Genomic DNA, 57,671 nt, shown 5'->3' on the forward strand with positions numbered 1-57,671 from the left:
GGCAAGGTGGTATGATGAAGTAGATAAATCAGGGTTCCTCACCTTTGGAAGGGTCGCACGTTCTATACAAACACATTATCTGGATATAATCAATTTTTTTGAAAGGAGGGCAACCAATGGCGCAGCAGAGTCATTCAATGCTAAAATCAAAGCATTTAGAGCACAGTTCAGAGGAGTAAGAGATAGAGCTTTTTTCTTATATAGACTTGCTAAATTATATGCTTAAATATAAAATCCCTCAGATTGTTACGTTGACCCACCCTATGTCTGTACGAGGATAAACTAAAAAAAGACCGCTGAATCAGCGATCTTTTTTTAGTTGCGGAGGCCTGACTCGAACAGACGACCTTTGGGTTATGAGCCCAACGAGCTACCAACTGCTCCACTCCGCGATGTTTTGTGAGTGCAAAGGTACGGCTTTTATTTGAATTTGCAAATAAAAGCCGGCTTATTTTTCATAAGAAATGCACTAATATACATAATCGGTTGATAAATAGGCTGATAAAATACAAATATTTTTATTTGCTAATTGGCTTGATTGTTAATAAAATGTGCTTTTGTTTGTGATATATGCGGAAATGTCTTACTTTTGCACAAATTATTAAGCAATGTGCAATTAGTCTATGGCCGTATCGAAGACAAAAGCTAAATTAGTGGATGTAGCCCGTCAGTTGTTTGCTAAAATGGGTGTTGAGAATACCACGATGAATGATATTGCCCTCGCTTCTAAAAAAGGTAGGAGAACGCTTTATACCTATTTTAAGAGCAAGGAAGATATTTATATGGCTGTTGTCGAATCGGAACTGGATATGCTTTCGGACATGATGAAGCGTGTGGCGGAGAAGAATATATCGCCGGACGAGAAGATGATTGAAATGATATACACGCGTCTGGATGCAGTGAAAGAGGTGGTATTCCGTAATGGGACGCTCCGGGCTAATTTCTTTCGCGACATTTGGCGGGTAGAGAAGGTACGTAAGCGTTTTGATGCCAAGGAGATACTGCTGTTCAAAGATGTATTGCGCGAAGGAGTGGAGAAAGGCGTGTTCAGAATAGACGATATTGACATGACTGCCGAGTTGGTGCATTATTGCGTAAAAGGGATTGAGGTACCTTATATCCGCGGCCATATCGGTGCAAAGTTGGATGATGAAACCCGCGACAAATACGTTGTCAACCTCGTGTTTGGCGCATTGCATAGAACATAAAAACATTTAATCAATAATTAAAAACAGTATGGGATTATTAGACGGAAAAACAGCCATTGTAACTGGCGCCGCTCGCGGCATTGGTAAGGCTATCGCTTTAAAGTTCGCTCAAGAAGGAGCTAATATAGCATTCACTGACCTGGTGATTGACGAAAATGCTGAAGCTACAGCTAAAGAAATCGAAACGTTGGGCGTAAAGGCCAAAGCGTATGCTTCCAATGCAGCCAGCTTTGAAGATACTGCCAAAGTGGTGGAGGCTATCCATGCAGATTTCGGTCGCATTGATATTCTGGTAAACAACGCAGGTATCACCCGTGACGGTCTGATGATGCGCATGACCGAACAGCAATGGGATATGGTTATCAACGTGAACTTGAAATCGGCTTTCAACTTCATTCACGCTTGTACTCCGATTATGATGCGCCAGAAAGCCGGCAGCATTATCAATATGGCTTCTGTAGTAGGTGTTCACGGTAATGCAGGCCAGGCAAACTACTCTGCTTCTAAGGCCGGTATGATTGCATTGGCAAAGTCTATCGCACAAGAACTGGGCTCTCGCGGCATCCGTGCCAACGCTATTGCTCCGGGCTTCATTATGACGGCTATGACGGATGCGCTGTCCGAAGAAGTAAAAGCCGAATGGTGCAAGAAGATACCTTTGCGTCGTGGCGGTACTCCCGAAGACGTTGCCAATATTGCTACCTTCCTGGCTTCTGATATGTCTTCTTATGTATCAGGACAGGTAATTCAGGTAGACGGTGGTATGAACATGTAAAATAGTGATTAACGGTCAGCGGTTAGTGATTAGTGAGAATTGCCAGCCGCTAACCTCAGTTTTTTAATCACTAATCGCTAATCACTAATCGCTAAATAAATGACTGTCGTATACGAAGACAATCATATCATTATAGTCAACAAGACCGCTTCCGAGATAGTTCAGGGAGACAAGACGGGTGATACGCCGCTTTCGGAAACCGTAAAGCTGTATCTTAAGGAGAAATACCAAAAGCCCGGCAATGTCTTTATAGGTGTTACACACCGTTTGGACCGCCCCGTAAGCGGTCTTGTTGTTTTTGCCAAAACGAGTAAGGCACTTGCCCGTCTGAACGAGATGTTCAGGAACAGTGAGGTGAAGAAAACCTATTGGGCAGTGGTGAAGAACCGCCCTCGGGAGTCAGAGGGTGAGTTGGTGAACTATTTGGTACGTAATGAGAAGCAAAACAAGAGCTATGCCTACGATAAGGAAGTGCCGAACAGCAAGAAAGCGATTTTGCATTATCGGCTCATAGCCCGGTCGCAGAACTATTATCTGCTGGAAATAGACCTGAAAACGGGGCGGCATCATCAGATACGCTGTCAGTTGGCAAAAATGGGCTGTCCCATTAAGGGAGATTTGAAGTACGGTTCTCCCCGTTCCAATCCCGACGGAAGCATTTGCCTGCATGCGCGCTTTGTGCGCTTTGTACATCCGGTATCCAAGAAACTGATAGAGGTGGAAGCCCCTGTCCCTGCCGGTAATCTATGGAATGGCTTTGAAATGGTTTGATAATCTGTTAATAACAAATTCAATGAAAAAGATTCTGATTCTTTCGGGACTGTCCCTCCTTGTTGCGCTTGCAGTTCGGGCACAGGATAAAGTGACCGAATACAATGTACGTCCTGCCGTTGCGGTGCGTACTCCGCTCTAGGGTGACAGTATCAATTTTACTGGGGAGAAGTTCACGGCCGATGCTTTGTTGAAAACCGATATCAGTCTTGACTTCGACGGGCGTCCTTACGAACGTATCACGGCGGATACCGCAGGATATGTACGGGTGGAGAAAGCAGATAAGGATAATCTGTTCTATCTGTTTGCCACCCATCTGCGTGCGGAACGCTTTATGAAAGGAAAGTTGAATATTTACTCTCCCGCGCGTTTCGAGGTGTTTGTGAATGGCGTTTCCAAACAGTCTAAAACAACTGCGGAAGATAGCTTGTCGCAGGTTGCTCCTTCGGTACTCAGTCTGCGTCTGGAGCCGGAAACGGATTATGAGATAGTCGTTAAATTGTTGTCGACGGCTGCCGATAAGGCTGTTCCCGTATTGAAGTGCGAGTTTGAGAAAGATAAGGAGTTTGCCGATGTAGGTTACCGGCTCGCACCCGATTTGAAAAGACGTTTCGCATTGCACAATACGGCTTTCGGAAGTCGCGTGCGCTCGGTCAGTCTCTCTCCGAACGGCAAATATCTGCTTGCCTGCTATGCGGATAACTACTCGTTGAAGCGCTCAAGGACACGTTGTGAACTGACCGAACTGAAGACGGGCAGGGTGATACTGCCCGCTGCCGATGAGAAAATGCGTTGGATGCCCCGCAGCAATAAGCTTTATTATACCGTAACGGGCAGACAACGGAATGATTTGGTTGTGTTCGACCCTGCTACCATGCGTGAGGAAGTGTTGCTGAAAGATGTTCCCGAGGGGTATTTTGCATGGTCGCCTGCAGAAGACTATCTTATCTACTCTCCGGATGATAAGGGAGAAGCGGTAGGCGGTCCTTTGAAGCGGCTGCTGCATCCCGACGACCGGATTCCCGATGCGCGTTCCCGCAACTATCTCGTTAGGTACGACCCTGTCACCGGACTTTCCGAACGTCTCACTTACGGCAGCCATGCCGTTTATTTGAATGATATATCCTCTGACGGCAAGAAACTCTTGTGCTCCACCTCTAAATCGAATATCACTCAATGTCCTTTCTCGCTTACTTCCATCTTCGAGCTGGATTTGGCTACGTTGCAGGCGGATACGCTGGTGGCGTGGGATCCTTATGTAAACAGGGCGGCTTACTCTCCCGACGGCGGACAGCTTTTGGTAATCGGCAGTCCGATGGCTTTTGACGGAATAGGGAAAAACTGCGGCGAGCATCCCATCGCCAATGATTTCGATACTCAGGCATTCATTGTGGACAAGGCCACGAAAAAGGTTAATCCCATCACGCGCGATTTCAATCCTGCCGTCGACTTCCTGCAGTGGAACCGTGTAGACGGTTGTATCTACTTTAATACAACAGACGAAGATTGCAGACATATCTATCGCTATGTGCCGAAGACGGAGAGTTTTGAAATGCTGCCGCTTCAGGAAGATGTGATTTCTTCCTTCGACCTGGCGGAGTACAATCCTGCGGTTGCCGCCTATGTCGGTGGTGGCAATGCCAGTGTGGGAGTTGCCTATACGTATGATGTGAAGAAGAAAACATCCGTTTTGCTTGCCAATCCGATGAAGTCCGTTTTGGACAGGATAGATATGGGTACAATGAAGGAGTGGAACTTCACGGCGGAAGACGGTACGGAGATTAAAGGTATGATATGCCTGCCGCCGGCTTTCGACCCGAACAGGAAATATCCGCTTATCGTTTATTACTACGGCGGGACTACACCTACCACACGCGGCATCACTTCGCCTTATTGTGCGCAATTGTTTGCATCACGCGATTATGTGGTTTATGTTATCCAGCCCAGCGGGGCTATCGGTTACGGTCAGGAGTTTTCCGCCCGTCATGTCAATGCGTGGGGAGAACGCACTGCCGATGAAATCATCGAGGGAACGAAGAAGTTCTGCGCTGCGCATCCGTTTGTCAACGACAAGCGTATCGGCTGTATCGGAGCATCCTATGGCGGTTTTATGACGATGTACTTGCAGACCAAGACGGATTTGTTTGCCGCTGCCGTTTCGCATGCGGGCATCAGTAACGTGACCAGTTACTGGGGCGAGGGCTATTGGGGCTATTCCTACAACTCCGTTGCCGCTGCCGGAAGCTATCCGTGGAATAATCCCGATTTGTTTACCAAACACGGAGCATTGTTCAATGCGGATAAAATCAAGACCCCGTTGTTGCTGTTGCATGGTACGGTGGATACGAATGTGCCTATCGGCGAGAGTATTCAGTTGTACAATGCCTTGAAGATATTGGGTAAGCCGGTTGAGTTCATAACGGTGGACGGCGAGAATCATTTCATCAGTGATTATCCCAAGCGCGAGTTGTGGCACAACTCTATCATGGCATGGTTTGCACGTTGGCTGCAGGATAGTCCGGCATGGTGGAACGACCTTTACCCGGAAAGACATTGGTAGGATACCAAGATAAGAGGAAAAAGCTCCTCACTACTTTATTACGACAAAAAGCCGTTTCCCGGAATAGACAAGGAGGAAACGGCTTTTTTGTTGTCAGTGTGCTTACTATTATTCGGCACATGAAGTTGTGAAATGGATGCTCTTGGCCGTTTGCATCTGTGCTCAGGCCAAGAACGATCCGTCACAAACAAACATAAACAGGGCTGCTACTAATACTAGTTTTTTGTTTTTTACTTGTTTTTAATTAGGTTAATATATTTATTCGGTTTTGGTTTAGGTAGATTCTACTTTGATGTTGTGGAGTTAAACTTCACACAGTATATATATCAAATGACGTGCCAGAGTGAGGGTGGAAACGGTAAGTCATTGCAGATTAGCACGCTATTTTTACTGTGAAGGTGCGCAGGGGTGTGAAGATGTGTGGAAGCGGTGTGGAAAGTGTGGAATAGAGTGTGGAGTTTTTCCACAGTTATAACTCTATTCCATATAATTTAAGTTTGTTGTAAAGTGTCTTTCTGTCTATCCCCAGCAGTTGGGCGGCGCGGCTTTTGTTATATCCCGTCTGCTTCAAGGCTTCGATTATCTGCTGCTTCTCGGTCTCTTCGTTACGGAGAGGCATACCTGCTGCGGATGGGGCTACCGGACTCTTCAGTTCGCTAAGCTCGTTCAGGGTGATGAGCTTGTCTTGCGCCAAAAGGGTGGCACGCCGGACGATGTTCTTCATCTGGCGCAGGTTGCCCGGCCATTGATATTCCAATAAAGCTTTGGATGCCTTTTCGTCAAAGCCGATGAGGTGCTTGTCCAGTTCGCGGTTTGCCTGGTCCAGGAAGAAGTTTGCAAAGAGCAGGATATCCTCGCGGCGGTCTTTCAGTTGCGGCATACGCAGGGTAAACTCATTGATGCGGTGGTAGAGATCCTCGCGGAAAGTCCCTTTCTCGATGGCCTGTTCTAGATTCTCATTGGTGGCGGACACTAAGCGCACGTCTACCTGTATCTCCTTGTTGGAGCCGACAGGACGTATTTTACGTTCCTGCAGGGCGCGGAGCAATTGTATCTGCACCTCGTAGCTGAGGTTGCCTATTTCATCCAAAAAGATAGTGCCGCCGTTGGCAGCAACGAACGCGCCCGTCTTGTCGGTCAGCGCACCGGTAAAGGAACCTTTTACATGGCCGAAGAATTCGGAAGCCGCCAGCTCTTTGGGGATAGCTCCGCAGTCAATGGCTATGAACGGTTGTTTGGCGCGGCGGCTCAACTTATGGATGCGTTGCGCCACATACTCCTTGCCTGTTCCGCTGGCCCCGTTGATGAGGACGGACATGTTGGTGGGAGAAACCAGGTTCACATAATTATAAAGTTGCCTGGCGGCATCGCTTTCGCCTTCCAGGTAGTCGGATGAAGCGTTCTCTGCACCTTTCCGGCAGGGATTTCCATTGCTTTCGGAACGCATGGTCTGTTTGGACGAAACAGACGGTCTGTTTGGGTCGAACGCATGGTCTGTTTGGGTCGAACGGATGGTCTGTTCCGAAGCAACGGATGAGGACTTCAGGGCTTCATCCATTTTCTTCAATAACTCGTCGGGGTTTACGGGTTTTGCAATGTAGTCGCATGCGCCCAGTTTCATGGCTTGCACGGCAGACTGTATGTCGGCATAGCCCGTCATGATGATAAGAGGGATGTGCAGGGAATGTTCTCCCAGCCACTTCAGCAAATCTATGCCGTCGCGGTCGGGCAGGCGCAAGTCGGACAGTATCAGGTCCACCGTCTCGGCTTCGATATGCTTCTGGGCACGGGCTATACTGCTTGCCGAACTGACTTGGAATCCTTTTTTGCCAAGCCATGTTTTCAATATCATGCCGTAAGTGATATCATCTTCTACGATTAATATGGATTTCATCCCTTCTGCTTTTTATCTCTTTTATGGCACAAAGGTAAATCGTTTTGTCCGATTTTAGTATATTTGCAGGCTTAAATTAAACAAAAAGACAGATGAAAAGAAATCTCATTGTATTATTAACCATACTGGTATGCGGCCTGACGGCCTGCAAACCGGGACAAAAGAAAGACGGAAATATGGAAAAAGAAACGAAGTTGAAGATTGAGACAAGTGCGGGTGACATCATCGTGAAACTGTATAACGAAACGCCGAAGCATCGCGATAACTTTATCAAGCTGGCCGAGGAAGGTACTTATGAAGGTACGCTGTTTCACCGTGTCATCAAGGACTTCATGATACAGGCGGGCGACCCCGAATCGAAGAATGCCCCGAAAGGCAAGATGCTGGGAGCGGGCGATGTGGGATACACTGTTCCTGCGGAGTTTGTCTACCCGAAATACTTCCATAAGAAAGGTGCGCTGTCTGCCGCCCGTCAGGGAGATAACGTAAACCCGAAGAAGGAATCGTCCGGTTGTCAGTTCTATATCGTGACCGGAAAGGTGTATAACGATTCTACGCTTCTCGGCATGGAACATCAGATGAACCAGGCACGCCTGAACAATGCTTTCAATGCTTTGGCGCAGAAGCACATGAAGGAAATCTACAAGATGCGTAAGGACGGTGACCAGGAAGGGCTGATGAATCTGCAGGACACGCTTATCGCGCAGGCTGAGGCTCAGGTGGCCGGCGAACCGGAGTTCCGTTTCACGCCGGAACAGGTAAAGGCATATACCACTGTAGGCGGCACGCCGCATCTGGACGGCGAATATACCGTGTTCGGCGAAGTCGTTGAAGGCATGGATGTGGTAGATAAGATACAACAGGTAAAGACAGACCGCAGCGACCGTCCGGAAGAGGATGTGAAGATTGAGAAGGTGACTGTGATTGACTGATAAACAAAATTGCGTCAAACCTTTGGGAAGAGAGCCTCGCTCTGTCACACAAGTATGAAGATAAATAAGCATTGTTTCCCCAACGGCCTGCGGCTGGTACACTACGAGGATACCAGCACGCAGATGGTGGCGCTGAACATCGTTTACGATGTCGGTGCGCGCGACGAGCATCCCGAGCATACCGGCTTTGCCCATTTGTTCGAGCATCTGATGTTCGGCGGTTCGGCGCATATTCCCGATTACGATACGCCTTTGCAGTTGGCGGGGGGAGAAAACAATGCCTGGACCAATAATGACATTACCAATTACTACCTCACCGTTCCGAAGCCGAACGTAGAGACTGCCTTTTGGCTGGAGTCCGACCGTATGCTGGAGCTGGCTTTCAGCGAGCAAAGCCTCGAAGTGCAACGCGGTGTAGTGATGGAAGAGTTCAAGCAACGCTGCCTTAACCAGCCGTATGGCGATGTGGGGCATCTGTTCCGGCCGCTGGCATTCCGGGTGCATCCGTACCGCTGGCCTACTATCGGCAAGGAACTCTCGCACATAGAGCAAGCCACGCTGGACGAGGTAAAGAGTTTCTTCTACCGTTTCTATGCTCCGAACAATGCCGTGCTGGCAGTGACGGGAAACATTTCATGGGATGAAACCGTTAAGCTTACCGAGAAGTGGTTTGCTCCCATACCCCGGCGGGACGTTCCGGTGAGGCAATTGCCGCAGGAGCCGGAGCAAACGCAGGAACGCCGGCTGACGGTAGAAAGAAACGTGCCGCTGGACGCCTTGTTCATGGGCTATCACATGTGCAGTCGCGAGGGTGCGGATTATTACGCATTCGATATTCTGTCCGATATTCTCAGCAACGGACGTTCCAGCCGTTTGAACCGCCGCTTGGTACAGGAACAGAATATCTTTTCCGGTATCGATGCGTACATCAGCGGTACGCGTGATGCGGGTCTGCTGCAAATCAGCGGTAAGCCTGCGGCAGGTGTGTCGTTGGAGCAGGCGGAAGCTGCCGTCCGTAAAGAACTGGAAGAGTTGCAGCGGTCTCCGGTAGACGGGCAGGAACTGGAGAAGGTTAAGAACAAGTTTGAATCTACCCAGATATTCGGCAATATCAACTATCTGAACGTGGCCACAAACCTTGCCTGGTTCGAGCTGACGGGAAAGGCGGAAGATATTGACCTTGAAGTAGAGCGTTATCGCTCCGTTACGACGGAGCAGTTGCATACTGTGGCGCAGCGTACTTTCTGCGAAAGCAATGCCGTAGTATTATATTATAAGAGTGATAAATGACAGTCAAAGGGAGCGTTTTTCGTCTCTTTTCAGGAGGGGAAGGGCGCCGTTTGACGAAACGAAAGTTCCCTGTTAAGGAAACTTCGGTTTCCTTGTTGAGGAAGCTTCGGTTTCCCGTTGAGGAAGCTTCAGTTTCCCATTGAGGAAACTCCCGTTTCCCGTCGGGGGAACTCCCGTTTCCCATTAGGGAAACTTTGGTTTCTTACTAAGGAAATTCTGGTTTCCCGTCAGGGGAACAATGGTTTCTCCCTTTGAAACAAATTTTAGACAATAAGATGATGAATTGGATAGCCGGCTATAAGCAGCATTATAAAGCGTTGATATTTTTGGGACTTCCCATTGTTATCGGACAGGTGGGAGTAATTATTCTCGGTTTTGCCGATACTCTGATGATCGGGCATCACAGTACCGAGGAGTTGGGTGCAGCTTCTTTCGTAAACAATGTATTTACGCTTTGCATCATTTTCAGTACCGGTTTCAGTTACGGGCTGACGCCTATCGTGGGCAGTCTTTACGGCAACCGCCGTTTTGCGGAAGCGGGGCAGGCGTTGCGTTGCAGTTTGGTGGCGAATGTCCTGGTGGCATTGCTCCTTACGTTTATCATGACGGTGGTCTACTTCAACGTGGAGCGCCTGGGGCAGCCCGAGGAACTGATGCCTTTGATAAAACCTTATTACCTGGTATTGCTTGCTTCGCTGGTTTTCGTGATGCTGTTCAACGGCTTCAAGCAGTTTACGGACGGAATCACAGATACGAAGACCGCCATGTGGATATTGTTGGGCGGAAATACGCTGAACATCATAGGCAACTATATCCTTATCAACGGCAAACTGGGCTTCCCAGAGCTGGGGTTGCTGGGAGCAGGCATCAGTACGTTGTTCTCGCGTATTATGATGGTGGTGGTGTTTGCGTTGATTGTGCTGCGCGGTCGCCGCTTTATCCGCTACCGGATCGGGTTCTCCCGCATGGGATGGTCGTTTCCGGTGTTCAAGAAACTCAATGCACTGGGCTGGCCTGTCGGTTTGCAGATGGGAATGGAGACGGCCTCTTTCAGCCTTAGCGCCATCATGGTGGGCTGGCTGGGCACTATCGCTTTGGCATCCCATCAGATAATGCTGACCATCTCGCAATTCACGTTTATGATGTACTACGGTATGGGTGCAGCGGTGGCGGTGCGTGTCAGCAATTTCAAGGGGCAAGACGATATGGAGAATGTACGCCGCTCCACATTTGCGGGTTTCCATCTGATAATGGCTATGGAAGTAGTGCTTATGAGCATCGTTTTTGTGATGCGCGGACAGGTGGGCGGCTGGTTTACGGATAGCGCAGAGGCTTCGGCGCTGGTAGCCTCTTTGTTCTTCCCTTTCTTGATTTATCAGTTTGGCGACGGACTGCAAATCAACTTTGCCAATGCGCTGCGGGGCATATCGGATGTAAAGCCGATGATGGTTATTGCATTTATTTCTTATTTTATTATATCTTTGCCCGTAGGATATTTTTGCGGTTTTGTACTGGGCTGGGGACTGGTCGGCGTGTGGATGGCTTTCCCGTTCGGTCTGACCAGTGCCGGGGTGATGCTGTGGCTGCGCTTCCGCTATAAAACGAGGACGAGATGATGCATGGGGCGATGCTTTGTCACCCTGTCGCTCCATAACTCTTTTATTACCTGTTTATGAATAGTGTATCGAAAGTAAAGATAGCTGTCGGATACACTCTGCTGCTGGGAGTGTTGTTCTTTTCCCTGTTCTTTGTGCACCGGGAGATGGAGCATCTTATGCTTTCCGATAACCGGGACGTGCAGTGGACGGACAGTCTCATTACGCTTCTTCGGAAGAAGGATGCGAACACTATTTACATGCTGCGCGTGTTGAGCGAGACGAACGACAGCATGGTCTCTACCCGGGAGATAGAAAATATTATCGCTACCCGGCAGGATTCGTTTGTGACAAACCAGCGCGTACAGCAGCGCATCATTACGCATCGCGACACGGTGGTTACCAAGCCCAGGAAGAAAGGATTCTTCCGCCGTTTGGGAGAGGTGTTCGTGCCGCCTAAGAAAGATACCGCCATTCAGGTAAAGACTTCCCTCGAATATGCCACGGATACGGTGATTAACGTGTATAATCCGGTGGATTCCCTGCAGGAAAAGCTGCGTGCCGTGGCACAACAGCAGAAGGAGCACATTGCGATTGTACAGCGCCGCAGGCGTACCTTGCAACGCATGGACCGGATGCTGACCGCCCGTATCGACAGTCTGCTGAAAGGCTACGAACAGGAAACCCTGCAGCGTGCCCGCAAAGAGGCGGAGTACCAGCAGTCCGTACGCCATCACTCCATTAAGACAATCAGCGGCATTGCCGTCGGTGCGGTGCTGCTTTCCGTCTTTTTCCTGATAATCATAGGGCGCGACATTACGCGCAGCAACCGCTATCGCCGCGAACTGGAAGAAGCCCGCCGCCGTGCCGAGGACCTGCTGGCCACGCGCGAGAAGATGATGCTTGCCATCACCCACGACTTTAAGGCGCCGCTCGGCTCCATCATGGGCTATGCCGACCTGCTCTCCCGTCTGACGGTGGACGAACGGCAACGCTTCTACCTGGATAATATGAAAACCTCATCGGAACATCTGCTGAAGCTGGTGGTCGATTTGCTCGATTTCCACAGGCTCGACCTTCATAAGGCGGAGATAAACCGGGTCACCTTCCATCCCGCCCGCTTGCTGGAAGAGATTCACGTCAGTTTTGAACCGCTGACTTCTGCCAAAGGCCTGGAGTTGCATTGCGATATTGCTCCCGAACTGGAGAGTACTTACATCTGCGACCCGCTCCGTCTCCGCCAGATTATCAACAACCTGCTGTCCAATGCAGTGAAGTTTGCGGACGAGGGGAGCATAACGATGACGGCGCGTTACGAGGAACGCCGGCTGGTGGTGGCCATTGCCGATACGGGCAAAGGTATGGAACCGGCGGACAGGGAGCGGATTTTCCAGGAGTTTACCCGCCTTCCCGGTGCACAGGGCAAAGAGGGCTTCGGACTCGGTTTGTCTATTGTGCGCATGCTTGTGCTGTTGCTGGAAGGAACGATTGACGTGGACAGTGTGCCGGGCAAGGGAAGTACATTTACGCTGCGTGTTCCCTTGTTCCCCGTACAGGTATCGGAGGATACCGGCGAGAAATATCAGGAGACGGAAACCGGAATTTCTTCCGCTCTTTCAGAGAGCATGCCCGCTTCTTCACAACCTTCGCTCCGTGTGCTGCTGATTGACGACGACCGCATTCAGCTTACGCTTACCGCAGCCATGCTCCAGCATAGCGGCATCGCTTCGGTATCGTGCATGCAATTGGACGAATTGCTGGATGCCCTGCGTTCCGATACCTTTGATGTGTTGCTCACCGATGTACAGATGCCTGCCATCAACGGTTTCGACCTGTTGAAACTGTTGCGTGCATCGAACCTGCCCCAAGCGCAGGCCATTCCCGTGATAGCCGTTACCGCCCGTAGCGATATGAAGCCGGAAGAGTTCAAGGAATATGGCTTTGCCGGCTGCCTGCACAAACCGTTTACGGTGGCGGAACTGTTCCGGGAACTGAATGCGGAAGGTATCGGACAAACATCTGCCGTGCGGAGCGAAGTAGCAGCGGAGACGGTTGAGGCTTCATCGCCGGATGCTCCTTATGATTTCTCAGCACTCACTGCTTTCTCCGGTGACGACCCGGAGGCGGCAAAGTCCATTATGGAGAGTTTCGTTACCGAAACCCGCCTCAATGCCGAACGTTTGCAAAAGGCGGCGGATGCGGCGGATATGGACGAGGTGGCGGCCGTTTCGCACAAGATGATTCCTCTCTTTACGCTGATTGGCGCTACGGAACTGGTGGCGGAGCTTAAAATACTGGAAGGCTTGCGCGGTACTCCTTTTACAGCCGGGCAGAGGCAGCGGGCACTGCGTTCGCTTGCTCTTATCGAGGACATTATCCGCTTGCAGACACGGGCGGATTAGAGTAAGCAATTGCGGTATAAGTGGTCGTAAACACCGGCGCAACATAGTATTTTTCTTTTATTAGGAACTTTATCTCAAAATTAATTGTTTACTTTGTACGAATTAATCGATGACAGCTTGACGTTCCAATGAGAAGAAAATGGTTAAGAGGGGCACTTTGGGTGCTTCTTACTCCTATTATCCTATTTGTAATATTGATGATATTGCTTTACGTGCCGCCCGTACAGAATTTTATACGGAAGCAGGCCACGGCAATAGCATCGGATGCTACGGGCATGAATATCTCCGTAGAGCGGATAGACCTTCGTTTTCCGTTGAACCTGCTTGTACGCGGTGTTCAGGTAGTGCAGCCGGGAAGCGATACTACTGATATCCAACACCCCGATACCTTGCTGAACCTCGGAAGCCTGAACGTCCGCGTACAGGCATGGCCCTTATTGAAAGGAAGGGTAGAGGTGGATGACATCACTTTGCAACGGGTGGCCGTAAACTCTTCCGGCCTGCTGGAAGGCATGCGCATAAAGGGTACGCTCGGACGGTTCTTCCTTGCCAGTCACGGCATAGACCTGAATAAAGAGGATGCCGTACTGAACCGGGTGGAACTGAGCGATACCCACGTGCAGGTGATGCTTGCCGACACTACCGAAACTCCGGAGGATACCACCGAAACCGCCTTGAACTGGCGCGTAGCATTGCATAACCTGAAACTGAAGAATGTGTCGGTGGATTTGCAGATGCCGCTCGACTCCATGTCGCTGGCAGCCACTATCGGGGATGCAAGCATAGAGGATGCCGAAGCCGACCTCAAGCGGCAGTTCTATGGCTGGCGTAAGTTTGCCCTTATGGGGACTTCCGTGAATTACGATACAGGTACAGCCGTTCCTGCCGAGGGCTTTGACGCTTCGCACATCGCATTGCGCGATATCCGTATCGGCATAGATTCGGTGATGACCTGCGGCCGTGACATGAATGCCGTTATCCGAGAGTTCTCCATGTACGACCGTTCCGGGCTGACGGTGACTTCCCTGACCGGACGCCTCTTTGCCGACTCAGCCGTTATCCGTGTTCCCTATTTGCAGCTCAAGACCCCGCACAGCGAGATGAACCTGACGGCGCAGACCTATTGGAAACTTGTCGATATACCCACTACCGGACAGTTGTCCGCCCGCTTTAACGCCAATATCGGCAAGCAGGATGTATTGCTCTTTGCCGGCGGACTGCCCGAAACTTTTAAAGAGGCTTATCCTTTCCGCCCGTTGGTAATCCATGCCGGTACGGAAGGCAATCTGAAACAGATGCAGATTTCCCGTTTCATGGCCGAACTTCCCGGCGCTTTCTCATTGAGCGGCGGCGGTGAGTTGTGGAACCTTACGGATAGCCTGAAGCGTAGCGGAGGGCTTGACTTTGAGATGCAGACGCAAGACCTTAATTTCCTCACCGGGCTTACCGGGGTCACTCCCGACGGCTCTATCGTTGTGCCCGACAGTATGAACCTCGTAGCGCGTCTCGGGCTCGACGGGCCTCAATGCAATGCCCTGCTCAAAGTGCAGGAGGGCAAAGGCAATCTGAATCTGGATGCCGCTTACAACCTGTCTACCGAGGTCTATCATGCAGACCTCGCCATAGATGCCTTGCAGCTTCATCATTTCCTGCCCAAAGATTCTGTTTATGCACTTACTGCGCATGTTGCCGCCAAAGGCAGGGGAGTGGATATGACTTCCCGTCAGACGACGGCTCTTGTGGAAGCCAAACTGGACGAACTGCAATATGCTCGCTGGAATCTGTCGGGTGTGAACCTGAATGCGGGGTTGAAATCTGCGGTAGCTTCTGTACGGTTGACGAGCGATAATGAACTGTTGAAGATGCAGTCTGAAGCTGACCTTCGTCTCGACCGTAAATATATGGACGGCAGACTGAACATGAAAGTAGAGGAACTGGACTTGTATAATCTGGGAATCGCATCCGAACCTTTGGAACATCCCGTTGCGTTCAATCTGGGAGCGGAAGCGCGTCGCGATTCCATTAAGTTGCGGATGGATGCCGGCGATATGGATTTGCAGTTCCGTGCCCGCAGCACGTTGGAGGAGTTGTTGGGGCAGTCGGACAAGTTCGTAGCCATTCTGACGAAACAGATAGAGGAAAGACGCCTTGACCATGCCGCCTTGCGGCAGGTATTGCCCTCGGCGGGCATGAAGTTGACGGCTGGGCAGGCCAATCCGGTCAGCTATTTCCTGAAAACAAAAAACATAAGTTTCAATGACTTCACCCTTCGTTTCGGAAGTACGCCGGCACGGGGCATCAACGGACGGACCGCCGTTCACGGATTGCGTGTGGACTCGTTGCAGCTCGATACGGTTTTCTTTGCCGTGAAGCAGGATACTTCCCGGATGATGCTGCAAAGCGGGGTGATTAACGGACCGAAGAATCCGCAGTTCGTATTCCGCAGTACGCTGACCGGTGAGATTCGCAGTGAAGATGCCGAACTGACCGTGAATTATGTGGACGGAAAAGGACAGACGGGAGTGCTGTTCGGCGTCAATGCCCGCCCGCTGACGGAGGGACATGGCAAAGGCAACGGAGTATTGCTTAATCTGACGCCTGCCGAACCGGTTATCGCATACCGTAAGTTCCATTTCGTAGACAACAGCAATTGGATATATCTGCATAACAACATGCGCGTCTATGCCAATATCGATATGGATAGTGACAACGGTTTGGGCTTCCGTATGCAGTCGGACAAGAACGACAGCATTTCATTGCAGAATATGAACGTGGAGTTGAGCCGTTTCCAACTGGGCGAACTGAGCGAGGTGCTTCCTTATATGCCCCGTCTCACCGGCTTGTTCTCTGCCGAGGCGCAGTATATACAGACCCCTACTTCCTTGCAGGTTTCAGCCGAAGCCAATATCGATGAACTGACCTATGAGCGGCAGCATGTAGGAGACATCGGTATGGGAGCCACATGGCTGCCGGGCGATAAGGGCGCTACGCATTATCTGAATACATATTTCAGTTATGACAACCGGGAAGTGATGACTGCCGACGGCATACTGACAAAGAAGAACGGAAAGGACACGCTGGAAGTGACTACCTCTTTTGAACACTTCCCGATGAAGATTGCCAATGCTTTTGTGCCCGACCAAATGATCTCCTTTACCGGCGACCTCGATGGCGGGATGTACATCTACGGACCGTTGGAGAAACCCAGGATGCACGGAGATATCACGCTGGACAGCGTATCGGTATATGCCCGTCAGGCAGGGGCCCGCTACTGGTTTGACGACCGTCCCGTGCAGATTAAGGATAACCAACTGATATTTGATAAGTTTGCCATTTATACCACCAGCAAGAATCCGTTTACCATTAACGGCAAGGTGGACTTCCGCAATTTGGAACGTCCTACGGCGGACTTGAAGTTGCTGGCGGAGAACTATACGCTGCTGGATGCACCTCGCACCCGCGAAAGTCTTATCTACGGCAAGATATTTGTCGATTTGAACGCTACGGTACGAGGGCCTTTGGATGCCCTGACCATGCGCGGTAACATGAACCTGCTGGGCAATACGGATGTTACCTATGTACTGACGGACTCACCGTTGACGGTGGAAGACCGCCTTGAGGGTTTGGTAACCTTTACTTCTTTTGCCGATACGGCTTCGGTGGGCACTGATGAGGCTCCCGCCATGTCTTTGGGCGGTATGGATATGATTATGTCCGTACATATCGACAATGCCGTGCGCCTGCGCGCCGATTTAAGTCCCGACCGCAGTAAATTCATTGAATTGGAAGGCGGCGGAGATTTGAACATGCAGTATACTCCGCAAGGCGATATAAGCCTTACCGGACGTTATACACTTTCGGGCGGAATTATGAAGTATTCGCTTCCTATCATTCCGTTGAAGGAATTCCAGATTAACAACGGCAGTTATGTGGACTGGCGAGGCGATCCGATGAACCCGACGCTGAACCTGAAAGCGACGGAGCGTATGCGCGCTTCGGTAGCCGATGGTGACGACGGTGGTTCGCGCGTGGTGAATTTCGATGTGTCCATAGCTATAAAGAATCGCCTTGACGCTCCCGAACTTATTTTCGATATAACGGCGCCGGATGATGCCACCATTGAGAATGAGTTGCAGGCTATGGGAGCCGAGGAGCGCAGCAAACAGGCCATTGCCATGCTGGCGACCGGTGTTTATATGAACAGTGGTGTCAAAGGCGGCGGATTGTCTATGGGCAGTGCTTTGAACAGTGTTATCCAAAGTCAGATCAACTCATTGGCAGGCTCGGCTTTCCAAAGCATCAACGCAAGTTTCACTATGGGTATGGAAGACCGTACGTCAGCCGAAACGGGTGACAAGCAGACGGATTATAGCTTCCGCTATTCGCAGCGTCTTTTCAACGACCGTGTGCAGATTGTCATCGGCGGTAAGGTGACAACCGGCGCCAATGCCACGAATGATGCGGAATCGTTTATCGACAATATTTCGCTTGAGTACCGCCTTGATACGTCCGGTACGCGCTATGTCCGTGTGTTCTATGACAAGAACTACGAGAGTGTGCTCGACGGGGAAATAACGGAAACCGGAGTCGGTCTTGTGCTTCGTCGCAAAATGGACCGCCTGGGCGAACTTTTTATCTTCAGGAAAAAGAAGAAGCAAACTGTAGAATGATATGAAACGACTGATAGTATATATGGCGGGCATACTGTTGCTGGCAGGATGTTCCACAACCAAGCATTTGCCGGAAGGTGAAATTCTGTATACGGGACAAAAAAAGATGATTGTCGAGAACCGCAGTACCACTCCGGTAGGCGAGACTGCCATGGAAGAGGTTGAAGCGGCGCTTGCCACTGCTCCGAACAATTCTTTGCTGGGTAGTTCCACTATTCGCATACCTTTTCCTATGGGGTTATGGATTTACAATGGCTTTGTGAAATATGAGAAAGGCTTTGGCAGGTGGATATTCAACCGCTTTGCGGCAAAGCCCGTACTGATGTCCACTGTCAATCCCGATATCCGGCAGAAGGCGGCCGCCAATTTATTGCGCGATTACGGCTACTTTAACGGAACGGTCAGCTATAAAACGTTCATCGATCCGAAGGATTCTTTGAAAGCAAAGCTGCAATATACGGTGGATATGCGCAACCCTTATTTTATCGATACGGTTTATTATCACGGTTTCAGTGAGCGTACCTTGCGCATTATGAATATGAGCCGGCGCCGTTCGCTTATCAGTCCGGGAGAACAGTTCAACGTGACCGACCTCGACGGAGAACGTACCCGTATCAGTACTTTGTTGCGCAATGTAGGGTGCTATTATTTCCGTCCCGATTATCTGACTTATCAGGCGGATACGACCTTAGTGCCCGGCGGACATGTTGCCATGCGCATGGTTCCTGCTCCCGGCATGCCTTCCGTTGCCGAGAAACCGTTTTATGTAGGCAAGAAAGCTTTTTATCTGTATGGCAAGCAGGGACAGACCCCTAATGACAGTATCGACTACAAAGGCCTTCGCTTCTATTATCACGATAAGCTGCGGGTACGTCCCAATATGATTTACAGATGGCTGAACTATCAGGCGTATCGTCAGAAACGTCAGGTGCAGGACAGTACGGGTATTTCCCGCAGACGCTCCATGCAGAGTCTTTACAGCCTTTATCGCCAGACCCGCGTGCAGGAACGTTTGAACAATGTAGGCATCTTCCGTTATCTTGAGATGCAGTACACCCCGCGTGATACGACATTCGTGTGCGATACGCTGGATGTGAATATTCATGCGGCACTCGACAAGCCTTATGATGCCGAACTGGACTTCAACGTAAAGATGAAAAGCAATAACCAGACCGGACCGGGAGCTTCGTTCACCGTAACGAAGAACAATGTGTTTGGCGGCGGTGAGGCATGGAATGTAAAGTTGGACGGTTCGTATGAGTGGCAGACGGGTAAAGACCGTTCTTCGCTGATGAACAGTTATGAAGTGGGGTTGTCTACCTCGCTTATGTTTCCGCGCGTGGTCTTCCCTCGCTTTGGCGACAAGGAGTATGACTTTCCGGCCACTACGACTTTCAAACTGTACATCGACCAGTTGAACCGTGCCAAGTATTATAAACTGCTGGCGTTTGGCGGAAACGCTACATACGATTTCCAGCCGAAGCGTACGAGCAAGCATAGTTTTACACCGTTCAAACTCACGTTCAACGTACTTCGCGACCCTACGGAAGCCTTCAAGGAGTTGCAGGCGGAGAATCCTGCACTCTACGTCAGCCTGCGCGACCAGTTTATTCCGGTCTTTGAGTATATGTACACCTACGACAACGCATCTTTGCCAGGTGTGCGCAATCCTATCTGGTGGCAGACGACAGTGAGCTCGGCTGGTAACCTTACTTCGTGCATTTATCGTATTTTCGGAAAGTCGTTCAAGGAGAAGGACAAAAAGCTGCTGGGTGTTCCTTTTGCACAGTTCCTGAAGGTAAACAGCGAATTCCGCTATCATTATAAGATAGACAAGAACCAGATGATTGCCTCGCGCATTGCCGGCGGCGTGATATGGTCATACGGAAATGCGTTGGCGGCTCCTTATACCGAACAGTTCTATATCGGTGGCGCCAACAGTGTGCGTGCTTTTTCTGCACGTAGCATAGGTCCGGGCAGTTATGCTCCGGATAAGGAAAATAAGTATTCTTTCATCAATCATGTGGGTGATATACGTATGGAAGCTAATGTTGAATACCGCTTCCGCATTATCGGAGATTTGCATGGAGCCGTATTCTTGGATGCCGGTAATGTGTGGCTGATGCGTAAGGATGAGTCCCGTCCAGGCGGCGAGTTCACTTTAAAGAACTTTGCCAGACAGATAGCTTTGGGTACGGGAGCCGGTTTGCGTTATGATATGGACTTTCTGGTTTTCCGTCTGGATTGTGGAGTGGGGTTGCACGATCCGTATGATACCGGTAAGTCGGGATACTATAATATTCCCAAGTTCAAGGACAGTCTTGCCTTGCATTTCGCTATCGGTTATCCGTTCTAAGGCAAACTGTGGGTTTGGGGCTGACAATAGTGAAGAATTGTGGCTAATAAGCAAACTAAAAGTAGAAGTATCTGCCATTGAGGCGGAGTTTTGTACGATTATGGAAAAGAATGGACTGAAATCTTCCTTTTTCTGATATAAATTTTACTACTTTTGTGCCTGTTATCAACCATGATACACTAACCTTTTTAAATAATAACTAATATGAAACCAACTTTATTCTTATTGGCAGCCGGCATGGGCAGCCGCTATGGTGGCCTGAAGCAATTGGACGGACTGGGGCCTAATGGCGAAACTATTATGGATTATTCTATTTACGATGCTATCAAGGCCGGATTCGGTAAGCTCGTTTTTGTTATCCGTAAAGATTTTGAACAAGACTTCCGCGATAAAATCATATCCAAATACGAAGGTCATATCCCGTGCGAATTGGTGTTCCAGGAACTGGATGCACTTCCCGAAGGATTTACGTGTCCGGCCGACCGTACCAAACCTTGGGGAACCAACCATGCCGTAATGATGGGTGCCGATGTGATAAAGGAACCGTTTGCCGTTATCAATTGCGATGACTTCTACGGTCGTGATTCTTTCCAGGTGATGGGCAAGTTCCTGTCTGAGCTTCCCGAAGGCTCCAAGAATGTATATTCGATGGTAGGATTCCGCATCGGCAATACATTGAGTGAAAGCGGTACGGTGTCTCGCGGCCTTTGCAGCACTGATGCAAATAATCTGCTGACTTCTGTCGTAGAACGTACCAAAATTCAGCGTATGGACGGTGAAGTGAAATATATTGATGATAACGGTGAGTGGACTGCCACTCCCGATACAACTCCGGTCAGTATGAATTTCTGGGGCTTTACTCCCGATTACTTCGCTTACAGTCAGGAATTCTTCAAGACGTTCCTCAGCGATTCGAAGAATATGGAGAACCTGAAGAGTGAATTCTTTATTCCTTTGATGGTGGATAAACTGATTAATGACGGTACTGCTACGGTTGAAGTGCTTGATACGAACAGCAAGTGGTTCGGGGTGACTTATCCGGAAGACCGTCAGAGCGTAGTCGATAAGATTAAGGCATTGGTGGATGCGGGAGAATATCCGGCTAAGCTGTTCTAAGAAAGTTTTTTAAGTTAAATAGGGATGTGTCAAAGTCCGGAGAAATATTCTTCAACTTTGGCACATCCTTTTTTTTAATCGGAAGCTACGGCTGTTTATTGTACCTTTTTGCGGACAACATATTCTTTTCTTCCGTCGTTTACTTTGTGCATGTCTTCACAGACTTTGCCATCCCGGATGACTTCATAGCCGTTGGCTATATAGGATTCCTTATCATCCATATTGGGCTTGAAAGGATTGAAATTGATGAAAGTCCCTCCATAAACTTTTATGTCGGCGGTTTCCTTGCTTGCATTTTGAATATTCAGTACCCAATATCTGCCATTCTCATTGTCGGGCGTACCGTATTTAGCTGATTCGAATGTTCCACCATAAATATTGATTTTTCCGTTTTCACGTGCATAAATCAAGTCTATTTGAGTATTCTTTTTCTGTGTATTGTAGTAAGAACCGCCGTAAATGTTGATCACTCCGTTTTTTCTGGCTTCGGCGGTCATGCGGTAACCGTCTTCATTTGCTGTTTGGGATGCATCGCATTGGACATTGCCGTTGCCGGAAATATTCAGGATGCCATTGGTTGCAATGAATATTTGGGTATAAGGCATCCCATCTTGTATGATTTCTGATTTATTGATAATATTATGCCCATTCAAGTCTATGGAAATTTTTGCGTTGGCATTCAATGAAGCGGGTTTGGTAATTTCTATATTATTATTAAGCGCTATGTCTATATCGGCTCCATCTTGTACATAGTCCATTACACTCATATCGGAGAATGTGCCGCCGTTGACGCTGATATCGATTGTGTGTTTGGATTCTGCCTTTTTAGTGAGGACCGGGGAAGTTCCGTTTGCGGTGAAAGTTCCACCGCTGATAGTCACATCACAATTGCCATAAGTGTTCTGTTTGCCGTTACCGATGGAGATAACCGCATTACCGGTATTGCCTGTTCCATCTTTCCAGTCACCTGTCGAACCGTTGTTCCTGCAGGTTATTTGTGCGCTGCCTTTAATTTCCAATGAGCCGTTACGCATGCCGATGCCGCCGCATGCCCCGATGATAGTGCCGCCGGAAATGATTGTTTTACCTGATTGGGGAAGATAAATGGCGTAATCGGCTGTAGAAATCAGTTCACCGCCTTCAATCTTGATTTCAGAGTTTTGTGTCTTATCGTTGCCATTACCGGCTAAGGCGAACCAGCCGGCTTCTATCTTGCCACCTGTCATGGTGAAGTCGCCGCCGTCTGTCAGGGCGATTCCGAATTGTCCTTTATTGGTAGCGTCATTTCGTACAGTATTGATATAACCGCTTTCCATAGTCAGGTGTGCATTTTCTCCGGAAACCTTGATTATACCGGTATCGTAACTGCCGGCTTTATAATCCTCACCAGCGATGATTTTTCCGTTTCCTTTGTTGTCTTTGATAGTAAGTTTGCCTTTTATGGTGATTCTACCGTTTTCGTTGGTGCTATTGCTTGCTGTAACGGTATATCCGTTCAAGTCCAGTGTTGAGGTCTTGTTTTCGGGTACGATAATACATGCGTTTGTGATGTCGGTATGGGCTGTGAGTATATAATTTTCACCGTTGGCTAAGGCTGCTTTCATTTCATAGGCAGTTGCGTCTATCACTGTAAAGCCCGTTGTGTTTTGAGGAAGTGTTGCGCCTGCCTCCTTGATGATATAAACCGGAGATGTGAGGGTTTCCGCTTTAGAGATGGTTTTGATGTTGCCTTCCACTCTAACATTGCCGCCTTCTACAACGAGTTCGTTTACAGTGACACCTTTCGCTATGACTAAGGTATTGGCTGCTGTTTTGGCAATTACTTTTCCGTAGATGGCTTCACTTGTTTCAGTTGTGGTCAGCACTACAGTAGTTTTGGGCATGGTGATGGTAAAGTTGGGGGCGGCTGTACTGTTTTCGACTTTGGGTATGGAAACGGTAACGGTGTTGATTGCGGTGGCCGGACTTGCCGTACTGTTGCTGGCATCTTTCAGCTCCAGTGTTCCGCTTGCCGTTGTCGGGGGAGTGGTCAGAGATAGATTCACATTTGAATTGGCATATACCGGAATGGCGATAGAGGGGGTGGAGGCGGCATCAATAGTTCCCGTTATCTCTATGTCAGTGGTCACAGGGATGGCTTGGTCGTCAGTAGGAATAGCTTCCATGATAGCCTCGTTAATGTTGCCGTCGCTCGCGTTGATTTCTGTATAGTCGAAAGTGGCAGAATATACTCCTGCGCGTACTATCGTGAGGTCTTTCCATTCTTTGGACGTATATGCTTCTGTGCCGTCGGCATTCTGCAGTGTGACGGAAAGTACGCTGTATGTTCCTACAGGGATAGGAATGTAGAAGGTTCGTAATCCTGCCTCTGCTTGTCTCAGGTTGATGGTTATGGTTTTGGAACCAGTCGCTTCTATTGCCAGGATGGGATTGGTTGCTTTTAAATCGGCTTTGCAGATTTCGGCGATAGCCTTGTCGGCCGTAATAACGAACTTTTTGGCTGTGGTAGGTACGTTACTGCCTGTTTTGAGTTTCAGCAATCCTGTAAGGTGCTTGAAAATAAGGTCGTTTTCAAGCCTTGAGGCATCGGCGTACATAGGACCGTTGCTTGCTTCGGTATAGGTGAGTTCTTCCGGAAGTTCCATCGTAACGGTTGTTTCATTTATCGACATTTTGTCTTGATGCGGATATACGGCGTAGGATGGGGTTGCCCCGCCTTCTAATTTTCCGGTAAAGGTAACACTACTACTGGTACCGTCTGCGTTCGGGCAGGTGAACTTTGTGATGTTGGGAGTGCTTTTACCTGTCGGAATGTGGAATATGCCGAATGCATCATTCTTATTCCATACTCCTTTTCCACTTTCGGTGATTGAAGTGCGTGTGTAGGTACTGACCCCTTCGATAGAGGCTGTAATGGCAGTGATGTCTTTTTGAGGACTTTCTGTCGGATCATCGTCACTGCATCCAAATGCAGTCAGCGCTATTGTCATCATGCAGGTTGCTTTTAAAAAATGTTGCAATTTCAACATAGTTTGATTGTCTGTTGTCATACACATAAAAAATAAGGGTTTAACATAAAAAAACGTGAGTTGCTGTATCTGTTTATCCCCATATCAGGCCTTCGCAATGCCTTGTGCTTGGATAAACAACAGCCACTCACGTCTTATATATGTATAGGCATCTCCTTTTTATAAGAAGAATGTATATAACACAGACGTGAGCGTTGTTGTTATCATCTTCAAGCACAATTCAAAGTTGCGAAGTTTGATATGGGAAGATAACTTCAATAACGCTTTTACTATAATGTAAAAAATGCACTACCACTGTAGCGTATATGACGCAAATATAGTTATTATTTGTTTATTCTGCTAATCTTCTTTATTTTTTAGGTATTTATTTTTTTCTCTCATTCAGATGGCATATATGGGAAATATTTTGTAGGTATGGTTTTTACTTTGCTGTAGAAAATGGGTGCGGTTCTTTTGGCAGATTTATGGCTTTTTCCTCGTTGTATACTGTTGAAAATCGCTACCTTTGCAGTCTTGAACGATTAATTCATTGACACTATGATATCTGTAGAAGGACTGAAGGTGGAATTTAATGCTACTCCTCTGTTTGAAGACGTTTCTTACGTTATTAATAAGAAAGACCGTATAGCCCTTGTCGGCAAGAATGGGGCGGGCAAGTCCACCATGCTCAAAATACTGGCAGGTATTCAGCAACCCACTTCCGGTGTTGTTGCCGTCCCCCGCGAATGTACTATCGGTTACTTGCCGCAGGTAATGGTTCTCAGTGATGAACGTACTGTGATGCAGGAGGCTGAACTTGCCTTTGAGCATATCTTTGAGATGCAGGCCGACATCGAACGTATGAACCAGCAACTTGCCGAACGTACCGATTATGACAGCGAGGATTATCAGAAGCTGATAGACCGCTTTACCCACGAGAACGAACGCTTTCTGATGATGGGCGGCACTAATTATCGTGCCGAGGTAGAGCGTACTCTTCAGGGGTTGGGCTTTTGCCGGGAAGACTTCGACCGCCCTACGAGTGAGTTCTCCGGCGGCTGGCGTATGCGTATCGAACTTGCCAAGTTGTTGTTGCGCCGTCCCGACGTATTGTTGCTCGATGAACCTACGAACCACCTCGACATAGAGAGCATCCAGTGGTTGGAGAACTTTCTCTCCACCCGTGCCAATGCAGTGGTACTTGTCAGCCACGACCGTGCTTTCCTGAATAATGTCACTACCCGTACTATTGAAATAACCTGCGGGCGTATTTATGATTATAAAGTGAAATACGATGAGTTTGTGACGCTTCGCAAGGAACGCCGTGAACAGCAGCTCCGCGCTTATGAAAACCAGCAAAAACAGATACAGGATACGGAAGAGTTCATCGAGCGCTTCCGCTACAAAGCTACCAAAGCCGTGCAGGTGCAGAGCCGTATCAAGCAGCTGGAGAAGATAGAGCGCATCGAAGTGGACGAGGAAGACAACTCTGCGCTGCGGTTGAAGTTCGTTTGCAGCAGCCGTAGCGGTAACTATCCTGTTATTTGTGAAGATGTAGCCAAGGCGTATGGCAACCATGTCATATTCCACGATGTAAATCTCACCATAAACCGTGGTGAGAAGGTGGCTTTTGTAGGTAAGAACGGTGAGGGTAAGTCTACACTTGTAAAGTGTATCATGGACGAGATTACGGATTATACCGGAAAACTTACTTTGGGACACAACGTGCAGATTGGCTATTTTGCTCAGAATCAGGCGCAGTTACTGGATGAAAATCTTACGGTATTCGATACCATCGACCGTGTGGCGGTAGGGGATATCCGGCTGAAAATACGTGATATATTGGGAGCATTCATGTTTGGTGGCGAGGCTTCGGACAAGAAGGTGAAAGTGCTTTCCGGCGGAGAGCGTACCCGTCTTGCCATGATTAAGCTGTTGCTGGAACCGGTGAATTTCCTGATTCTCGATGAACCTACGAATCATCTCGACATGCGCTCGAAGGATGTGTTGAAGGAAGCTATCCGCGATTTTGACGGTACGGTGATAATTGTCAGTCACGACCGTGACTTTTTGGACGGTCTTGCGACTAAGGTATATGAGTTCGGTGGCGGATTGGTGAAGGAGCACCTCGGAGGTATCTACGATTTCCTGCAGAAGAAGCAGATAGAGAGCCTGAATGATTTGCAGAAATCGCCTTCTTTGTCTTCTTCACCGTCTGCGGAAAAAACGGTTGCCGGCGGCAATGCCGGGGCAACGGTTGCACAGCCTTCCGCTGCGAAGCTTTCTTATGAGGAACAGAAAGAACTCAATAAACGGCTTAAGAAACTGGAACGCCGTGTAGCAGATTGCGAGGCAGAGATAGAGCAGACGGAAGCGGCCATTTCCATTCTCGAAGCTAAAATGGCTACGCCGGAGGGCGCTTCGGATATGGCGCTCTACGAACAGCATCAGAAACTGAAAACCCAACTGGACAGTGTGATGGAAGAGTGGGATGCAGTTTCCTGCGAGTTGGAAGAAGCAAGGAAATAATAACATTTATTTTATATAAGTATGAGAGTATTTCATTTTTTACCCATTGCAGCATTCTGTCTGATGACAGGCGCTTGCAGCACCGGCAAGAAGCAGGCTGAGCTCACAGCCGGCATTCAGTTTGCCAATCTCGACACAACGGCCTTGCCCGGAACGGATTTCTACCAATACGCTTGCGGCGGTTGGATGAAGAACAATCCTATTCCCGCCGAGTATTCACAGTATGGCTCTTTTACCATCCTTGCGGAAAATAACCGTAAGCAGATTCAGGGACTCATCGAGGAGCTGGCTGCCACGCAGCACGAAGCCGGTAGCGTAGCTCAGAAAGTTGGTGATTTGTATAAAATCGTAATGGACAGCGTGAAGCTGAACAAAGACGGTGTGGCTCCCATTAAAGCAGAACTTGACCGCCTCGGTGCATTGAAGGACCGGAAAGAGGTTTATGCATTGCTGGGCGAGATGCAGAAGAAAGGAATTGTAGCTTACAATGTCTTGTATGTAGGCGCTGATGAAATGAACAGCAGCATGAATGCCGTACAGTCTTATCAGGCCGGCTTGAGCATGGGCGAGCGCGAATATTATTTGGAGAATGATGAGGCTACCGCCAAGATACGCAATGCTTTTCGTGCGCATGTACAGAAGATGTATCAATTGGCAGGGTTTGATGAGGCTGCTGCCAAGAAAGGCGTAGAAGTGGTGATGGATGTGGAAACACGTCTTGCCAAAGCTTTCCGTTCGCGTACGGAGTTGCGCAATCCGCATGCCAATTACAACAAGATGACTTTGGAAGAACTGAAGAAGAATTATCCTACTTTTGATTGGGATGCTTATCTGTCAGCTTTGGATTTAAAAGATGTGCAAGAAGTTATCGTAGGTCAGCCCGCCTCTCTGAAGGCTGCTGCAGAAATTCTGGATACTCTTCCTCTTGAGCAACAAGGTCTCTATTTGCAATGGAAACTGATTGACGCTGCCGCAGGTACTCTGAATGACGCTATGGCCGAACAGAACTTTGATTTCTATCAACGTACCATGAGCGGTACGCAGGAAATGCAACCTCGCTGGAAGAGAGCGGTCAGCACTGTAAGTTCTGCTTTGGGTGAAGCGGTAGGCCAGATGTATGTAGAGAAATATTTCCCAGCCGCAGCCAAAGAACGTATGGTGACTTTGGTGAAGAACCTGCAGGAAAGCTTGGGTGAACGCATCAAAAACCTTGCTTGGATGGGCGATTCTACCAAAGTGAAAGCTTTGGATAAACTGGCTACTTTCCATGTGAAAATAGGTTATCCTGATACATGGAAAGATTATTCTACATTGGAAATCAAGGATGATTCGTATTGGGCGAATATGGAGCGTGCCAACGAATGGAGCCATGCAGAGATGGTGGCTAAAGCCGGCAAGCCGGTAGATAAAGACGAATGGCTGATGACTCCGCAAACCGTAAACGCTTATTATAATCCTACAACGAATGAAATCTGCTTCCCAGCCGGTATTTTGCAATATCCGTTCTTTGACATGAATGCGGACGATGCCTTCAACTATGGCGCTATCGGAGTGGTAATCGGTCATGAAATGACGCACGGCTTTGACGACCAGGGACGCCAATACGATAAGGACGGCAATTTGAAAGACTGGTGGACTGAGGAAGATGCCAAACGTTTTGATGAGCGTGCACAGGTGATGGTGAATGTTTTCGACAGTATCGAGGTTGCTCCGGGTGTATATGGTAACGGCCGTATGACTTTGGGTGAGAATATTGCTGACCACGGCGGTCTGCAGGTTGCTTATCAGGCATTTAAGAAAGCTACGGCGGCCAATCCGCTGCCTGTAATGAATGGTCTTACTCCCGAACAGCGTTTCTTCCTTGCTTATGCAGGCGTATGGGGAAACAATATCCGTCCGGAAGAAGTGTTGAACCGTACCAAGAGCGATGTTCACTCATTGGGTAAGTGGCGTGTCAACGGTGCTTTGCCGCAAATCGGCGCTTGGTATGAGGCTTTCAATATAACAGAGAATGACCCGATGTTTGTGCCGGTGGACAAACGGGTTTCTATCTGGTAACAGAGCGGTTGTTATAAAAGATTTCAGTCCCGTTGGAAAGGTGTGGATACCTTTTCAACGGGACTTTTTCTGCATCATTGTACAAAGGTATCGGAATTAATAATGAGTTCCTTTTTTAATTATACCTAATTTATTGTGTATGAATGTATGTGTGAATAAACAAAATTAGTAACTTTGCATTCCGAATAGTAAAATGTACGCATTACTTTAATACGCAAATCCATGTCTGAAACTAAAAGAATCAAAACAGCTCTGGTATCCGTTTACCACAAAGAAGGTTTGGACGAAATCATTACCAAACTGCATGAAGAAGGTGTAGAGTTCCTTTCAACCGGCGGAACTCGTCAATTTATAGAATCTTTGGGTTATCCCTGCAAGGCAGTGGAAGACCTTACCACATATCCTTCCATTCTGGGTGGACGCGTTAAGACTTTGCATCCGAAGATATTCGGAGGTATCCTTTGCCGCCGCGGATTGGAACAAGACATGCAACAGATAGAGAAATACGAGATTCCCGAAATAGACCTTGTTATCGTTGACCTGTATCCGTTTGAAGCCACCGTTGCCAGCGGTGCCGAAGAACCGGCTATTATTGAGAAAATTGATATAGGCGGCATTTCTTTGATACGTGCCGCTGCCAAGAATTACAATGATGTGGTTATCGTTGCTTCACAGGCTCAATACCAGCCTCTTCGCGATATGCTGATGGAGCACGGAGCTACCACTTCACTCGAAGAACGCCGTTGGTTTGCCAAAGAGGCGTTTGCCGTATCTTCTCATTACGATTCGGCTATCTTCAACTATTTCGATGGCGAAGAAGGGTCTGCTTTCCGTCAGTCCGCCAACAACCAAAAGACTTTGCGGTATGGTGAGAACCCGCATCAGAAAGGTTATTTCTATGGTAACATAGATGCTATGTTCGACCAGATACACGGTAAGGAAATCTCTTATAACAACCTGCTCGATATCAACGCTGCCGTTGACTTGATTGATGAATTCACAGATACTACTTTCGCTATCCTGAAGCATAACAATGCCTGTGGTCTGGCTTCACGTCCCACGGTATTGGAAGCTTGGACAGACGCGCTTGCCGGCGATCCGGTATCCGCATTCGGCGGTGTGCTCATCACAAATGCCGTGATAGACAAGGCTGCTGCCGAGGAAATCAACAAAATATTCTTTGAAGTTATCATAGCTCCCGATTATGATGTGGATGCACTGGAAATTCTCGGTCAGAAGAAGAACCGCATCATTCTGGTGCGCAAGCAGGCTGCTCTGCCCAAGAAGCAGTTCCGTTCTTTGCTGAACGGTGTGCTGGTGCAAGACCGTGACCTGAAGGTGGAAACTCCCGAAGATTTGAAAACCGTAACGACCAAGGCTCCGACTGCGGAGGAAGTTGAAGATATGCTTTTCGCAAACAAGATTGTGAAGAACAGCAAGTCCAATGCTATCGTACTGGCTAAAGGCAAGCAACTGCTGGCAAGCGGTGTGGGACAGACCAGCCGTGTAGACGCTTTGAAGCAGGCTATTGAGAAAGCCAAGAACTTTGGTTTTGACCTGAACGGTGCCGTAATGGCAAGTGATGCATTCTTCCCTTTCCCCGACTGCGTAGAGATTGCAGGTAATGAAGGTGTTACGGCCGTTATCCAACCGGGCGGAAGCATTAAGGACGAGCTCTCTTTCAATTATTGCAATGAACATGGCATCGCAATGGTGATAACGGGGTTCCGTCACTTTAAACACTGATTAAATTGAGAATTGAGAATTGAAAATTGAGGAATGATGCTTTCTCCTGCTTTTTAGTTCTCAGTTCCTGATATGAGTGATATTTTTTAATTTTTAATTCTCAATTTTTAATTTACATGGGATTATTCTCTTTTACACAAGAAATAGCGATGGACCTTGGCACTGCCAATACTATCATTACCACAAATGGCAAGATAGTAGTGGACGAGCCTTCGGTGGTGGCGTTGGACCGTCGTACAGACAAGATGATTGCCGTGGGTGAAAAAGCAAAGCTGATGCACGAAAAGACCCATGAGAACATACGTACTATCCGCCCTCTTCGCGACGGTGTGATTGCCGACTTCTATGCCTGCGAGCAGATGATACGCGGACTTATCAAGATGGTGAACAATCGAAACCGTCTGTTTTCCCCTTCGCTCCGTATGGTAATAGGCGTTCCTTCGGGCAGTACGGAAGTAGAGTTGCGTGCCGTGCGCGACTCTGCCGAGCATGCCGGCGGACGTGACGTTTACCTGATATTCGAGCCGATGGCTGCCGCTATCGGTATCGGCATCGATGTGGAAGCGCCGGAGGGTAATATGATTGTTGATATAGGCGGCGGTTCTACGGAAATTGCCGTTATTTCGCTGGGTGGTATCGTTTCCAACAACTCCATCCGTATTGCCGGTGATGACCTCACTGCCGATATTCAGGAGTATATGAGCCGCCAGCACAATGTGAAGGTTAGCGAGCGTATGGCAGAACGTATCAAGATTAACGTAGGTGCGGCCTTGACCGAACTGGGCGAGGATGCTCCCGAAGATTATATCGTTCATGGTCCGAACCGTATTACGGCGCTTCCTATGGAGGTTCCCGTATGCTATCAGGAAGTGGCACACTGTCTGGAGAAGTCCATTTCTAAGATTGAGACTGCTATTCTAAGTGCATTGGAGAATACGCCGCCCGAATTGTATGCCGATATCGTGCACAACGGTATCTATCTGGCAGGTGGCGGTGCTTTGCTTCGCGGACTGGATAAGCGTCTGACCGATAAAATCAACATACCGTTCCACATTGCGGAAGATCCTTTGCATGCCGTTGCCAAAGGTACAGGCGTTGCACTGAAGAATGTCGACCGCTTCTCATTCCTGATGAGATAGGTATGCGGAATCTACTGAACTTTCTTATTAAATACAATTACTGGTTCCTCTTTCTTCTGTTAGAGGTTACCAGTTTTGTTTTATTGTTCCGTTTCAACCATTATCAGCAGAGCGTGTATTTTACTTCGGCAAACGGAGTAGCCGGGAAAGTTTATGAGATTTCGGGCGGCATCAGTTCTTACTTCCATTTGAAATCGGTCAATGAGGACTTGCTCGACCGGAATATGTGGCTGGAACAACGGGTAGCTTTTCTGGAAAAAAGCCTGCAGGAGCAGGGCTTGGATTCCGTAAAACTATATAGTATGGCGCGCCTTGCTCCGGATGATTACCGCATATTCAAGGCGAATGTTATAAAGAACAGTCTGAATAAGGCAGATAATTATATAACATTGGACCGTGGCTCGTCAGATGGTATTCGTCCGGAAATGGGGGTAGTGGATGCAAATGGAGTGGTAGGTATCGTATATAAGACTTCTCCCCGCTATTCGCTGGTTATTCCGTTGCTGAACAGCAAGTCGAGTATCAGCTGCAAGATTGTGGGCAGTGAGTACTTCGGCTATTTGAAGTGGGAAGGTGGAGATTCGCGTTTTGCTTATCTGAAGGACTTGCCCCGTCATGCGGAATTTAATCTGGGTGATACGGTGGTGACCAGCGGCTATTCCACAGTATTTCCTGAAGGAGTTATGGTAGGAACGGTCGATGATATGTCCGATTCCCATGACGGACTTTCATATCTGTTGAAGATAAAGTTAGCTACGGATTTCGGTAAGGTGAGCAATGTGCGTGTCATTTCGCGCAGCGGACAGGAAGAACAGAATATGCTGGAAAAAGAAGGAGAGAAATGATAATCAATTATTTGCATAAGATAGGGTGGTTTGTCGGTCTGGTATTATTGCAGGTGCTGATACTGAACAATGTGCATATTGCAGGATATGCCACTCCGTTTTTATATATATATCTGATATTGAAGTTTGAGTCGGATGTACCCCGTAATGCATTGATGCTATGGGCTTTTTTTCTTGGACTGGCGGTTGATATCCTTTCCGATACTCCGGGAATGAATGCGGCGGCTACGGTGCTTTTAGCCTTTTTGCGCCCTACATTCTTACGCTTGTTCGTGCCTCGCGATACGCTGGATACATTGGTTCCGGCAGTCCGTACAATGGGAATCTCTCCTTTTTTGAAATACTTGGTTGCCAGTGTCTTGGTACATCACGGGATGTTGCTTACTCTTGAATTCTTTTCTTTTGCCCACATAGGTGCGTTATTGCTGAGAATTGTAACAAGCACTTTGCTGACTGTAGCTTGTATAATGGCAGTAGAGGGCATACGGAAGAAGTAAAAAGAGGTTGCAAGTTATGTTACTTGTATTTATAACTCATATGTTGTGATTGAATGAAGGATTATACGCTGGAGAAACGAAAATATGTGATAGGCATGGCGGCTGTCGTCATTGTTCTTATCTACGTGATTCGCCTGTTCGACTTGCAAATCATGACGGATGATTACAAGAAGAATGCGGACAGCAATGCCTTTTTGAATAAGATTCAATATCCTTCGCGTGGAGCTATCTATGACCGTAACGGTAAACTGCTGGTTTTTAACCAGCCGGCATACGATATTACGTTTGTGCCTCGTGAAGTGACGCAGCTCGATACGTTGGATTTATGCCGTGCGTTGAACATCACGTTCGAGCAGTTCCAGAAGCGGATGAAGGATGTAAAGAACCGTTGGATGAATCCCGGTTATTCCAAATATACGCATCAGGTGTTTATGACGCAACTCTCGGCAGAAGAGTGCGGTGTGTTTCAGGAGAAACTATTCAAGTTTCCCGGTTTCTACATCCAGCGGCGTACTATCCGGCAATATACTTACGATGCTGCCGGACATGCGTTGGGGGATATAGGTGAAGTGTCAAAGAAAGATATTGAGGCGGATAATTATTATATCCGCGGAGATTACATAGGCAAGCAAGGTATCGAGAAATCTTATGAAAAGTATCTTCGTGGCGAAAAAGGGGTGGAGATTCTGCTTCGTGATGCGCATGGACGTATTCAGGGGCATTATATGGATGGGAAGCTCGACCGTCCCTCTGTGCCCGGTAAGAACCTGACTTTAGGTATCGATATTGAGTTGCAGAGGTTAGGTGAGCGTTTGTTGCAGCATAAAATTGGAGCTATCGTAGCCATTGAACCGGCTACGGGAGAGATACTCTGTATGGTTTCTTCTCCTACTTTCGATCCTCACTTGATGATTGGACGCCAGCGTGGAAAGAATCACCGGATGTTGCAAAGAGACAAGCGGAAACCTCTCCTGAACCGCGCAATCATGGGAGCGTATCCGCCGGGCTCTACTTTCAAGACTGCGCAGGCATTGACATTTTTGCAGGAAGGAATAATCCATGAAGATTATCCTACTTTCCCTTGTGCACACGGTTTCAATTATGGAAGTTTGCATGTAGGCTGTCACGGGCATGGTTCTCCTTTGCCTTTGGTTCCGGCAATAGCCACTTCGTGCAACTCTTATTTTTGTTGGGGGCTGTTCCGTATGTTCAGCGACAAGAAGTACGGTTCTCCGCAAAATGCCATTACCGTATGGAAAGACCATATGGTGTCGCAGGGATTTGGCTATCGCCTTGGTACCGACCTTCCCGGAGAGCAGCGCGGCTTGATTCCTAACGCCAAGTTTTATGATAAAGCATATCGGGGCTCTTGGAACGGACTTACGGTAATCAGTATCGCTATCGGACAGGGAGAAATTCTTGCGACCCCGTTGCAGATAGCCAATTTGGGTGCAACCATTGCCAACCGGGGGCATTTCATTACTCCGCATGTTGTAAAGGAGATACAGGATAATGAGCTGGACAGTATCTACCGTACCCCCCGTGTCACGTCAATCGACCGGGAATATTACGATGAAGTTGTGGAGGGGATGCGTGCCGCTGTTACAGGTAGTACGGGTAGTGCAACCTGCCGTATGGTCGGCACAATCCTGCCGGGTGTAGAGGCATGCGGCAAAACCGGTACGGCACAAAATCGCGGTAAAGACCATTCGGTGTTCATGGGATTCGCTCCGATGAATGATCCTAAGATTGCTATTGCGGTGTATGTGGAAAATGGCGGTTTTGGTGCAACCTACGGCGTCCCTATCGGTGCGATGATGATGGATCAGTACTTGCATGGCAAGTTATCGCCGGAGAATGAGATACGTGCGGAGGAATTCAGCAACCGCGTAATTCTGTACGGAGACGAAGAAAGGTAATAAACAGTCAAACAGTAGCAGTATAAATGGTAAGAAGAGACAGTATATGGAAATCATTGGATTGGGTGACGATTATAATCTACCTGATGTTGATTGTATTCGGCTGGTTCAGTATTTGCGGGGCAAGTTACGACTATGGTGACCGTGATTTTCTTGATTTCTCTACCCGTGCCGGCAAGCAGTTCATGTGGATTGTCTGCTCATTCGGGTTGGGATTTATTCTGCTGATGCTGGAAGACACGCTTTATGATATGTTCTCTTACATTATATATATAGGACTCATTCTCTTGTTGGTTGTCACTATTTTTATCGCTCCTGATACCAAAGGCTCACGGTCCTGGCTGATTTTGGGGCCTGTCAGTCTACAACCGGCTGAATTTGCCAAGTTTGCCACGGCATTGGCGTTGGCCAAGTATATGAGCGCCTATTCGTTCACTATAAAAAGCTGGAAGAGCGCGTTGATGCTGGCTTTCCTTATTCTTCTGCCGATGACGCTGATTATTCTTCAGCGGGAAACGGGGTCTGCATTGGTTTATATGGCTTTCTTCCTGATGCTTTATCGTGAAGGTATGCCCGGAGTAGTGCTTTTCTCCGGTATTTGCGCTGTGGTATATTTTGTGGTGGGTATCCGTTTTGATCAAGTCTTTATTGCAGATACTCCAACACCTATCGGAGAGTTTGTGGTACTGTCGATGATTTTGCTCTTTGCCGGTGGAATGGTATGGGTATATAAGAAGAAATGGGAGCCGGTTCGGAATATCATCGTCGGTTCTTTTATCGTATTGCTTGTCGCTTATCTGGTTTCGGAATATATAACCCCTTTTAATCTGGTATGGGTGCAATGGGGATTGTGTGTGGTTGTAACATGTTATTTATTCTTCCTTGCTTTGAGTGAACGCCATTGGAGTTATTTTCTTATTGGTTTGTTTGCCATAGGTTCGATAGGTTTTCTCTACTCCAGCGACTATTTTTTCAATAAAGTATTGGAACCTCACCAGCAGATTCGCATTAAGGTTCTGTTGGGTATGGAAGAGGACTTGGCAGGAGCGGGATATAACGTAAATCAATCGAAGATTGCTATCGGTTCGGGCGGCCTGACCGGGAAAGGCTTTTTGAACGGTACACAGACCAAACTTAAATATGTTCCCGAACAGGACACGGATTTCATATTCTGTACCGTAGGCGAAGAAGAAGGCTTTATCGGTTCGACGGCTGTATTACTCTTGTTCCTGACTTTGATACTTCGTCTGATAGCGTTGGCAGAGCGGCAGCAGTCCGCATTTGGCAGGGTATACGGGTATTCGGTGCTGAGTATTTTCCTGTTTCATCTTTTCATAAACATCGGGATGGTACTCGGATTGACGCCTGTTATCGGTATTCCGTTGCCTTTCTTCAGCTATGGGGGGTCTTCGTTATGGGGCTTTACGATACTGCTGTTTATATTCCTGCGTATTGATGCGGGGAGAAATAGAAGGTTGGTATAATATTATCGTTGTAATTTGATTCCCACATCATTGATGCCGGGCAGGAGGCTGTCGGGTAATGTATAAGCTACTTTGAAAAGGTATTCACCGGGTTTCCCTATCTTGATGTTTCCTGCGGGAAATGCAGACTGGTATAAACCGCCCCAGCCATCTCCTTTCCATATGCCTTCTTTATCGGCTAAGACGGCTGTCAGTGTATCTGTCTGTAGCTTTTTCAATTCCGGACTGTCATAGCAGACGGATAAGTTGATGTTTTGGTAAGGGTAAGTGCTGCGGTTTCTAATTTCTACGGTCAGGTTGTAATAAGTTTGGGAATCGGGCACAGCGACATTGAAAAGGAGTGTGTCCTGTCGTTTCCAACCCTCTTGCGGAATGGATTGGAATGCATGATATACAGTCTGTTTATCGCAAGCGCCTAATGCGCTTACGATAAACAGCAGTATGATATATCTCAGAGTCTTTGTCTTATTCTTGAGCAGGCTTGTCATTTTGAGCAGGTTTATCTCCCTGAGGTTTGGGCTTGTTGTTGTGAGGACGTTTACGGTTGTTACTATTCCGTGGTGAACGTCTTTCATTTCCTTGCGGCCGTTTTTCGTCTCCCTGCTGTCTGGGCTGCTCTTGTTGTTGCGGAGCGGCAGACTGTTCTCCGCCTTGCGGTCGGTTATTGGGAGTCTTTTTCTTCTTTTTGTTCCGGTTGCCGCCGTTATTTCCATTACCGTTTCCATTGTTGCCGTCTCCGCTGTTCTTGTTCTTGCGGTTACGGTCGAAGCGGGTCAGGCTTTCCTGTTCCAGCAGGTCTACCGGTTTCTTGGGTTCGGTGCGATGTGTCTCTTCCAACAGGCTCTCCGGTTTGATGCCCCTTTTATTCAGGCCGATAACTTCAAAGGCGCGTCTTCCGCTGATAGTAACCAGATTGGCAGGGATACTCTTGTCGGTGGAGTAAGTTATCTGGTTGCTGAGAATGTCGGCTTTAAAGAAATAGAATACGCCGTCTTTGGTTTCCAATTCGATTTCTTTGGAAGGCAGGCGTTTTTGCGCTTCTACGTAACAGTCCACTTCGTAGTTGAGGCAGCATTTCAGTTTGGCGCATTGTCCGGCAAGCTTTTGCGGGTTCAGTGAAATATCCTGGTAGCGGGCGGCGCTGGTCGAAACGGAAACGAACGATGTCATCCAGGTAGCGCAACACAACTCACGGCCGCAAGGTCCGATACCACCGATACGGCCGGCTTCCTGACGTGCACCGATCTGCTTCATTTCGATGCGTACATGGAAAGCGTCGGCAAGCACCTTAATCAGTTGGCGGAAGTCTACGCGTTCATCGGCAATGTAGTAGAAGATTGCTTTGTTGCCGTCTCCCTGATATTCCACATCCCCGATTTTCATATTGAGGTTGAGGTCAAGAGCGATCTGGCGGGCACGTATCATCGTGCTGTGTTCACGCGCTTTCGCCTCGTTATACTTGTCCATATCCACCGGTTTGGCTTTGCGGTAGATACGCTTGATATCCGCTTCCGATTTGATATTTGCCTTACGCATCTGTAGCGGTACAAGTCGCCCGGTAAGGGTTACTACGCCTATATCATGTCCGGGAGTAGCTTCCACGGCTACTATATCGCCTTTTTCCAAAGGAATTTTGTTGCTGTTGCGGAAATAACCCTTGCGGGTATTTTTGAACTGAACTTCCACCATGTCCGATTCCTCTGCATTGCCGGGGATGTCGGCAAGCCAGTCGTAAGTGTTCAGTTGCTTGTCTTGCCTGCCGCAGCTTTTGCAGCAGAGACCGCCGCTTCCGTTATGTAGTTTAAATTCCATCATTCTATCTGTTATTTTGATGATTTACTATGTTATATGTTAGTTGAAAAGGATTCTTCTATTGCTTTAACAGAACAATCATTTTCAGTGAAAAATCAAAGAATACCATACGGGCATTTACATTCTGCTCGATGTGCACTTGCGCTTCGCTGAGTTCATCCATAATACCCATAACATTCCGTTCGTTGACAAACGGGGCAAACCGGGTAGCGAAGTTCTGTTCGGGCAGGGTCATGTAGTTCATTTCTTTCCGATGCAGGTTATAGATGAAATTTTCCCGTATCATGCGCTGGCAGTATTCCAGAAAATTCTTTTGGCGTTCGCGCCCCATAGCCGCCAGTTGTTCGCTCCATTGCTTCATTTCCCGTATTTTCCGTTGATAGGAGAGGCGCATCAGGCTGACGAACAGATTGAAAAACAATTCATTCTCTTCATTCAGATGGATTGTTTCCAACGCCTTGATGAAGTTTCCGTTTGCCAGATGGGCTATGGTCTGGCTGTCCGCCGGTTGTACGCCGTACTTTTGTTGCAGCGCGTTTGCCATGCTTGCCTCATCTATTTTGCGGATGTTGAAACGTTGTGTACGGCTGAGTATGGTAGACAATATCATTTCGGGTGCTTCGGAAACCAACAAGAAGATGGTCTTCTCAGGCGGCTCTTCCAGCAGTTTCAGCAATTTATTGGCGCAGACCTCGTGCAGCTTTTCAGGCAGCCATACAATGGTTACCTTGTATCCGCCTTCGCTGGATTTCAAACTGAGTTTACGGGTGATTTCATCGCTTTCCTTTGCGTAGATAATCGCTTGTCCGTTTTCCGCTCCCATTTCGTCCAGCCAATGATTCAGTGAGAAATAGGGGTTGCTTAGTACAAGATGCCGCCAGTCGGCTATGTAGTCATCGCAAACTTCTTTCTTCCCTTTGGCGCTTTTCACGATGGGGAATACGAAGTGTACGTCCGGATGCACCAGTTTATTCCACTTCACACACGAAGGACACGTGCCGCAGGCATCGGTCTCCGTGCGGTTCGGGCAGCAGATGTAACGGGCATAAGCCATAGCCAGCGGAAGTTTGCCTACTCCTGCCGGTCCGCAGAACAGTTGCGCGTGAGGAATACGTCCTTCCCGCACCTCTTGTATCAATTGTTGTTTGGCTGTATCCTGGCCTATTACATCTTTAAAAAACACGGCGTCGGTATTTGGTTAATAAATCTGTTTGGCTACTTCCTTGATGCTGTCCACTGCACCTATGGAATAGAAATGGATGCTGGGAATATGGTGTTTCATCAATTCCTTGCATTGCTGCACGCACCATTCGATACCTACCTGTTGCGCTTCTGCATCATTCTTGCATTTCAAGATTTCGTTTGTCAGCTCTTCGGGCAGGTCTACTTTAAATGTTTTGGGTATCATGCTGAGTTGCGAAAGCTTCTTGAACGGCTTGATGCCCGGTATAATGGGGATGGTAACTCCGGCTTTGCGGGCGCGTTCTACGAAATCGAAGTATTTCCGGTTGTCATAGAACAATTGGGTAACGGCATATTCCGCTCCGGTTTCCATTTTCTTTTTCAGCCAATAAATGTCCGTATCGATGTTGGGCGCTTCTTCGTGTTTCTCCGGATAACAGGCCACTCCGTATGAGAAAGGAGTATTGGTGACTTTCATCTCGGAGCCGTCTACAAAGATGCCCTTATTAAATTGGTTAATCTGTTCCTGCAATTCAACGGCATGATGATAACCGTTTTTTTCGGGAGTGAATACCGATTCGTGTTTTGCCTTGTCTCCGCGTAACACCAAAAGGTCTGTGATGTTCAGGAATTGCAGGTCGAGCAATACATATTCGGTATCCTCACGGCTGAAACCGCTGCAAAGAATATGCGGCACCACCGTTATGTTGTATTTATTCTGGATGGCTGCGGCTACGGATACGGTTCCCGGACGGCGACGGAGACGGTTGCGCTGGAACAGCCCGTTGCCGAGGTCCTTGTACACGTACTCGCTGCGGTGTGTGGTGATATTGATGTATTTAGGGTCGAACTCCCGTAATGTATCTATCGTTTCGTACAACTTTTCGATGCCTGTACCTTTCAGAGGGGGCAATATTTCAAAAGAAAAAGCTGTTTTTTCGTTACTGTTTATCAGATCGATTACTCTCATTTCTTTTCCGTTGTCTTTGTCTAATTGGCAAAATCCTGCACAATCCTGCACATTGGGAACAAAAATACGAAAAAGAAATGAGAAATGCTTTTTTGGCAGGCTATTCTTTTATGCAACGGATGGAAAACGCATTATAATAATCTTTGCCTTCCGGTTTGACGGCGTTCTTTAAGGCGATGTCGTTATTGCTGTTCGCAAACATTACGACTTTGTCCAATTGCTTTTGTGTGCCGTCATATAGCCAATAGGCGGTCGATGAGTTTGCGTTTACCAAGGCCGTCTTGTTTTCCCTTTCCAACAGCAGCCCTGCGGGTTGAATGCAGAATCCGGTTTCATTGGTTGCGGAATAAACATCCGAGCTCCAGGTATCTGTCTTTTTCAGTGCGGAAGCATTCTCTCCTATGTATTCTTTCAGTCTGTTCCAATCGTTTTCTGTTGGCAATCTCCAATCCAACGGAGCCAATTTCCCGGTAAGGACGGCCTCGCCGTTGTAAAAATGGGAGTCGGTGCCCGCCCATTTGAGGTAGCCCTCGCCATCTCCCAAAGCTTTTCTGAGGGGCATACTCTTGCTGTCATTATAATGGGCCGTCTGTAAATCCTCTTTCATCCAATATTGTGCGCCTATTTTCACGATGGGGTAGGTGTGCAATATACCGTTCCGTATATCTCTGATTACGTAGCTGCTGACGTTGATAGCCAATGCTGGTGCGGCAGGCTTTTCCGTTACTATCTTTCTGTTTTCGTCTATGTAGAATTTTTCGATAGGCCGGGAGTGGCCGCTAATGTAGGTCAGCGAGTTGTCCGCTTCATTCCAACTTACTTTACCGCCATGTGTCGTGGCGGTTTTGTCCGGTAGTTGTAAAACGATTCCATTTGTCAAGTCCGTCTGTTCATTGTCCTGTACGGAATAGACTACAATCGCTTTAGTAGCGACAGCATCGGCGGGGGTAGTGTAAAGATACTCCCGGCATACTTCTGCCACGGGCTTTCCTTGATGGTATATCCTGTAGATATCAGACGTGCTGAATGACAGCGAGGCTGTGTGTACGGCAGTGATTTCGTACCGGTTTTCGCTCTCTCCTTGTTCGCTGAGCTCCCATTCCTTGATGTTGGCGATAACTCCGGTGAGGGTTGCACTTGTGCTTTGAAGTGCGTTGATGCAAATCTCCAGTTCCGTGTCCTCCTCAATGGTGGCCGACGGGAGAGGGCAGGTATAGATTTTTCCGTTCCATTCCAGGGTAAAAGCCTGTCCGCCGTCGGAGTGTGTTTGCGGAATTACAATAAGCTCCTTACCGGACAGCGTATTACCCTCTTTCTTCCATGTGCCGAAAGGAATGATATCCGTTTCGCTCGCATCGTCAACCGAGGAAAGCTTGTCCGATTGCAGGTCATATACGGCTTGTGTCCTGAAACCGGTAGCTATGATTCTGGGGTTGGCCTTGAGCATCTCGTCCGTATCTTCACCTTCTTGGGGTATAAGAACTAACTTTATTTTGGCAAACCGGTGCTTGTATTCCAGCTTTACGGTTTTCTCGCTGTTGGGTACGTTTCCAATGCGGGCGGTCATGAAGTTGGATAAGCTGTAATTGGCGGTCTTGTTCTGGTCTGCTTGTACTGTGACGTCCAGCAGTGAGCTTCCTTTGGACACGTTTTCCTCCTGATACGGATAGTAGCTGATGAAGTCCAGCGTGGCATCTCCTTCCGGATAATACACTTCTTTCTTGGATATCAGTTTGCTGTTGTCGCTGCATTCCAGAAGCAGGTTGTCGATGTATCGCTGCTGGTCCAGGGAATTGCCTGTCAGCATGGCAAAGATACCGCTTCTGTCTCCTATGTCGAAAGTGTTTTTAGTTACTTTGGTAGCGGCTTTACTTGCTTCAAAGGAAAAGGAGATGAGGATGCTGCCCTCTTTGATTTCATCATTTAGCCTGTTGATACAAGATGTACCCGATAAGGCAAGGAGCAGGCATAACACATAATTTGCCCTTTTGAAAGCGTTTCTCATGATATTCATGTTATAGTAGTTTTATAAGACGAAAACATCTTCGCCTTTGGTTCGTACTTAAAAACTTACGTGTCGATATATCAGATTAGGCAGAACCGCAAATGTTATGAGAAAGTAGTTTACGCTTTCAGATTTCTATTAGTCAGTTATCACGCTTGATAGCTTGGTGCTTTTTCTTCTCTTTACATATATCTAAATAAAAACAAGGATGTAAAAGTATACTAAATCTTTGGAATAATCACACAAATAATCGCTCAAATTAAAATAAATGTGTGATGAGTTACAGCGCAGAGCAATGCGTAGTGATTTATTTCAATAACTTACGGTTATCTTCATCACCGTTTCCCAATATATTCATTTGATGAATGGCTATTTGGTTTAGTTTAACGAGACGTTCTCTTTGTGTCATACTCTGTTCGATAAATACTGCATTGAGGTTTTCCATATTCGACAAACAGATAAGTTCATTAATAGTGGCATAATCACGAATATTACCTTTCAGTTCGGGATTGGCTTCCCGCCATTGTTTTGCTGTCATGCCGAACATGGCTACATTCAGCACATCGGCTTCATTGGCGTAAATAATACTTGCTTGTACCGATGTGACTTCCTGCGGAATAAGGTTTTGTTTTATGGCATCAGTGTGTATGCGATAGTTAATTTTCGACAATTCACGCTTTGCTGACCAACCGAGTTGCTGTTGCTCTTCAGTCTTTAATCGTTGAAACTCTTCAATAAGGTAGAGTTTGAAAGGTACGCTGATTGCAGAACCGAATTCAAATGCAATATCCTTATGGGCGTACGTCCCACCGTAGCGTCCTTTTTTAACGATGATACCGATTGCATTAGTCTGCTCTATCCATTCGGAAGCACTTAATACAAAAGATGGCAATCCGGCACTCTTTCTAAAGTGGTCGAATTCGACCACTTTAAAATTAGGATTATGGATGATTTCCCATGTGCCAAGAAATTCAATTGTATAACGGCTTCTTATCCAATTTTTAATTACGTCTGCCGCTCTGCTGTCCCCTTCTTTGGCGGAAGCCATGTCGGTAAGGGATATATAATCTTGTTCCTTAAAATTGAGAACATTAATCTGCGTGTTTTGAACGATGATTTTCGCCATTATGTAATTGATGCTTTGAGTTTCAGCCACAAAGGTAGTACAATTCACAAGATTATCTTCTTTTCAATGAACTATTTGCAAAATATAGAATATGGAAATACAGCATCTAATGAAGGCGTTTTATAACCTGATAGATTGATTGTACTCAAGTATACGGTTATCCGACAATTGAAAGTTCCGAAAGAAATAAATAGTGGGATTTTACTGAAATAATATCGAATCATTTTGTATTGCCTGCTTTAATTCAACAAAAACTTCCGCAATTTATTTATACCGCTCTGATTTTTTATCTAACTTTACACGCTAAAATCGTAAACAGTAATTAGTTAAACCGTAGAACAGAGCTTATGCCTTTAAATTTACCCGATAAACTTCCCGCGATAGAGCTGCTGAAAGAGGAAAACATATTCGTCATTGACAATTCACGGGCTACCCGGCAGGACATCCGTCCGCTGCGGATTGTCATATTGAATCTGATGCCGTTGAAGATTACGACGGAGACCGACTTGGTGCGTCTGCTCTCCAATACTCCGTTGCAGGTGGAGATTTCGTTCATGAAAATCAAGAGCCACACCTCAAAGAATACTCCGATAGAGCATATGAAAGCTTTCTATACGGATTTCGACAAGATGCGTGGCGAGAAGTACGACGGTATGATTATTACCGGAGCCCCTGTGGAGCAGATGGACTTTGAGGAAGTGACCTATTGGGACGAGATAACCGAAATATTCGATTGGGCGCGTACGCACGTTACGTCCACGCTTTATATCTGCTGGGCGGCGCAAGCCGGACTCTACCACCATTACGGTGTGCCCAAGTATCCGCTGGACGCGAAAATGTTCGGCATATTCGCACATCGCACCTTGCAGCCTCTGTATCCCATTTTCCGTGGGTTTGACGATGTGTTTTATGTTCCTCACAGCCGCCACACGGAAGTCCGCAAGGAAGATATTCTGAAAGTTCCCGGACTGACTCTGCTTTCGGAATCGGAAGAGGCAGGGGTATATATGGTAATGGCACGTAACGGGCGCGAGTTTTTCGTAACCGGTCATTCCGAATACTCCCCCCTGACGCTCGATACGGAATACCGCCGCGACCTGGCTAAGGGATTGCCTATCGGGATGCCCCGCAATTATTATGTGGACGACAACCCGGACAAAGGCGTATCGGTACGGTGGCGGGCGCATGCCAACCTGCTGTTCTCCAACTGGCTGAACTACTTTGTATATCAGGAAACCCCGTTCAATATTGAAGAAATTAAATAAGAACTCCGAAAACTCAGTGGGGTCTTGTGCCCCTTTCTGTGGTGAAAGAAATATGATGAAGCAACGAAAAATAGAACTATTGGCCCCCGCCAAGAATCTGGAGTGCGGTATTGAAGCAGTCAATCATGGTGCGGATGCAGTATATATAGGCGCACCGAAGTTCGGCGCACGTGCGGCTGCGGTCAATTCTTTGGAAGATATAGCCGCTTTGGTGGCGTATGCCCATTTGTACAACGTACGCATTTACGTTACAGTCAATACCATTCTGAAAGAAGAGGAGCTTGCCGAAACGGAAAAGATGATTTGGGAACTGTACCGCATCGGTGTAGACGCCCTGATAGTGCAGGATATGGGAATTACCCGTCTGAACCTGCCGCCCATCCCCCTGCACGGCAGTACGCAGATGGACAACCGTACACCGGAGAAAGTACGTTTCCTGGCGGATGCAGGCTTTCGTCAGGTAGTGCTGGCGCGCGAGTTGTCATTGCAGGAGATACGCCGAATTCACGAGACTTGTCCGGAAACGCCTTTGGAAGTGTTTGTGCACGGTGCGCTTTGCGTAAGCTACAGCGGGCAGTGCTACGTCAGTCAGGCATGTTTCGGCAGGAGCGCCAACCGGGGAGAGTGTGCCCAGTTCTGCCGCCTGCCGTTCAGCCTGGTAGATGCCGACGGGAAAACAATCGTCCGCGACAAGCACCTGCTCTCCTTGAAAGACCTGAACCAAAGCGAAGTGCTGGAAGACCTGCTGGATGCCGGCGCCTCTTCCCTCAAGATAGAAGGGCGGTTGAAGGACGTTTCCTATGTGAAGAACGTTACGGCTGCCTACCGCAGCAAGCTGGATGCCATTTTCGCCCGTCGCAAGGAGTACGTACGTGCTTCTTCGGGTACTTGCCGTTTCGACTTCACGCCCCGGTTGGACAAGAGTTTTAGCCGTGGCTTCACCCATTACTTCCTGCAGGGTCGCGACCGGGAAATCTCCTCTTTCGATACGCCGAAGTCCCTGGGCGAGGAGATGGGTACGATGAAAGAGCAGCGAGGCAACTACCTTACCGTTGCCGGAGTGAAACCTTTCCATAACGGAGACGGTGTCTGCTTTCTCGATGAACAGGGCCGTTTGCAAGGTTTCCGTATCAATCGGGTGGATGGCAACAAGCTGTATCCGGCTGGCGATGTGCCCCGTATCAAACCGCGCACCCGTCTTTTCCGCAATTTCGACCAGGAATTTGAGCGCATCCTTGCCCGCAAGTCCGCCGAACGTAAAATCGGCGTTGGATGGGAGCTGGCAGATACCCCTTCGGGCTTTGCCCTGACAGCGGCGGACGAAGACGGCAACCGCATAACCTTGTCTTTCCTCTATCCAAAAGAACTTGCGCGTACTCCGCAATCGGAGAACCTGCGTACCCAACTCGGCAAATTGGGGAATACTCCTTTCGAGGTCATGCCTCTCGGCGGCACGGACAGCCCCTCGGCAACAACAGCTCCCGCCATTGCAATCAACCTGTCGCAGAACTGGTTCATACCCGCCTCGGTGATAGCCGACTGGCGTCGCCAGGCGATAGACAAGCTGACTGCCGCCCGCCGCATTACTTACCGTCGTGAGTTACATGTGTGGAAACCCACCCGCCACAGTTTCCCGGCAACATCCCTGACCTATTTGGGCAATGTGATGAATACCGCCGCCCGCAGCTTTTATCAGGCTCACGGAGTAGCTTCCGTGGAACCGGCATACGAGAAGCAGGCCGTACCCGAAGCCGTACTCATGTTCTGCAAACATTGCCTGCGTTACAGCATGGGCTGGTGTCCTACGTATCAAAAGGGACATTCCCCGTACCGGGAACCCTATTATCTGGTAGGAACAGACGGCAAACGTTTCCGCCTCACTTTCGACTGCAAGAACTGCCAAATGAAAGTCAGCAGTTAAAAGCCAAGGATGAAGCTTACGTATAAAGCATACGGTATAAAGAATGAAGTATAAGGTATGGGGGAATACGCATAACGGATAGTGAAGATGATTGAGAATGAATGCCCAAAGTATATAATATGAAGAAAGAAGAAACAAACATAAACAGCCGTAAACACAGCGTCACCGTACAACGTGCGTCCCGCTCTTTATACCTTATGCCTCATACCTTATACTTAAATTTCATATTTTATATTTTATACCTTATTCTCGGTTCTTCTTGCCATTATCCCCGTCCGGACCTGGAAGACGGGAAACTGGGGGCAAAGACCCGCGATTCGCTGGCTTATCTGTACGAGCGTCACTATACGTGGAACACGAATCTGGAAGTGCAGGAAGATTCGGTGACGATAGCCTGCCTGCCTGTAAAGGACTGCTATAATACACTGTACAAGGGAGACAGGGTGGTGGTGGCGGAGTTTGCCATCCACCCGACAGATAGTGTGGACAGCGTATGGGTCAAGCTCGCCCATTCTCAGGAAGTGCAGGGCTGGCTTCGGGAAAAGGACATGATCCGGGCGTTTGTGCCTACGGACAGTATCTCGCAGGCCATTTACCTGTTCAGCGATACGCATGCTTCCTATTTCATCGTTATTTTTGCGCTGTTTGTGGCGGCATGGCTGTTTCGCGCGTTCTGGCGGAAGCAGTTGCAAATGGTCTACTTCAATGATATAGACAGTGTATATCCGTTGTTGCTGTGTCTGTTGCTGGCGTTCAGTGCCACGGTGTACGAGTCGATGCAGGTGTTTGTGCCGGAGACGTGGCAGCATTTTTATTTCAACCCCACACTCTCGCCGTTTAAAGTGCCGTTCGTGCTATCCGTTTTCCTGATGAGCCTTTGGCTGTTTGTCATCGTACTGCTGGCGGTGCTCGACGATTTGTTCCGCCAACTGAGTCCGGAAGCGGCTGTGTTCTATCTGTTGGGGCTGGCTTCCTGTTGCATTTTCTGTTATTTCTTCTTTATACTGACTACCCATATATACATCGGTTATCTGTTTATAGCCGTATTTGTGTGGGTATTCTTCAGGAAACTGCGTTCGTCACTGGCTGCATCCCGCTATCGCTGCGGCAATTGCGGACAGAAAATAGGGGCGAAAGGGGTTTGCCCGCATTGCGGGGCAATCAACGAATAGGTTATTTGCCGGTACCGGCTGGCGGTACTTCGCATTCCAAAGGGAGGTACCTCGGCTACCGGCAGTTGGTACTCCGTGTACCAACGCTTGGTAGTCCGCGTACCATAGTGTGGTACTTCACGTACCAATGCTTGGTAGCTCCCGTACCAATGGTTGGTATTTCGTGTACCAAAGCGGGGTATTACTTTGGTACACGCAACCAGTTTATATTAAGAGACTTACAATTCTGATTTACCTGTTTGTAAAAGTCGGCAAACTCTGTTTGCTAAAATCTGCAACGCAGTTCTATTCCGGCCTGGATGGGACGTCCTTTCTGCATAAATCCGTTGCCCATGCTTTCGAAATAGAAGGCGGCGTAATCCTTGTCCAGTGCATTGCGCACCCAGAGGTCTATCTGTCCGCGGCCTTTCTGGAAACTGATGCGTCCGTTCAGTGTGCCGTAGAATGATTGGCTGACGGTGTTCTCTTCCGTCCAGTACACACGTCCCGCACCGGTGTATCCGGCATTCAACTGAATGCGCTCCAGCCAGTATCCCGGGTTGATGCGGAAAATGTACTGTCCGCCTACGGTCAGCGTGTGTTTGGGAACGAAAGGCACGTAGTTGCCGTTGTAGCTGATTTCCTGAAGCTGTCCGTTGACGCGGGCATTGGTTACGTAGTCCTTAAAGGTGGCATACGTATAGCCGTAGCTGGTGTTCAGCGTGAAGTCGGCAGTAATGGCGGCAGCCAGGGACAGTTCGGCGCCAAGGCTGCGGCTTTTGCCTGCATTCACCGTTTCGCGTCCCAAGCCGCTTGCTCCTGCAAAGCGTGAGATTTGCTGGTCGCGCGTCTCCAGCCAGAAGAGTGCGGCATCGGTACGCAGACGGTTATTGAAAAGATTCAGGTGAGTTCCGATTTCGTAGTTCCAGGTTTGCTCCGGTTTGTATTCGGTGGCGGAGCGGGCGTCGGGATTCTCGCCTGCGTCGGGGAACATTTCGTTGATAAGGTCTTTGTAGGATGCGCTGGGAGAACCCTCTACGGCTTTCAGAATCTCCTCTTTCGTCTGCCGCATCATGTCGTTTTTCAGGCTGGACTGCAACAGGTCGGAGAACATCTGGATGTTGTATCCGCCCGAACGGTAGCCCTTGCTCACGGTTGCATAGACGTTGCCCCGATTGTTCTTGAAGTCGTATTGAAGGGCAAACTTCGGCAGCAGTTGCAGGTAATCCTTGTCGATGGAACCGTGGTAGCGCGACTGTACGGTGAGTGCCGTTTCGGGCATCATCGGTATTTCTTTGATAACCTGCCCGCCCCGTACCATTTCTCCTTTGATACCTACCGTATAGTCCATTGCAGTGCCGGAGTCGTAGGTCATCTTCATCTTCTCATAATCCAGGCGCAGGCCGGCGGTGAAAGATAATCCCGTGAGGCCGAACAGGTCCCGGAAAGTAGACTGGTGGAACAACGCTCCGTTGAGAAGCGGTGTGTCGAAATTACCGTTGATGAGCAGATTGCTGTTGTCGGGCCGCAAGGACGGCAGGATATTGATTCCCATACCGGGCATGGGCAGGGGAACTTCTATTTTGGACGGGATTACACTGCCCAGCATCTGCCCCAGCATTCCCATGCCGTCTTCCCTGAAGGTCACCGGAGCATCGGTTTTCAGCCACTGGTAGAAGCCGAAGACGCCCGTAGCCCATTGCCAGCGGCTGCTGCCTTTGCTTTTCATCACAATCTCTTCGCTCAGGGTATGGATGCGTTGCTTCTGTTCCAGCGTATAGATGTCTTTCGCCGTAAAATCCTGGTCGATGAACATGCGGTCTTTCAGGAACTGATAGCCCGTTACGGCGCTCAGGGTGAAGCGCTGCGCCTGATATTCGAGGTTCAGCCCTGTATTCAGCAGGTTACGGTAGTAGCTGCTTTCGCGGTTGTTGGAGATTGTGCCGATGTAGGATTTCATCTCTTCGCTTTGGGCGGCGGGGTTGACGCTGCCGGTATAATAGTACGGATAGCCGCCCTGGTCGCTGTATTCGTAGCTCACGTTCAAGTCTGCTTTCCAGTTCTCGGAAGGCAGGTAGATGCCGCGGAAGCGTCCGCCGGCCGATTGGCTCTTGTCTGTTTTCTTATTCTCCAGCGCTGCGTTGCGGAAGAAGCCGCCTTCGTAGTCATAGAAGCCGCCGGTAGAGAAAGCGAAACGCTCGGACACCCGGTGGTAATGCGTCAGCGAAGTGTTGTAGGCATTGTGCGTGCCTGCGCCGATGCGCAAGTCCGTGCCCTGATAGGAGAAAGGCGATTTGGTGTGAATCTTAATCAGTCCGCCCATCGCATTGCGTCCGTACAGCGTTCCTTGCGGGCCGCGCAATACGTCGATGCGTTCGATGTCGGAGTAGTCGAAGTCGAAAGCGGACTTGTCGATGTAGGGGATATTGTCCACATACAGCCCTACGGACGGCGTGTTGATGCGCGAACCGATACCGCGGATATAGACGGCGGAAGTAAGGCGCGAACCGTAGTCGGGGATGAACATGTTGGGAACGAGTCCGGTCAGGTTCTTGATAGAGTTCACCTGTGCCGCCTGCATATCCTGCTGCGAAAGCAGGGTGACGGCTGTGGGCTGTTCGCGCAGCTTGCGGTTTTCTTTGGGGGCTGCGATGACGAGGACTTCTTCCACGTCTACTACTTTCAAGGTGTCCAAATCTGCTGCCGACACATTACCGGCAGTGAGGAACGTCAGAATCAGGGGAATAATCTTATATTGTTTCATAACTGGTTTTGTTTCGCTTGCAAAGTAACGCGAAATCTCCAGCCCGTGCAATCCTAATTTATGAGGATTATGATGCCGGGAGATGCGGGGCGGCAGGGGGATTGCCATCCGGTTTATATCCTGTCGGCATCGATGTAGCCGTGCATCACGGCATAGATTGTCAGTCCCGATACGGACTTGATACCCAGTTTCTCCACAATGTTCTTGCGGTGGGTGATGACGGTGGTGAGGCTGATGTTCAGTTTGTCGGCAATCTCCTTGTTGATAAGCCCTTTGGTGATGAGCACCAGCACTTCTATCTCGCGGGCGGAAAGCTCGTGGGCATCGGCGTTGCCGGCGGCATGAGGCGGCATGGCGGAGCGGAGACCGTCCGGTTGTTTGTCGGGGTGTCCGTGCTGGTGTCCGTACCGATGGAGTTGCAGAATGTCTTTTACGAGGCCTTTCTCGTCCTGATAGATGTTCAGGGTCGGCACGCCCGATAGCTGAGGCTGGTTGTCGCCGCCTGCCAGTACGATGGTTTTGGGCTTTCGGGGCAGGAAGAATGAGGTATGCTCGAAATATATTTGGGAAGAGATGAAATAATGGGCATACATGTCAGGCGTATCATCCATGAGTTCGGCGAAGGAGCGGAACACACGGATGGTAGCCATCGGGATAATCTCTTCCAGAAGGTTCTGCAATCCCAAAGAGGTCAGTGTGTTGGGAGCGACGATTGCTATTTCGGGAGCTGTCATAACGGTATAGGTTTGCCCGCAAAAGTACGGATTATTTTTGTATCATCCTTGCAATGCGGGGAAATGAATTTCACCTGCATGCGGAACTCTGCTGCTCTCATTGCAGCAAAAGCCGGCCTGCGGCTTCCGCACACCGTTCTCCGTCGATACCTGCCGACACGATGCCGCCTGCATATCCGGCTCCCTCTCCGCAGGGAAACAGTCCTTTCAAACGGACATGCTGCAAGGTGTCTTTGTCTCTGACAATGCGCACCGGAGCCGATGTACGGGTTTCAACGCCAATCATGGCAGCTTCGTTGGTGAGGAAACCGTGGCTGTATTTCCCGAATTGCTGGAAACCTTTGCTCAGCCGGTCGGCAATGAACGGCGGCATCCAGAAGTGCAGAGGCGACGATACCAGTCCGGGGGCGTATGAACTTTCCGGCAGGTCGTAGCTGAGCTTTTTCCTGGTAAAGTCCGCCATGCGTTGCGCGGGGGCTGTTTGCTTCATGTTGCCCTGTTGCCAGCAAAGGCGTTCCAGAGCTTCCTGGAAATACATCATGTTGAGTTGGGAGTTGAAAGCCGGCTCTTCATTCATCATTCTTAACTCCTTATTCTCCAAGTCTTCCGGACGCAGTTCCACTACCATTCCCGAATTGCTCCACCGGGAACCCCGGTTGCTGGGGCTCATTCCGTTGACTACGATTTGCTGGGGACCGCTGGCTGCCGGAACTACAAAGCCGCCGGGACACATGCAGAAGCTGTACACGCCTCTTCCGTCCACTTGGGTAACGAAGCTGTACTCGGCAGCGGGCAGGTATTTGCCGCGTCCGTTGCGGTTGTGGTATTGTATCCGGTCTATCAGGGAAGCGGGATGTTCCAGACGTACTCCTACGGCGATGCCTTTGGCTTCTATTTCCACTCCGTTGGCTGCCAGCCAGCGGTATACATCGCGTGCGGAGTGTCCGGTAGCAAGTATTACAGGGCCGAGGAATGTCCGGCCGGTATCGGTTTCGATGCCTTTCACTTCATCGTTTTCAATAATAAGAGCATCCATCCGTGTCTCAAAGTGCACTTCACCGCCGCAGCCGATAATGGTGTTCCGCATGTTTTCTATGACCCGCGGCAGTTTGTCCGTGCCGATATGGGGATGGGCGTCTACGAGTATGGAAGATGAAGCGCCGTGCTGGCAGAATACGTTCAGGATTTTGTCTACGTTCCCCCGTTTTTTACTGCGGGTATAGAGCTTGCCGTCCGAATAGGCGCCTGCACCGCCTTCTCCGAAACTGTAATTGGATTCCGGGTTGACGGTCTGTTCCCTTCCTATCAGGGCAAGGTCTTTTTTGCGGTCGCGTACATTCTTTCCGCGCTCCACGATGACGGGGCGCAAGCCCAGCTCTATCAGACGCAAGGCGGCAAACAGTCCGCCGGGACCGGCTCCCACAACGATAACTTGCGGCTTGTCCGACACATCGTTATAGACGGTTTCCTGATACTCCTTCTCTTTCGGCAACTCGTTGAGATAAGCACGCACGGTCAGGTTTACGAAGATGGTTCGCTGGCGTGCATCAATGCTGCGTTTCAGAATGCGCGTAACCGTAATGTCGCGTGCGCTCACTCCTTTCTCTTGTATGAGGTATTCTTTTATGCGTTGTTCGTTGGCTGCAACCTCAGGCAACACGCGCAATTGGTATTCTTGTATCATTGGGTTTCTTTCTATATCTATATATAATGTGTATCAATCCGTATCTCCTGCGGCGGACTCATCCAATGGCGGACTTAGCCGAACAATGCCCGGAAGGCTTCTTCCACCTTTCTTACCGGTATCAGCTCAATCTTCAATTTGGACGTGTTCAGTCCCTGCAGATTATATTTGGGCAATATAAACCGTTTGAAACCGAGTTTCTCCGCTTCGCCGATGCGTTGCTCAATCCGGTTTACGGGGCGGATCTCGCCGGACAGGCCTATTTCTCCTGCCATGCAGATTTCGGGTTCTATGGCGGTATCCATGTTGCTGGACAGAATGGCGCTGATAACTGCCAGATCGATGGCGGGGTCGTTCACTTTCAGTCCGCCGGCAATGTTGAGAAAGACGTCCTTTTGGGCAAGCTTGAAGCCGACCCGCTTTTCCAGTACAGCCAGCAGCATGTTCATTCTCCGTATGTCGAAGCCGGTGGCGGAACGTTGCGGGTTGCCGTAAACGGCACTGCTCACCAATGCCTGCGTTTCTATCAGGAACGGTCGTATGCCTTCTATGGCCGAAGCGATGGCTATGCCGCTCATTCCTTCATGGTCTTGGCTGAGGAGCAGTTCCGAAGGATTGCTTACCTGCCGCAGTCCGTCCTGTCTCATCTCATAGATGCCCAACTCGGCAGTACTGCCGAAACGGTTTTTGATGCTGCGCAGGATGCGGTACATATAATGTTGGTCGCCTTCAAATTGGAGCACGGTGTCCACAATGTGCTCCAGTACCTTAGGCCCGGCAATGCTTCCTTCCTTGTTGATATGACCGATGAGGATGACCGCCGTATGCGTTTCTTTGGCGAAGCGCAGGATAGAGGCGGAGCATTCCCTCACCTGGGCTATGCTGCCGGGAGAGGATTCGAGCGTCTCTGTGGAGATGGTCTGTATGGAGTCTATTATGACTAAATCGGGGCGTGTATTCTTTATGTGGACGTAAATCTGTTCCAACGAGGTTTCGCAGACAATCAGGCAGTCGGCTGATGTGCCTGACAGACGGTCGGCACGCAGCTTTAGCTGCCGGGCGCTTTCTTCGCCGGATATGTAGAGGATACGTTTCTCCGGTATGCGGAGGATGGTCTGCAGCACCAGGGTGGATTTTCCGATACCCGGTTCGCCGCCTATCAGCACCAGCGAGCCTTGTACCAGACCGCCGCCCAATACCCGGTTCAGCTCCGCATCGTGCAGGTCGATACGGGGTTCGTCATCGGCAGCGATTTCATCCAGTGTTACAGGCTTTGCTTTGGCGGTTTCCATGCCCGATACCGGACGTTTGTTTACGGTTTCCTTGCGTACAATCTCTTCTACATAGGTGTTCCACGCTCCGCACGACGGACATTTGCCTACCCATTTAGGCGATTCCTGTCCGCAATTGCTGCATACATATACCGTTTTCTCTTTTGCCATAAAAGAACTTCCTTTAGAATAATTGCCCAAAGGTACGATTTTTCGTTTCAGGGCTGGCGGTGTGTCGCGGAGTTTTTTCTATATTTGTTCTCAAAAATATAAAACGGGGATTATACTATGATAGAAGATATTCTTGAATACAATAAGCGGTTTGTAGAGAATAAGGGATATGAGAAGTATATCACCAATAAATATCCCGATAAGAAAATCGCCATCCTTTCCTGTATGGACACCCGCCTGACCGAATTGCTGCCGGCAGCTCTGGGTATAAAGAACGGTGATGTAAAGATGATAAAGAATGCGGGCGGAATCATTTCGCATCCTTTTGGCAGCGTTATACGCAGCCTTATGGTGGCTATCTACGAGTTGGGGGTGAAAGAGGTCATGGTCATTGCGCATTCCGATTGCGGTGCGTGCCACATGAGCAGCGCCCAGATGATAGAGCACATGAAGGCGCGCGGCATTAAACAGGAAACGATAGATATGATACGTTTCTGCGGAGTGAATTTCGATTCGTGGCTTTATGGCTTCGGAGATACGGAGAAGTCCGTAAGAGAAACGGTGAAAGCCATTCTTGACCATCCGCTGATACCGGAGGATGTCCATGTTTCCGGGTTTATCATCGATTCGATTACCGGGGCCTTGACTCCCGTAGTGGCGTAAGCACCTCTCTTCCTATATCGTTATCTCACCTGCAAGAGGGCGGCTCATCAGGTCGCGTACTTTTGCGGGGGGATAGTTGTGACCTAATAGGAACATCAGTTTGGTTACAGCGGACTCTGTTGTGCTGTCGTATCCGCACACCACGCCTGCCTGCATCAGACGGTATCCCGTTTCATAACGCTCCATTTCTACCGTACCGGCGCTGCATTGGGTAACGTTTACAATGATAATGCCTTGTTCGCAGGCATTGTGCAGATGATGGAGAAACCACTCTTTCAGCGGAGCATTGCCCGAACCGTAAGTTTCCAGCACCACAGCTTTCAGTCCCTTTATAGCGAGAATGGCATCCACCACGTTTTCCTGAATGCCGGGGAAGAGCTTCAATATAGCTATATTGGTATCGAGCAGGTAGTGTGGCTGCAACTCTCTTTGTACGTTCTCCGTATGAATCTGCACATTATTATATTTAATATGTATGCCGGCAGAAGCAAGTACAGGGTAATTGTACGAGCGGAAAGCATTGAAGTTCTCCGCATTTATTTTGGTGGTACGGTTGCCGCGTGTCAAGTGATTCTCAAAGAAGATACATACTTCCGGCACGATAGGCCGGCCGTTGGGATGCCGGGCAGTGGCAATTTCGATACTTGTCAGCAGATTTTCTTTACCGTCGGTACGGAGCACGCCGATAGGAAGCTGCGAACCCGTGAGAATGACGGGCTTGTTGAGGCCCTCGAGCATAAAGCTGAGAGCGGATGCCGTGTAGGCCATGGTATCCGTGCCGTGAAGGATGACAAAGCCCGTATATTGATTGTAGTTGTCGCTGATAATGCGTACGAGTTTGCGCCAGGCATCCGGATCCATATCCGAAGAATCCATAGGCGGATCGAACTGATAGGTATCAATGCGGAACGTAAAATTCTGAAGCTCGGGTACATGCTTCTGTAAATGTTCGAAGTTGAAGCTCTCCAAAGCTCCGGTTTCCGCATTTTCTATCATGCCGATAGTGCCACCGGTGTAAATTAACAAAACGGAAGTATTATTTGGGGACATACGCTCAATTCTTACATAATTACCATGCAAAGATAGTAATATATCTCTAAAATAATAGCAAAGTGTTATAAAACTATGCCAGTATTTATATCTCTTTGTTTGGAAAAGCGTGAATATGTTAGCCGTAATATGTACATATTTCTTCCCTTTATAGAATGAATCTGTATTTTTATCGCAAAAAAGTCATAAAATGTAATAGTTTGAATGTTTTTATTGTTACTTTTGCAACACTTATCATAAGCGATAGCAGTAAGAGAGAATGAACAAGTACTATCAACATACAGTCACATCCATGTGTACCATGACCCTTAGGGGTTAGGGATAGTATTTTGTGTTTCTACGTGTTACACCAATTTTTCAGCAGTTTTTCTTATTTAGTTAAAGTCTATACGGGCCATAGCAGCTTGTTTTGACAATTGTATCAACCGTTTCAATCCGATAAAAAGATATGAAAGTAATAAAATTCGGCGGAACATCCGTAGGTTCTGCGAACAGTATTTTAAGCGTTAAGAGAATTGTAGAGGCTATAAACGAACCTTTAATAGTGGTAGTGTCTGCCTTGGGTGGTATTACGGACAAGCTGATCAATACTTCGAAAATGGCGGCTGCCGGTGATTCCTCTTATGAAAACGAGTTTCGTGAGATTGTCTATCGTCATGTGGAAATGATAAAGGAAGTAATTCCGGCAGGTGAGGCGCAAGTATCACTGCAACGCCGGGTGGGGGAGTTGCTTAATGAGCTGAAAGACATCTTCCAGGGGATTTACCTGATAAAGGACCTCTCGCCGAAAACATCCGATACGATTGTGAGTTACGGCGAACGCCTTTCATCCATTATTGCAGCGCAACTGACGGGTGCGGAATGGTTTGATTCGCGCCGGTTCATCAAAACGGAGAAGAAACATTCCAAGCATGTATTGGATACGGAGCTTACTACTTCCCTGGTGCGCGAGACATTCAAGGATATGCCCCGACGGGTGCTGGTTCCGGGATTTATCTCTACGGATAAGATTACGGGCGAGGTGACCAATCTCGGTCGCGGAGGTTCCGACTATACGGCTGCCATCATAGCTGCGGCGCTGGATGCCGATGCACTGGAAATCTGGACG

General features: G+C 48.6%; 37 protein-coding genes, 1 tRNA gene and 1 pseudogene (1 of these 39 running past the window's edge). 25 read left to right on the top strand and 14 right to left on the bottom strand.

The window, feature by feature from the left end; translation table 11 throughout:
* The coding region (locus H8S52_RS11255; protein WP_186909843.1) for a transposase at positions 1-226 on the top strand (226 nt) is incomplete at its 5' end.
* Between the two features lie 93 nt (positions 227-319).
* Here the strand turns inward: H8S52_RS11255 and H8S52_RS11260 are convergent.
* Positions 320-392: transfer RNA gene (locus H8S52_RS11260), tRNA-Met, on the bottom strand.
* A 231-nt stretch (positions 393-623) separates the two neighbouring features.
* Between H8S52_RS11260 and H8S52_RS11265 the strand changes: the two genes are divergently transcribed.
* The 4 genes and pseudogenes from H8S52_RS11265 (at position 624) to H8S52_RS11280 (ending at position 5,314) form a co-directional block, all read left to right on the top strand.
* Complete coding sequence (locus H8S52_RS11265) at positions 624-1,208, top strand: TetR/AcrR family transcriptional regulator (protein ID WP_004288944.1); 585 nt, start codon at positions 624-626, stop codon at positions 1,206-1,208.
* Positions 1,209-1,236: 28 nt separating this feature from the next.
* Positions 1,237-1,983 carry a 3-oxoacyl-[acyl-carrier-protein] reductase gene (fabG, locus tag H8S52_RS11270; protein ID WP_005652328.1) on the top strand — a complete coding sequence of 249 codons (747 nt, stop codon included), beginning with the start codon at positions 1,237-1,239 and terminating at the stop codon, positions 1,981-1,983.
* 99 nt (positions 1,984-2,082) lie between these two features.
* Positions 2,083-2,754 (top strand): RluA family pseudouridine synthase, encoded by a 672-nt coding sequence (locus H8S52_RS11275; RefSeq protein WP_005652323.1) that lies wholly within the window; start codon positions 2,083-2,085, stop codon positions 2,752-2,754.
* Between the two features lie 22 nt (positions 2,755-2,776).
* Positions 2,777-5,314: pseudogene (locus tag H8S52_RS11280) on the top strand (prolyl oligopeptidase family serine peptidase).
* A gap of 469 nt (positions 5,315-5,783) precedes the next feature.
* On the opposite strand, the gene H8S52_RS11285 reads toward H8S52_RS11280, so the two are convergent.
* Complete coding sequence (locus H8S52_RS11285; protein WP_022104732.1) at positions 5,784-7,208, bottom strand: sigma-54 dependent transcriptional regulator; 1,425 nt, start codon at positions 7,206-7,208, stop codon at positions 5,784-5,786.
* Between the two features lie 92 nt (positions 7,209-7,300).
* Between H8S52_RS11285 and H8S52_RS11290 the strand changes: the two genes are divergently transcribed.
* The 7 genes from H8S52_RS11290 to H8S52_RS11320 all read left to right on the top strand — a co-directional run bounded on the left by H8S52_RS11290 (position 7,301) and on the right by H8S52_RS11320 (position 21,569).
* Positions 7,301-8,140, top strand: a complete 840-nt coding sequence (locus tag H8S52_RS11290) for a peptidylprolyl isomerase (protein ID WP_016660763.1) — start codon at positions 7,301-7,303, stop codon at positions 8,138-8,140.
* A 54-nt stretch (positions 8,141-8,194) separates the two neighbouring features.
* Complete coding sequence (locus H8S52_RS11295) at positions 8,195-9,430, top strand: pitrilysin family protein (RefSeq protein WP_005652310.1); 1,236 nt, start codon at positions 8,195-8,197, stop codon at positions 9,428-9,430.
* A gap of 275 nt (positions 9,431-9,705) precedes the next feature.
* Complete coding sequence (locus tag H8S52_RS11300; protein WP_005652303.1) at positions 9,706-11,046, top strand: MATE family efflux transporter; 1,341 nt, start codon at positions 9,706-9,708, stop codon at positions 11,044-11,046.
* 56 nt (positions 11,047-11,102) lie between these two features.
* Complete coding sequence (locus H8S52_RS11305) at positions 11,103-13,427, top strand: hybrid sensor histidine kinase/response regulator (protein WP_186909844.1); 2,325 nt, start codon at positions 11,103-11,105, stop codon at positions 13,425-13,427.
* A 128-nt stretch (positions 13,428-13,555) separates the two neighbouring features.
* The gene (locus H8S52_RS11310) at positions 13,556-18,097 is read left to right on the top strand and encodes a translocation/assembly module TamB domain-containing protein (protein ID WP_186909845.1); all 4,542 of its coding nucleotides are present in this window, start codon (positions 13,556-13,558) and stop codon (positions 18,095-18,097) included.
* Position 18,098: 1 nt separating this feature from the next.
* On the top strand, positions 18,099-20,453 hold the full coding sequence (locus H8S52_RS11315; RefSeq protein ID WP_186909846.1) for a BamA/TamA family outer membrane protein: 2,355 nt from the start codon (positions 18,099-18,101) through the stop codon (positions 20,451-20,453).
* Between the two features lie 204 nt (positions 20,454-20,657).
* Positions 20,658-21,569, top strand: coding sequence for a hypothetical protein (locus tag H8S52_RS11320; RefSeq protein WP_005652298.1), 912 nt, complete (start codon positions 20,658-20,660; stop codon positions 21,567-21,569).
* 95 nt (positions 21,570-21,664) lie between these two features.
* Here the strand turns inward: H8S52_RS11320 and H8S52_RS11325 are convergent, their stop codons facing one another.
* Positions 21,665-24,562: a fimbrillin family protein gene (locus H8S52_RS11325; RefSeq protein WP_186909847.1), complete on the bottom strand. Its 2,898-nt coding sequence runs from the start codon at positions 24,560-24,562 to the stop codon at positions 21,665-21,667.
* A 573-nt stretch (positions 24,563-25,135) separates the two neighbouring features.
* Between H8S52_RS11325 and abc-f the strand changes: the two genes are divergently transcribed.
* The 8 genes from abc-f (at position 25,136) to rodA (ending at position 36,794) form a co-directional block, all read left to right on the top strand.
* Complete coding sequence (abc-f, locus tag H8S52_RS11330; RefSeq protein ID WP_118940044.1) at positions 25,136-27,106, top strand: ribosomal protection-like ABC-F family protein; 1,971 nt, start codon at positions 25,136-25,138, stop codon at positions 27,104-27,106.
* Positions 27,107-27,127: 21 nt separating this feature from the next.
* Positions 27,128-29,164: a M13 family metallopeptidase gene (locus H8S52_RS11335; RefSeq protein ID WP_186909848.1), complete on the top strand. Its 2,037-nt coding sequence runs from the start codon at positions 27,128-27,130 to the stop codon at positions 29,162-29,164.
* Between the two features lie 222 nt (positions 29,165-29,386).
* On the top strand, positions 29,387-30,910 hold the full coding sequence (purH, locus tag H8S52_RS11340) for a bifunctional phosphoribosylaminoimidazolecarboxamide formyltransferase/IMP cyclohydrolase (RefSeq protein WP_016660756.1): 1,524 nt from the start codon (positions 29,387-29,389) through the stop codon (positions 30,908-30,910).
* Between the two features lie 116 nt (positions 30,911-31,026).
* Positions 31,027-32,049 (top strand): rod shape-determining protein, encoded by a 1,023-nt coding sequence (locus tag H8S52_RS11345; protein WP_005652290.1) that lies wholly within the window; start codon positions 31,027-31,029, stop codon positions 32,047-32,049.
* 2 nt (positions 32,050-32,051) lie between these two features.
* Positions 32,052-32,894, top strand: a complete 843-nt coding sequence (gene mreC, locus H8S52_RS11350) for a rod shape-determining protein MreC (protein ID WP_005652287.1) — start codon at positions 32,052-32,054, stop codon at positions 32,892-32,894.
* Entirely contained in the window at positions 32,891-33,391 is a 501-nt protein-coding gene (gene mreD, locus H8S52_RS11355) for a rod shape-determining protein MreD (protein WP_005652285.1), read from the top strand. Before mreC ends, mreD begins: the two co-directional genes overlap by 4 nt.
* A gap of 53 nt (positions 33,392-33,444) precedes the next feature.
* A complete protein-coding gene (mrdA, locus tag H8S52_RS11360; protein ID WP_016660753.1) occupies positions 33,445-35,310 on the top strand; it encodes a penicillin-binding protein 2 in 1,866 nt (621 codons plus the stop codon).
* A 26-nt stretch (positions 35,311-35,336) separates the two neighbouring features.
* Positions 35,337-36,794, top strand: a complete 1,458-nt coding sequence (gene rodA / locus H8S52_RS11365) for a rod shape-determining protein RodA (protein ID WP_022104743.1) — start codon at positions 35,337-35,339, stop codon at positions 36,792-36,794.
* 2 nt (positions 36,795-36,796) lie between these two features.
* Here the strand turns inward: rodA and H8S52_RS11370 are convergent, their stop codons facing one another.
* From H8S52_RS11370 to H8S52_RS11395, 6 genes are all read right to left on the bottom strand, one after another.
* Positions 36,797-37,282: a gliding motility lipoprotein GldH gene (locus H8S52_RS11370; RefSeq protein WP_186909849.1), complete on the bottom strand. Its 486-nt coding sequence runs from the start codon at positions 37,280-37,282 to the stop codon at positions 36,797-36,799.
* Entirely contained in the window at positions 37,260-38,606 is a 1,347-nt protein-coding gene (locus tag H8S52_RS11375) for a regulatory iron-sulfur-containing complex subunit RicT (protein ID WP_182416733.1), read from the bottom strand. Before H8S52_RS11375 ends, H8S52_RS11370 begins: the two co-directional genes overlap by 23 nt.
* Before the next feature lie 58 nt (positions 38,607-38,664).
* A complete protein-coding gene (locus H8S52_RS11380) occupies positions 38,665-39,789 on the bottom strand; it encodes a DNA polymerase III subunit delta' (RefSeq protein WP_117907056.1) in 1,125 nt (374 codons plus the stop codon).
* 15 nt (positions 39,790-39,804) lie between these two features.
* Complete coding sequence (metF, locus tag H8S52_RS11385; protein ID WP_040315502.1) at positions 39,805-40,758, bottom strand: methylenetetrahydrofolate reductase [NAD(P)H]; 954 nt, start codon at positions 40,756-40,758, stop codon at positions 39,805-39,807.
* A gap of 100 nt (positions 40,759-40,858) precedes the next feature.
* The gene (locus H8S52_RS11390; protein ID WP_186909850.1) at positions 40,859-42,772 is read right to left on the bottom strand and encodes a fimbrillin family protein; all 1,914 of its coding nucleotides are present in this window, start codon (positions 42,770-42,772) and stop codon (positions 40,859-40,861) included.
* A gap of 298 nt (positions 42,773-43,070) precedes the next feature.
* Positions 43,071-43,889, bottom strand: coding sequence for a KilA-N domain-containing protein (locus tag H8S52_RS11395; protein WP_034535805.1), 819 nt, complete (start codon positions 43,887-43,889; stop codon positions 43,071-43,073).
* 347 nt (positions 43,890-44,236) lie between these two features.
* Between H8S52_RS11395 and metA the strand changes: the two genes are divergently transcribed.
* The 3 genes from metA to H8S52_RS11410 all read left to right on the top strand — a co-directional run bounded on the left by metA (position 44,237) and on the right by H8S52_RS11410 (position 48,247).
* A complete protein-coding gene (metA, locus tag H8S52_RS11400) occupies positions 44,237-45,154 on the top strand; it encodes a homoserine O-succinyltransferase (RefSeq protein WP_186909851.1) in 918 nt (305 codons plus the stop codon).
* Positions 45,155-45,206: 52 nt separating this feature from the next.
* Positions 45,207-47,075 (top strand): U32 family peptidase, encoded by a 1,869-nt coding sequence (locus H8S52_RS11405; RefSeq protein ID WP_117858798.1) that lies wholly within the window; start codon positions 45,207-45,209, stop codon positions 47,073-47,075.
* 197 nt (positions 47,076-47,272) lie between these two features.
* Positions 47,273-48,247: a hypothetical protein gene (locus H8S52_RS11410; RefSeq protein ID WP_370527583.1), complete on the top strand. Its 975-nt coding sequence runs from the start codon at positions 47,273-47,275 to the stop codon at positions 48,245-48,247.
* A 265-nt stretch (positions 48,248-48,512) separates the two neighbouring features.
* On the opposite strand, the gene H8S52_RS11415 is transcribed toward H8S52_RS11410, so the two are convergent.
* The 4 genes from H8S52_RS11415 to radA form a co-directional block, all read right to left on the bottom strand.
* Positions 48,513-50,990: a TonB-dependent receptor gene (locus tag H8S52_RS11415; RefSeq protein WP_186909853.1), complete on the bottom strand. Its 2,478-nt coding sequence runs from the start codon at positions 50,988-50,990 to the stop codon at positions 48,513-48,515.
* A gap of 113 nt (positions 50,991-51,103) precedes the next feature.
* Complete coding sequence (locus tag H8S52_RS11420; RefSeq protein ID WP_117666356.1) at positions 51,104-51,724, bottom strand: response regulator transcription factor; 621 nt, start codon at positions 51,722-51,724, stop codon at positions 51,104-51,106.
* A gap of 97 nt (positions 51,725-51,821) precedes the next feature.
* Positions 51,822-53,408, bottom strand: a complete 1,587-nt coding sequence (locus tag H8S52_RS11425; RefSeq protein WP_186909854.1) for an NAD(P)/FAD-dependent oxidoreductase — start codon at positions 53,406-53,408, stop codon at positions 51,822-51,824.
* Positions 53,409-53,482: 74 nt separating this feature from the next.
* On the bottom strand, positions 53,483-54,850 hold the full coding sequence (gene radA / locus H8S52_RS11430; protein ID WP_117740596.1) for a DNA repair protein RadA: 1,368 nt from the start codon (positions 54,848-54,850) through the stop codon (positions 53,483-53,485).
* A 117-nt stretch (positions 54,851-54,967) separates the two neighbouring features.
* Between radA and H8S52_RS11435 the strand changes: the two genes are divergently transcribed.
* Complete coding sequence (locus H8S52_RS11435) at positions 54,968-55,513, top strand: carbonic anhydrase (RefSeq protein ID WP_186909855.1); 546 nt, start codon at positions 54,968-54,970, stop codon at positions 55,511-55,513.
* A 12-nt stretch (positions 55,514-55,525) separates the two neighbouring features.
* Here the strand turns inward: H8S52_RS11435 and H8S52_RS11440 are convergent, their stop codons facing one another.
* Complete coding sequence (locus H8S52_RS11440; RefSeq protein ID WP_005652260.1) at positions 55,526-56,563, bottom strand: asparaginase; 1,038 nt, start codon at positions 56,561-56,563, stop codon at positions 55,526-55,528.
* A 448-nt stretch (positions 56,564-57,011) separates the two neighbouring features.
* Between H8S52_RS11440 and thrA the strand changes: the two genes are divergently transcribed.
* On the top strand, positions 57,012-57,671 hold the 5' end (the start) of the coding sequence (gene thrA / locus H8S52_RS11445; protein WP_186909856.1) for a bifunctional aspartate kinase/homoserine dehydrogenase I. 1,773 nt of this gene lie beyond the right edge of the window; only the first 660 of its 2,433 coding nucleotides appear in the window; the start codon lies at positions 57,012-57,014; its stop codon lies beyond the right edge, outside the window.

Source organism: Bacteroides sp. NSJ-48, from assembly GCF_014287405.1.
GTDB lineage: Bacteria > Bacteroidota > Bacteroidia > Bacteroidales > Bacteroidaceae > Bacteroides > Bacteroides stercoris.

Excerpts from the sequence above, each read along its gene's own strand:
- H8S52_RS11265 (WP_004288944.1), top strand. The coding sequence starts at position 624 with ATGGCCGTATCGAAGACAAAAGCTAAATTAGTGGATGTAGCCCGTCAG.
- fabG (WP_005652328.1), top strand. The coding sequence starts at position 1,237 with ATGGGATTATTAGACGGAAAAACAGCCATTGTAACTGGCGCCGCTCGC.
- H8S52_RS11275 (WP_005652323.1), top strand. The coding sequence starts at position 2,083 with ATGACTGTCGTATACGAAGACAATCATATCATTATAGTCAACAAGACC.
- H8S52_RS11285 (WP_022104732.1), bottom strand. The coding sequence starts at position 7,208 with ATGAAATCCATATTAATCGTAGAAGATGATATCACTTACGGCATGATA.
- H8S52_RS11290 (WP_016660763.1), top strand. The coding sequence starts at position 7,301 with ATGAAAAGAAATCTCATTGTATTATTAACCATACTGGTATGCGGCCTG.
- H8S52_RS11295 (WP_005652310.1), top strand. The coding sequence starts at position 8,195 with ATGAAGATAAATAAGCATTGTTTCCCCAACGGCCTGCGGCTGGTACAC.
- H8S52_RS11300 (WP_005652303.1), top strand. The coding sequence starts at position 9,706 with ATGATGAATTGGATAGCCGGCTATAAGCAGCATTATAAAGCGTTGATA.
- H8S52_RS11305 (WP_186909844.1), top strand. The coding sequence starts at position 11,103 with ATGAATAGTGTATCGAAAGTAAAGATAGCTGTCGGATACACTCTGCTG.
- H8S52_RS11310 (WP_186909845.1), top strand. The coding sequence starts at position 13,556 with ATGAGAAGAAAATGGTTAAGAGGGGCACTTTGGGTGCTTCTTACTCCT.
- H8S52_RS11315 (WP_186909846.1), top strand. The coding sequence starts at position 18,099 with ATGAAACGACTGATAGTATATATGGCGGGCATACTGTTGCTGGCAGGA.
- H8S52_RS11320 (WP_005652298.1), top strand. The coding sequence starts at position 20,658 with ATGAAACCAACTTTATTCTTATTGGCAGCCGGCATGGGCAGCCGCTAT.
- H8S52_RS11325 (WP_186909847.1), bottom strand. The coding sequence starts at position 24,562 with ATGATGACAATAGCGCTGACTGCATTTGGATGCAGTGACGATGATCCG.
- abc-f (WP_118940044.1), top strand. The coding sequence starts at position 25,136 with ATGATATCTGTAGAAGGACTGAAGGTGGAATTTAATGCTACTCCTCTG.
- H8S52_RS11335 (WP_186909848.1), top strand. The coding sequence starts at position 27,128 with ATGAGAGTATTTCATTTTTTACCCATTGCAGCATTCTGTCTGATGACA.
- purH (WP_016660756.1), top strand. The coding sequence starts at position 29,387 with ATGTCTGAAACTAAAAGAATCAAAACAGCTCTGGTATCCGTTTACCAC.
- H8S52_RS11345 (WP_005652290.1), top strand. The coding sequence starts at position 31,027 with ATGGGATTATTCTCTTTTACACAAGAAATAGCGATGGACCTTGGCACT.
- mreC (WP_005652287.1), top strand. The coding sequence starts at position 32,052 with ATGCGGAATCTACTGAACTTTCTTATTAAATACAATTACTGGTTCCTC.
- mreD (WP_005652285.1), top strand. The coding sequence starts at position 32,891 with ATGATAATCAATTATTTGCATAAGATAGGGTGGTTTGTCGGTCTGGTA.
- mrdA (WP_016660753.1), top strand. The coding sequence starts at position 33,445 with ATGAAGGATTATACGCTGGAGAAACGAAAATATGTGATAGGCATGGCG.
- rodA (WP_022104743.1), top strand. The coding sequence starts at position 35,337 with ATGGTAAGAAGAGACAGTATATGGAAATCATTGGATTGGGTGACGATT.
- H8S52_RS11370 (WP_186909849.1), bottom strand. The coding sequence starts at position 37,282 with ATGACAAGCCTGCTCAAGAATAAGACAAAGACTCTGAGATATATCATA.
- H8S52_RS11375 (WP_182416733.1), bottom strand. The coding sequence starts at position 38,606 with ATGGAATTTAAACTACATAACGGAAGCGGCGGTCTCTGCTGCAAAAGC.
- metF (WP_040315502.1), bottom strand. The coding sequence starts at position 40,758 with ATGAGAGTAATCGATCTGATAAACAGTAACGAAAAAACAGCTTTTTCT.
- H8S52_RS11390 (WP_186909850.1), bottom strand. The coding sequence starts at position 42,772 with ATGAATATCATGAGAAACGCTTTCAAAAGGGCAAATTATGTGTTATGC.
- H8S52_RS11395 (WP_034535805.1), bottom strand. The coding sequence starts at position 43,889 with ATGGCGAAAATCATCGTTCAAAACACGCAGATTAATGTTCTCAATTTT.
- metA (WP_186909851.1), top strand. The coding sequence starts at position 44,237 with ATGCCTTTAAATTTACCCGATAAACTTCCCGCGATAGAGCTGCTGAAA.
- H8S52_RS11405 (WP_117858798.1), top strand. The coding sequence starts at position 45,207 with ATGATGAAGCAACGAAAAATAGAACTATTGGCCCCCGCCAAGAATCTG.
- H8S52_RS11410 (WP_370527583.1), top strand. The coding sequence starts at position 47,273 with ATGCCTCATACCTTATACTTAAATTTCATATTTTATATTTTATACCTT.
- H8S52_RS11415 (WP_186909853.1), bottom strand. The coding sequence starts at position 50,990 with ATGAAACAATATAAGATTATTCCCCTGATTCTGACGTTCCTCACTGCC.
- H8S52_RS11420 (WP_117666356.1), bottom strand. The coding sequence starts at position 51,724 with ATGACAGCTCCCGAAATAGCAATCGTCGCTCCCAACACACTGACCTCT.
- H8S52_RS11425 (WP_186909854.1), bottom strand. The coding sequence starts at position 53,408 with ATGATACAAGAATACCAATTGCGCGTGTTGCCTGAGGTTGCAGCCAAC.
- radA (WP_117740596.1), bottom strand. The coding sequence starts at position 54,850 with ATGGCAAAAGAGAAAACGGTATATGTATGCAGCAATTGCGGACAGGAA.
- H8S52_RS11435 (WP_186909855.1), top strand. The coding sequence starts at position 54,968 with ATGATAGAAGATATTCTTGAATACAATAAGCGGTTTGTAGAGAATAAG.
- H8S52_RS11440 (WP_005652260.1), bottom strand. The coding sequence starts at position 56,563 with ATGTCCCCAAATAATACTTCCGTTTTGTTAATTTACACCGGTGGCACT.